This is a genomic window from Ruegeria sp. P8 (genome assembly GCF_056534665.1).
This window is the reverse complement of sequence record NZ_JBQERC010000013.1, coordinates 57672-112651: the sequence shown is the minus strand read 5'-3', so window position 1 is coordinate 112651 and position 54980 is coordinate 57672. Positions and strand designations below refer to the sequence as shown.

Below are 54980 nucleotides of genomic sequence, written 5' to 3'. Positions count from 1 at the left end.
AACTGGCATCTCCCACCCGGCAAAATCAACCATCTTGCCGCCCAACTCAACATGAAGCCCATACAACGGCGTGCGTCTAATCTCGGTCATTGATCCAACCTTTCACTCAACGGGACTGGTCGCGAACAACCATGACGGTGCAATGCGCGTTGCGCACGACACGGGCCAGGTTCGGACCGATTTCATAATTCGGAAAATCACCCTTGGTCGAGGCCATGACGATCAGGTCAAAGCCGTCCTTGTAGGCGCGCTTGAGGATTTCACGGTAAACGCTGCCTTCTTCAACATGGATAGGCACGTCCGATGCGTTGCCATGATCCAGAATGGCCTGAACCGCATTTCGCACGTGGTCTTTGGCACCGGCACCATAGTTTGCGGGAAGGTTCGGCAGCTGGATGATCTCGGGGATAACGGCAACCGCATGCAGCTCAGCCCCGTAGAACCTGGCCTGTTCCAATGCGACTGGCAGGGCATTTTTCCACGAACGGTCGTCGGTGTGATCAATCGGCAGCAGGATTTTCGTGGCCATCACGTCTCTCCTCGAGATATGGAATTCTGTTTTTAAAGGCGGGGGGCCGGAATGGCCCCCCGGTTTCAAGTCAGACCAAGCTTATTCGGCAGGCGCGCCGCCCGGCTCTTCGGACTTGCCGCCCGAGGCGAAGAACTCTTTCGTCAGCTTGAAGACGATCGGGCTCAGCAGGGCCAGGGCGATCAGGTTCGGAATGGCCATCATGGCGTTCAGCGTGTCGGCCAGCAGCCAGACAAAGCCCAGATCCGCGGTTGCACCGAAGTAGATCGCGATGATCCACAGGATGCGGTAGGGAAGCAGGGATTTCACGCCCAGCAGGAACTCGACGCATTTCTCGCCATAGAAGGACCAGCCGAGGATGGTGGTAAAGGCAAAGATCGACAGAGCGATGGCGATGATCGACCCGCCGATACCCGGCAGAGTGGTCTCGAACGCCAGCGAGGTCAGCGCCGCACCGGATTCTCCCGATGTCCAAGCACCTGATGAGATGATCGCCAGACCGGTGATCGAACAGACGATGATAGTGTCGATGAACGTTCCCAGCATCGCGATCAGGCCCTGATTGACCGGGCCTTTGGTCTCGGCTGCCGCGTGCGCGATCGGAGCGGAACCCAGACCCGCTTCGTTCGAGAAAACACCGCGCGCAACACCAAAGCGGATGGCGGCCCAGACGGCTGCACCTGCGAAACCACCTTCGGCGGCTGATGGGGTGAAGGCGTAGGTGAAGACCAGCGACAGCGCATGACCGATGTTGCCGATGTTGATGATCAGGACCAGCAGTCCGGCAACGATATAGGCAATCGCCATGAACGGAACCAGTTTACCGGCGACCGCACCGATACGGGTGATACCACCCAGAATAACAGCGGCGGTCAGAACCATCAGAGCGACACCGGTGACCGAGGTGTTTACTCCGAAATTCGATTCCAGAACCTGTGCAACACCATTGGCCTGCACGCCGTTACCAATGCCAAAGGCCGCAACTGCGCCAAACAGGGCAAAGGCAACACCCAGCCACGCCCATTTCGCGCCCAGACCGTTCTTGATGTAGTACATCGGGCCGCCGACGAAGTTGCCCAGCTCGTCCTTTTCGCGGTATTTCACCGCGCAGACAGCCTCGGCATATTTGGTGGCCATGCCCACCAGGGCGGTCATCCACATCCAGAACAATGCGCCCGGACCGCCCAGGAAGACAGCAGTGGCAACACCGGCGATGTTCCCCGTACCGATGGTGGCCGACAGCGAAGTCATCAACGCGTTGAACGGGCTGATCTGCCCTTCGCCCTGACCTTCACGGCCTTTGAACAGCAGGCTGAAGCCCGTGCCAATGCGCAGGATCGGCATGAACTTCAGTCCGACCTGCAGGAAGAAGCCGACGCCAAGGATGAGAACCAGCATCAGCGGCCCCCACACGACGCCATTGATGGCCCCTACGATTGAATTTAACGCTTCCATGGATTCCCTCCCATTTGCGTTTGGTTTATGCCCCTTTGGCGATAGCCCGCTGGCGAGCCTGCCTGAGAGCAGCGAAATCTTCGTCCGCATGGAACGACGACCGGGTCAGCGGGGTTGCTGACACGTGCAAAAAGCCCTTGGACCGGGCAATCTGTTCCAGCTGGGCGAACTCTTCCGGTGTCCAGAACCGGTCGATTGGATGGTGTTTCGGGGTTGGTTGCAGATATTGGCCAACGGTCAGGAAATCGACCTGCGCTGCACGCAGATCATCCATGACCTGACGCACTTCCGCGAGTGTTTCCCCCAGGCCCACCATCAGGCCGGATTTGGTGAATAGTTCCGGATTGGCGCGCTTGGCATCATCCAGCAGCCGCAGCGACGTGTAATACCGCGCGCCAGGACGGACGGTCGGATATAGGTGCGGCACGGTTTCCAGATTGTGGTTGAACACGTCCGGTGCGGCGTCAAAGACTGCCTTGGCGGCGTCGCCCTTGCCTAGAAAATCGGGGGTCAGAACTTCGACCGTGGTGCCGGGGTTTTGGTGGCGTACCGCCCGAATGGTCTGGGCAATATGCTCGGCCCCGCCATCGGCCAGATCGTCGCGATCGACCGAGGTGATGACGACATGGCGCAGGCCCAGCTTCCTGACCGCCGCTGCAACGCGACCGGGTTCGAAAGCGTCCAGCGCGTCGGGGCGGCCAGTCGATACGTTGCAGAACGAACATCCGCGTGTGCAGACCTCGCCCATAATCATCATGGTTGCGTGGCGCTTGGACCAACACTCGCCGATATTGGGGCAGGCCGCCTCTTCGCAGACCGTCGCCAGATTGTGATCCCGCATCAGGCGCCGGGTTTCGTAATAGGCGGAGCTGTCGCCTTGTTTCTTGCGTATCCACTTGGGTTTGCGCGGAATGACGCTGTCGGCCTTTTTGGCTTTTTCCGGGTGACGTGGTCTTAGCTGGATGGTCATCTGGCTGTTCCCCGCTACGCGTGAATTGCCCGGCCCAGGGCGTCAAGGCAGGCTTCTTTCACAGCCTCGCCCATCGCCGGGTGGGCATGGCAGGTGGCTGCGACCTCGGCGACGGTGATGCCCTGGGCCATGGCCAGAACCAGCTCGGCAATCAGATCTCCCCCATGCGCACCGCAAATATGCGCGCCCAAGATCCTGCCTTCGGAACTGGCCAGCACCTTGACGGCCCCGTCGGTCTCGCCGGTCGAGCGCGCCCGCGAATTGGCCATGAAGGCAAACTTCCCGACCACGTATTCAATGCCCGTTTCTTGCAAGGCTTCTTCGGTCAGCCCGACCGAGGCGACCTCGGGGTCGGTGTAAACCACGCCGGGCACGGTATTGTAGTCAACATGTCCCGCTTCGCCTGCCAGCATCTCGACACAGGCAACGCCATCCTCTTCGGCTTTGTGCGCCAGCATCGGCCCTGGAACGCAGTCGCCAATGGCATAGATGCCGGGAACAGCGGTACAGAATGTGTCATCCACCTGAATAAATCCGCGCGGGTCGCAGGCTATCCCCAGTTCTTCCAGCCCCAACCCGCGCGTTACTGGTCGGCGTCCGACGGCGATCAGAACCTTGTCGGCCTCGATCACCTCTTCCTTGTCTTTGCCAACCCGATCCAGAGCAAGCGTCAATCCGGCCGCGGTCTTGTTGACGGATTTCAATGCCCGACCAAGCTGGAACTTCAGGCCGCGCTTGGCCAGCGCCCGCTGCGCCAGTTTTGCAATCTCGCCATCTATGCCGGGCAGCACACGGTCCAGATATTCGACGACGGTGACTTTCGCGCCCAGACGCGCCCAGACCTGACCAAGTTCCAGACCGATCACACCTGCGCCCACCACCACCAGATGATCCGGCACGCTTTCCATCGCAATCGCGCCGGTCGAACTCAGGACGTCCTGCTCATCAATCTCGATCCCCGGTAGCGAGGTAGGTTCCGACCCGGTCGCGATCAGAATGTTCTTTGCCTTATAGATGTCAGCGCCAACCTTGATCTGCCCGACTGAAGGGATGCTGGCCCAACCTTCGATCAGGTCAACGCCGTTCTTCTTGAACAGGAATGCGATGCCTTTGGTCAGGTCGCCCACGATCTTGTCCTTGCGCTCCATCATCGCGCCGACATTGATGCTGGCCCCCTCGACCGCAACACCGTGGGAGGAGAGATGTGCAAGCTCGGCATATTTGGCCGAGGAGGTCAGCAACGCTTTGGAGGGTATGCACCCCACGTTCAGACAGGTGCCGCCAAGAGCGCCGCGCCCTTCGACGCAGGCAACTTTCAGTCCCAGCTGAGCCGCGCGGATCGCGGCAACATAGCCGCCCGGTCCGCCTCCGATGACAATCAGATCGTAGGTGTTCATTTCGCGCACTTTCAGTAGATCGGGTGGCTTGCGCAAAGCGCGCGAACCTTTTCGCGGGTTTCTTTTTCGATGGCCGTGTCGCCTTCGGGCGACTGCGCCAACGCGTCCAGAACATCGCCGATCAGATGGCCGATCTGTTTGAACTCTTCAGGGCCAAAACCCCTGCTGCACCCGGCGGCAGTGCCCAGACGGATACCGCTGGTGATGGTGGGCTTCTGGGGATCGCCCGGAACGCTGTTCTTGTTACAAGTGAACCCGGCACGTTCCAGCGCGGCCTCGGCATCCTTGCCGGTCACACCGATCGGGCGCAGATCGACCAGCATCAGGTGGTTTTCGGTGCCACCCGAAACGATGTCACATCCACGCGCCATCATGACATTGGCCAAAGCCGATGCACTGTCGACAACGCGCTGCATGTATTCTTTGAACTCCGGCTTCAGCGCCTCTCCGAATGCAACCGCCTTGCCGGCGATCACATGCATCAGCGGTCCACCTTGCAAGCCCGGGAATACGGCAGAGTTGATCTTTTTCGCCAGCGCTTCGTCATTGGTCAGAATGATCCCGCCCCGCGGGCCGCGCAGTGTCTTGTGGGTGGTTGAGGTGACGATATGCGCGTGCCCAATGGGCGAAGGGTGCAGGCCAGTTGCGACCAGACCCGCGATATGCGCCATGTCCGCCAGCAACCACGCACCAACTTCATCTGCGATCTCGCGGAAACGGACAAAGTCGATCTTCTGGGAATAGGCCGATGCGCCTGCGATGATCAGCTTGGGCTTTTCCACCCGTGCCAGCTCGGCCACCTGGTCGTAATCGATCAGGCCGGCTTGGGTCAGACCGTATTGTACCGGCCGGAACCACTTGCCGGATTGGGCAGGTTTTGCACCGTGTGTCAGGTGTCCGCCCGCATCCAGCGACATGCCCAGGATGGTGTCACCGGGGCTCAGCAACGCCAGTTTGACCGCCCCGTTCGCCTGAGCGCCGGAATGGGGTTGAACGTTGGCGTATTCACAACCGAACAGCTGTTTCAGCCTTTCGATGGCCTCGACTTCGACCTCGTCGACATATTCGCACCCGCCATAATAGCGGCGCGCAGGATAACCTTCGGCGTATTTATTGGTCAGGACCGAGCCCTGAGCCTCGATCACAGCTTTCGAGACGATGTTCTCGGACGCGATCAATTCAATCTGTTCCGCCTGCCGTATTCCTTCGCGCGCGATCGACGCGGCGATTACCGGGTCAGCCTCATTCAGCGACGTTTTGAACATTATCCCCTCCTCCGGTTCCGAATCCTCAGTACGAAACTTTGTTTCCAATAGTGGAAAATGATCCAACAAAGCAACATAAATCTCTTATTCAAGAAGTTGCGTATGTATGGGAAAACCTGTAGCCTTTGAAAAACAGGGGGAAATCCATGGTCGATGAAAGCCAAAACGATGTTTCCGGGCTGGAAGAACCGGACGAAGGCGAGGCTTTGGGCCGCTCCATTCGCGATGCGCGGCGATCAAAAGGCTGGACTTTGGAAGAGGCTGGCCGTGCTGCGGGTATTGGTCGGTCCACTCTGTCCAAGATCGAAAACAACCAGACACGGCCTAGTTTTGAAATCGTGCGGCGCCTGACACAGGCGCTCGATATGAGCACGCCACAGCTGTTCCTGCAATCGGGTCAGTCGGGCATCTCGGGTCGCCGCGATTTCACCCCAAAAGGCGAGGGGGAATTCAAGACCACGCCCACCTATCATCACGAACTGCTGTGTTCTGAACTGACCAGCAAACGGATGCTACCCTATATCGCAACGATCAAGGCGCGGGATGTATCCGAGTTCGACACTTGGATTCGGCACTCTGGCGAAGAATTCATGTATGTACTCAGCGGCGAGCTGATTTTCCTTTCCGAACATTACCGACCCCTGCCCATGAAGGCGGGGGATTCACTGTATTACGACAGTGGAATGGGCCATGGCTGTATCTCGACCAGCGACGAAGACGCCAGGATTCTGTGGGTTTCGCTGGAGTGACATCAGAAAACCGCATGCTTTATTGCAGGTTGTGAAAAGCAACAAACGGCTTCCCGCCAGTCCGGGCTCATCGCCCCGACAGGTTTCCATTCCGAAATGCGGTCGGCGTTTGACCGAACTCGGCCTTGAACGCGCGGGTCATGGCGCTGGCGTTTTCATATCCACAGCGCCCCGCGATCTCGGCGATGGATTGTTCCGTATCCTCGGCCAGATTACGCGCGCGGTTCAGGCGCAGACGCCGATACAGCGCTTGCGGAGTTGTTTTCAGTTCCGCCTGAACACGTGTTTCAAGCCGTTTTTGCGAACATCCGATTTTCCGGGCCACACTCCGGACCGAAAGCGGTGCTTCAAGATGCGCCTGCATGACAGTCAGCGCGCGATTGACCAGCGTGTCCTCGGATTTCAGAGGCAGGTCATAATGGCCACGCCCGTTCCGGCTCATGAACAGGTGCTCGACCTCCATCGCCAGCAGCGGGCCGTGATCCCGGCGGATAAGGGTCAGGGCCAGATCGAAGGCTGCCATGGCCCCGGAACAGGTCAGACGGTTGCCATCGATGACGAACCGTTCCTGCACGGCCTCTACCGCCGGAAACCTTTCTTCGAACCGCGAAAATTCGTCCCAATGAATGGTTGCCCTGTGGTCATCCAGCAATCCGGCGCTGGCAAGCAGCCAGCTTCCCGTATCCAGCCCGGCCAGGTGCTTGTGTTTCTTGGCCGCAGCCAGCACGGCACGCATGGTCGACCGCGTATCCAGCTTCAGGTATCCATATGACGGCATAACAACAAGAAAATCCCCCTGTTGATCGCCGATGGCCCCGTTCGGGGTGACGACAAGGCCGCTGGAGCTTTGAACAGGGTTGCCGTCAAGCGAACAGAAGCGCCATGCATATAATGCCTGCCGTGACAGGGTGTTCGCCGCCCGCAACGGTTCGACCATGTTCGCAAGGCAATGGTTCGAGAACCCGTCGAACAGAAGGACATTGTATTGCTGCGATAATATTTTCGAACTCGGCATGAAAATGATCTATCTCTGCATGCCGCGACCATGAGCGATGGCGTTTGGTTGGTCAACCACCGATCCAGGGAACACGCGCCATGCAGTTTGGTCTGACAGAAGAACAGGACATGATCGTCTCGACGGTCCGCAGCTTTGTAGAAAAAGAAATCTACCCGCATGAAGACGCGGTGGAACGCAGCGGAACGGTCCCGCTGGAGCTTGGCAATGAGATCAAGCAGAAATGTATCGATCTGGGGTTCTATGCTTGCAACTTTCCCGAAGAAGTGGGCGGCGCGGGCCTGTCGCATCTGGATTTTACACTGGTCGAGCGTGAGCTGGGTCGTGGGTCGATGGCGCTGACGCATTTCTTTGGCCGCCCGCAGAACATCCTGATGGCCTGCAACGATGAACAGCGCGAACGCTATCTGCTGCCTGCTGTGCGCGGGGAAAAGATGGACGCGCTGGCGATGACCGAACCGGATGCCGGATCGGACGTGCGCGGCATGAAATGTCAGGCGGTGCGCGACGGTGGCGACTGGGTCGTCAACGGATCGAAACACTTCATCTCGGGCGCGGAACACGCGGAATTCTTTATTGTATTCGTTGCCACCGGCGTGGATGAGACCCCGAAAGGCCCCAAAAAACGCATCACCACTTTCCTGGTGGATCGCGGCACACCGGGCTTTGAAGTGCGCGACGGCTACAAATCCGTCAGCCACAGGGGCTATAAAAACTGTATCCTGTATTTCGACAATTGCCGCCTGTCCGATGCCCAGGTTCTGGGCGAGGTCGATGGCGGTTTTGCGGTGATGAACGAATGGCTCTACGCGACCCGCCTGACGGTTGCGGCCTTCTCGGTCGGGCGCGCGCGGCGCTGCTTTGACTATGCGCTGAACTACGCCGCCGAGCGCAAGCAATTCGGCCAGCCCATCGGCAAGTTTCAGGGTGTCGGTTTTCAGATTGCCGACATGATCACCGAGATTGATGCCGCCGACTGGCTGACCCTTGCCGCTGCTTGGCGTCTGGATCAGAACCTGCCCGCAAACCGCGAGATCGCCTCGGCCAAGCTCTACGCCTCCGAGGCATTGGCGCGGGTCACCGACACGACGCTGCAAATCTTCGGCGGCATGGGCCTGATGGATGATTTCCCGATTGAACGGTTCTGGCGCGACGCCCGGGTCGAACGGATCTGGGACGGCACCAGCGAGATTCAGCGCCACATCATCAGCCGCGATCTTCTGCGTCCGCTGGGTGCCTGACCATGACCAAAGACCTGACCCGGCTGCTGCGCCCGAAATCCATCGCTGTCATTGGCGGCGGTGCATGGTGCCAACAGGTTATTCTGCAATCCGAACGCATGGGATATGCCGGTCAGATTTGGCCGATCCATCCCAAGGCTTCGGACATTGCGGGCCACAAGGTTTATGGGCATATCGAAGATCTGCCCAACGCACCTGACGCGGTTTTCATCGGCATCAACCGCCACGCCACGATTGAAGCGGTTCAAGTCCTGTCCAGCATGGGTGCAGGTGGCGCTGTCTGCTTCGCCTCGGGCTTTTCCGAGGCCGTGGCCGAGGACGACACCGGCGGGGATTTGCAGGATCAACTGATCAACGCGGCCGGTGACATGCCCATTCTGGGCCCGAACTGCTATGGCTTCATCAACGCGCTGGACGGGGCATTGCTGTGGCCGGATCAGCACGGGGTTGTGCCCGTCGACAAGGGCGTGGCGATCCTGACGCAAAGCTCGAACATCTCGATCAACCTGACCATGCAGAAACGCGGGCTGCCGATTGCCTATATGGTGACCTGCGGAAATATGGCTCAGACCAGTCAGGCGCAGATCGCCTCGGCCCTGATCGATGACCCGCGCGTGACCGCAGTGGGCCTGCATATCGAAGGCTTCAAGAACGTCCGCGAATGGGAAGCACTGGCCGCCAAAGCCCATGCAAAAGGCGTCCCGCTGGTTGCCCTCAAGGTCGGCGCATCGGAACAGGCGCAGGCGGCAACCGTTTCCCATACCGCGTCACTGGCGGGCAGCGATGCCGGGGCGCAGGCGCTGCTTGACCGGCTTGGCATTCCACGCCTTTCGGCGCTGCCTGACTTCCTTGAAACGCTTAAACTGTTGCACTGCTACGGGCCGCTGCCGGGGGGCAACATTTCCTCGATCAGCTGTTCGGGGGGCGAGGCGAGCCTGATTGCCGATATGGCTGTCGGCACGGGGTTACATTTTCCACGGCTGAGCGGTGAAAAGCTGACACGCCTGCGCGGCGCGCTCGGGCCCATGGTCGCACTGAACAACCCGCTGGATTATCACACCTATATCTGGCGTGACGAGCTGGCGATGACGCGGGCCTGGTCGGGCATGACGGGCGACGATATCGACATGACATTCTCGATCGTCGACTACCCGACCACCGACTCCACCGATTGGGCCTGCGCAACGCAGGCAGCGCTGAACGTACGGGCAGAAACCGGCGCCCGGTTTGCGATTGTCGCCACCTTGCCGGAACTTTTGCCGGAAGACATCGCACAACAGCTGATGGCCGGGGGTGTTGTCCCCTTCATGGGCCTGCGCGAGGCGCTATCTGCGACCCGCGCCGCAGGGCAGGTCAAGGCCCCATCCGCTGCGCTCGTTTTGCAACCGGGCATGATGGAACCAACCCAAACCCTGACCGAAGGCGCCTCGAAGGCGGCGCTGGCGGAATGCGGCCTGCGTATCCCGCAGAACCGGACGGTGCGGGGCGCGGAAGCTGCCCGTGCCGCAGCGGACCAGATGGAAGGCCCCTTTGCCGTCAAAGGTGTCGGGCTTGCGCATAAATCCGAACACAGCGCCGTTCGGCTGGGCATCCAGGCCCAGGACGTCGCGGCTGTCGCGGCAGATATCGGCACCGAAGACATCCTGATCGAAGAGATGGTCGCCGGACCCGTTGCCGAGCTTCTGATTGGCGTGGTGCGTGACCCTGCGCATGGGTTTGTTCTGACCCTTGGGGCAGGGGGCGTGCTGACCGAACTGCTGCGCGACACGGTATCCTTGCTGGTGCCCAGCTCGCCCGAAGACATCCGCTCCGCCCTCGGTCAACTGAAGATAGCCCCTCTGCTGGCGGGCTATCGCGGCCAACCGGCGGCTGATATGGATGCGATTGTTGCCGCGGTCGAGGCCGTTCAGACCTATGTCATGCAAAATGCCGACACGCTTGGCGAGGTCGAGATTAACCCGCTCCTGTGCACGCCGGACAAGGCCGTTGCCGTGGACGCCCTGATAAGAAAGGCCTGAGACATGGACCCGATCAAAACCCGCCGCGATGGCTCGATCCTCGAGGTTACGCTGGACCGCCCTAAGGCAAACGCGATCGATCTGATCACCAGCCGCAGAATGGGCGAAGTCTTTGCTGAATTCCGCGACGACCCGGACCTGCGCGTGGCCATCCTGACCGGTGCGGGCGAAAAATTCTTTTGCCCCGGCTGGGATCTGAAAGCTGCCGCCGACGGCGACGCGGTGGACGGAGATTACGGCGTCGGCGGGTTCGGAGGCCTGCAAGAGCTGCGCGATCTGAACAAGCCCGTGATTGCCGCCGTCAACGGTATCGCCTGCGGCGGCGGGCTAGAGTTGGCCTTGTCAGCAGACATGATCCTTGCAGCTGACCACGCCACGTTTGCCTTGCCGGAAATCCGCTCGGGCACCGTTGCGGATGCTGCCAGCGTCAAACTGCCCAAGCGCATCCCCTATCACATCGCGATGGAGCTGCTGCTGACAGGCCGCTGGTTTGATGCCGAAGAAGCCAACCGCTGGGGGTTGGTGAACGAAATTGTCGCCGCTGATCAGCTGATGGACCGCGCGTGGGACCTTGCCCGCTTGCTGGCGTCAGGGCCACCGCTGGTCTATGCGGCCATCAAGGAAATCGTGCGCGATGCCGAAGACGCCAAGTTTCAGGACGCCATGAACCGCATAACCAAGCGGCAACTGCGCAGCGTGGATGTCCTCTATTCCAGCGAGGACCAGCTTGAAGGCGCGCGTGCATTTGCTGAAAAACGTGATCCGGTCTGGAAAGGCAAATAATAACGCGGTGTGTTTGTCGCGCGGATCCGGTAAATTTCCCATTTACTGATCCGCGTCACAGGTGCACAGTTGGGTATGCCTTATTTCGAACGAAAACCATACGTTAGCACGCCACTTCCGGTCAGCCCGATCGCGCCGCAGCCGGATGCGCAACCGATCTCGGACATTGCCCGCCGCGTGCTTGGGGCTGAACGGGGCGCGCAACAGCCGCTTGAAGGGCCATTTGCGTGCCGCAAAACCTGCCATCCCGGCGGCACTGCGACCATTTTGCTGTCCTTTGACGCACCAAATGGTGGTGGGCCTGTCGCATTACAGTTCGAACCGGGCGACCTGATCAACCGGAACGGCGACACTCTTCCGGCAAACCGGGTCAATGTTGTCCCCCCGCAAATCCAGCTAAACCCCGGCGAGTCAACAGATGTTGCCGTCATTGTAACCGTGCCGGATCTTGCCGATCCCGGCGAATATCACGGCCGGATCGCCTGCACAGGCACAGTGCAAACCTCGATCGTCGTGATGTATGAGGTGGCGGGCGCTCAAACCTGACGGGTTACGAGATAGTCCATGAAATGACCCAGAAACGCGCGCGGCACCTCTTCGGTGGCTGCAAAAACCTGCGCAAACTCCTGACGGGCCGAGGCCAGCAAGTCATTGGCCGCGTCCTGTGCATATCTGATGCAGCCATAGTGATCCATGCGATCCAGAACCCAGCTGACATCCTGCGTCGAACGGTTGTCACGCGGGTTTGACAGCATCTCCGACAGGCGCGCTTTTTCGGGCTCGTCCGCCTGCAAGCTAAGCCGCCCCAGCATCAGCGTGCGTTTGCCTTCGTAAATGTCCCCGCCGATCTCTTTGCCATATTTGTCCTGCGAGCCCACGAGATTCAGAACATCATCCTGTATCTGAAACGCAGCCCCCAGAAAAAACCCAAACGCGTTGAAATCGTCCAGGTTCAACGCGCCAGACGCCACATCATGAGGCCGGGCAATCAGCGCCCCGATGCGCATGGGGTGAATGAAGCTGTACCAGCAGGTCTTTTTCAGACACATCGTCAGATAATCCGATGCATCCACGTTCAGCCGGTTGTCCCGTATCCAGCCAAGCTCCAGCGCCTGACCTTCAATGGACTGCTGCAACAGATGATCAAACTCGTCCACCACGCGTATGCCGGTTTCAGGGCCCAGCGGCCCAAGGTTCTGGCGCAACAGGCGCAGGGCCAGCGATTGCATCCCGTCACCGGTATTGATCGCCAAAGGGACCCCAAGACGCTTATGCATACATTCGCGCCCGCGCCTGAAATCGCTTTGATCCTCGATATCGTCATGGATCAGAAATGCGTTGTGCAGCAGTTCAAGAACGGCGGCTGACACTCGCGCGGTCTCGCTGTCACCACCGAAAGCCTCGCAGGTGGCCAGCAACAGCGCGGGCCGCAACCCCTTGCCCGAGGTTTCGATGTAATCCCGCATCGGCCCGTACAGATAGGCCTGCGGCTCGCCCGTCGGCAGCAGCTGCAAAAGCGTCTCACGGGCCCGATCCCCGTATGAGGTCAGCGTTTTCAGAAAATCCTGCTGTACCGCAGGATCCAGATGTGCTGTGCCAGTGGCCACAGGGTCATCCCTTCTGGGTGATGATCACACGGGTTTTGGTCTCGTTCCTGCCCGTCTCGGCAAGGTTTGGTCCGGTTGCGGAAAAAGGTGAATCCGTCAGCGGCAAGGCTTTGGACAACACCCCTGTCTGGCCGCTGTCCCGGCCCAGATCAAAGGCAACATCCTCTGCAATCTCCTCTCCCGGGATCGGAAGATCAGCGGTCGGCTCGTAGGCCACCATCAGGTCAAACAGCTCTTTCGGAGGGCAGATCATGCGCAACGCGTCCGCAATCGCAGGGTCTTCGGTAATCCCGCCGGGTTTTGAATATTCCGTAGCCGGTTTCGCAATGACGGCAAGCGGCCCTTCGCCGCCACGCTCAACACCCACGGAATCCTGTCCCATCCTCAGCGCGGCTTCGACCGCAACCGCAAACCGGTTGTCCCAGGGCAGGCCGGCCTGATAACGGGCAAAATCATAGGCGCGCAGCGGTTTCAGGATATCCGGCTCGTGCAGGTCCCAGATCTGGCAGGGCTCAGCTTTTGATCCACCGCGTTGCAGGATGGCATTGACCGCCCGGCGCGCCGCTTCGTTCGCCCCTTCCATGGTGGCAAGATCGGTGTAGGTGCGCACATAATCCGACGCCAGCATGAAGTTCGGGATTAATGTGGCCGCCTCAGGGCGCAACCGCCAGCTGTTGATGCGATTGACCAACAGCGGCTCCACATTGGTTTGGCGCTTGGGGTCGTTGGGATCCTGCACAATATCCGGATCAAGGAACCAGTAATGCATATCCTCGTCGCGCAGGACGGTCTGGCCATCCACGTTGACGCTCCGCTTGAGCTGTTCCCAAACCTCTTGCGCAATCTCCTCACGGCTGCAATCACGCGCGGTTTTTCCATTCAGGCCCGGCTTGTCCCATTCCGAGATATCTATTGAAAGCAAACCCTTGGTCTTGCCTTCTGCCCAGTTTTCAAAGTTGATGGCCGACCAGAACTGTTTTTGTGAAACCGCGGTCAGGGCCCAGGGGCTGTCAATGAAAATGACATGGCCGTGCGTCAGTTCAACATCCTTTGTCAGATAGAACTGAATTCCGTTCATCCATTGCACGTCTTCGGCCAGCAGGGGCAGCTTGGCCAGAGACGGGTCAATTGCCGTCATCGCAGGGGTGATCAGCGGCGCGATCCGTTCGATCGGCATCGCACTGATGAACCAATCCCCGGTGACCTGCTTTTCCTCGCCATCCTGTTCAACCGTCGCGCTGACGATGCGGCCCTCCTGGCAGTCGATGCCCGTAACCTTTGAGTTGAACTTGTACACGACCCCCTTGCTTTTGAGGTAATCCAGCCACGGCTGTATCCAGACAAGGTTGGTGGGACCGTTCAACAACCGGTTGCCATGCGGCTCGGGCGTCGCGATACCCAGTTGAAGCTGAACGGCAATGTCGCCCACCGTCTTTGTACTGGCAGTTGTCGCCTTCGCGGCCACTAGCGAACGGGTCAGGCCAATCGCCAGAAACTTCTGATACGCTTCCGAGCGTTGTTCGGCACCGATGAAATCCCACCACCCGATGCGTTCATATTCGTCGAACCGGCGTTCCTTGCAGGATGTCGCGATGCGCCACATGCAGGCGATGAAATGTTCGACATCCTCATAGGCGATCTGGTCCCGGGGCGAGAGCGTGAATGCAACCGTCTTGAGCGCGTCGGCCACGTCTTTCAGCGTGCGGGGGAACCGTTCGGGAACGATGATGCCTGGGTCGTCAAACTGGCTGACCAGAACCTGAGTGGTGGACACCAGATTATCGTAACAGGTGCCTTTGCCGTAATAGGGCGTGCGCGCCATCGTATCGGTGATATGGCGGTAGAAATTCGGAAAGAACCGGAACCCGTGCTCGCCGGGCAACCAGGGGCGTTTCACGCCTGGGGGATAACTGGCGCCGTCCATCTCGGCCCATTGTTCAAGCGCCTTGATGTGTTTCGCCTTGGACCCGTGATCGCCTTCGCCCTTCATCACGGGGATGCTGCGTGCCTTACCGCCGGGGATCAGCTGGCGCTCGTGAATCTCGACCTCGTACCCGCGCTCGATCAGCTCATGCGCGGCGCTCATTCCGGCCACGCCACCGCCCAGTATGACAACCTTTTCAGCCATCGGATGTTCCTTTCGCGGAATAGACGTCAAAGCGCAGGGTGATATCGGACAGGCTGGCTTCGCCGATGCCGAACCCCTGCAACCTGTTCATCCAGGCATAATTCGGGTTTGACGTCAGGTATCGCGGTGCCAGCCGGACCGGGGCCGAGGCGGGCAGAGTGCCCTTCGCCAGCCCGGCAAACCCATCCGGGCCAAAGTCACACACGCCGGTATCTTCAAACAGGATCGGCGCACCCCCTTCAACGGGTTGAATAAGCGCTCGGGCGTGCAAAAGCCCAACTCCGTCGGATCGCACGCGCATCCAGTCGCCCCCCAGCGGATCGATCGTCCCCTTCAGATGAGGTCCTTCAACCGTTCCGCCCTCTTTGATCCCGAAATGCAGCCAGATGCCGTCCGGTGTTTCACCTGACGGATAGAACTCGTCGGTGAACGGCACCACAAACCTGCCAACGTGTTCAAGCGCGGGCATTTGCGTGACAGGCTTTGCCGGGCTTGGCGGCGCAGGCTCGGGGGCCTTTCCGGGGCCGGGATCATATTCGCGACCACCGGTCGTCAGCACCGGTCGCCAGGTCAATGTCTTTTCCTGGGTCACAGATGGCAGCATGGCTGCAAACTGCTGAAACCCCGTCATGGGGTCGCATTGCAAGGGCCAGCCGCGAATGGCGCGTTCGGGGCCGCCATCTTCGGAACAGATCACACGCACCACGTCATGCGAAGACACGGCGGGTCCGGCTTCGATCAGCACGCGATTTAGCCCATTTTCGTTGATCACTTCGGACCAACGCAATGTCACACCCCGGTCTGTGAATTCTCGCATGACCAGTTCTCCGGTCAGCACGTAATGGTGCAGATCGCCTGTGCTTCCTTGATCCTCAGGTGGAACTTCTGCTGCACGCGGAAGATGTGCTCACCGTCAGACGAGGTTTGCAGATACTTCACCGCGATATCCGAAGGCACGACAATCTCGACCGGCGCGCCTTGCAGCGATACAAGTGCTGCCTTGTTTGCGGGAAGGGTGCCCGATCGCAGCAGCGGACCATCAAGGAACGGAAGAATACTGTCACGCGGCAGCACCATCGAGTTTTCGATCGGCGTGGTCACGGCCTGAAACAGCCCATTGCCCATCACGCAGGCAAAAGGCCCAAGGTATCCATGCGCTTCCAGCTTGTTGATGCCCGCGACCACGGCCTCGAAAACCTCGGGGCCGGAACAGGGTTTTTTCTTCCCGTTGATCGATATGGATTGACCTTCGCCAGCCTCCAGCAGCCCCGGGTATTTGCCGCCACCGCTGACGGTATAGATCGGCGGCAGATCGGCAGGTGCGCCACCGGCATGTTTGGGGGCTTCGCTGCTGCCTGGCTGGCCGTTGAAAACGATGTCATCCTCGACCTTGGCCACGACGGCGGCGGCCCGGCGGAACATGATCATGGCTGCGGCCAGTTCCGGATCAGCCACCTGCGCGCCTTTCAGGTAGACGTTGACGGAAACCGTCGTCAGCCGCAGGGTGTCATAATCATTCACTTCCAGACGCTTGGCCGCGCCTGATGCGTTGTCGACCAGACCCAGCTTGTTCAGGGGAACAGATTGCGTGTCCGCAGGCAGCGGCCCATAAAGCGGCAGAAAGCTCGCAGCCACCCGCGCACGCAGCGCCTCATCATGGACCGCCTTGTTAACGGCATTCCACTGTTCGGTGTTCCAATCCAATGCATCGGTCATTGTAAATCCCTCTTGGTCATGCTGCCCTGTTTGGCCGGGCAGTCCGTCTCGTTCATTCGGCTTTCGTCAAACTGTCCAGAAGTGCCCCGGCGCGTTGTTCCTGAACAACGGCACCACATTCGCGGGCAAGCGCCAATGCCAGTTCACCCTCGGCAATCGCGCTATCCCGATCACCCTTGGCAGCAAAGGCTTTGGCCCGCACGCGGTGATATTCCGGTTTGTTCAGCGTTTCTCCTCGTTCCCAACCGGGGGTACACACGGTTTCAAGCCGGTCCAGGGCCTGATCAATATCCCCGTGATCGATCATCAACTCAGACAGAACAATCTGATTCTGCGGAAAAGTAAAGTTTCCACCAGACTTTGAGATCAGGTTCATGCAGGCCTCGATATGGGCCGGGACGCCCTCGATGTCACCTTTTCCCGCCTGCGCAAGACCCATGTAGATATCCTGCATGGCGTGAAGATACAGGAACCCTTCCTCATCGGCGATCTTGCGCGCTTCTTTCATAGTGACGTCCAGCCGGTCCCATTCGCCCGCGTAGGGCAGGAACATGCTGCACGCGCCCATGACATAGACAAGATTGGGTGCGTGGTTCAGTGCCCGGCTGACGTCGATGGCTTTCAGACGTGCGGCCTCCGCCTCATCAAACTTGCCCTGCTGCCACAGAAGGCACCCCTGAATGGCCAGCAACGACGCCGTGGTCGAGGACTGGGTCATCGGCATCATGGCCATGTCCAGCTCGGGCGTGATCAGCGCAAAGGCACGGTCAAGCTGCTGCTCGCAATCCGCAAATTCCCCGCGGAAGTAATGCGTGAAACTCAGCGCGCGGGCCGCCAGCACGTTGGCGACAGGATCGCCACTCATACCGGCCATCGCGTCCAGGGCCTGTCCCATCTCCATTGCGCGGTTCATCTGGCCCGCGACAAAGAAATTGGTCCAGCGGCAGAAGGTGGCCGCGAAAAGGGTTTCGCCATCGCCCAATGCATGGGCAAGCTCCATCGCGCGGGCGGCTGTCTCTCCGACCTGGTCGGAGGACCATCCATAGATCGCCATGTAAGCCGGAAGGATATTCATCTGCACCCGAAGCTCGAATCCGTCACGCTCGGCATTGGCGGGCATCGTTCCGATATTACGCAGTGCCGCGCGAAACGCCGAGATCGCAGGCAGGTTCGCCAACCGCGTCAGGGCTTGTTCGCCTGCCGTAAACCAGTTGGACACCGCCTCATCCTTCAACCCGCCATGGTCGCAGTGATGCGCCACGGTATCGGGGGCGGGGCTTCCGAATGCGTTATGTCCGGCCAGCAAGGCCCGTGCGATTTTCAGGTGAACCTTCTGCCGGTCTTCGCGCAGCAGCGAGTTATAGGCCGTATCCTGAACCAGCGCGTGGTTGAACGTATAGGTGGCCGTTCCGGCTTCGCCCGTGATCAGCACAACGCCAGCCGCCATAAGCTGCATCAGCGCGCTTTTCACATCCATGTCTTCCTGCGCCACCGCCTGGATCATCGCCGAGGTGAAACTGCGCCCGATAACAGACCCAAGCTGCGCAATGGGCTTTGCGTTTTCCATCCGGTCAAGACGCGACATCAACGAATCCTGAAGGGTTGCGGGGATACTCAGGGCATCCAGAACCTCGGCGTTGATCGGCGCATCTTGCGGCAGCTGGTCCAGAACCGCCTTGGTCATCTCTTCGATGTAAAGCGGAACGCCATCGGCTTTCTCGACAATCTGCCTGATCAGGATGACCGGCAAACTGTACGGCTCAGCCACGCGCCGGACCAGTTCCGAGGCTTCACTGCTGGCCAAAGGCGTCAGATCGATGCGCGCCGCGCGGCCTTCGTAATGCTCTGGCGGCTCATATTCAGGGCGATGCGACAGGACCACCAGTATCGGGAACCCGTCCAGTCCTGATGCCAGCGCCTCCAGCACGTCCAGCGTGGTTGCGTCAGCCCAGTGAACATCTTCCACCACCAGCAGCAAGGTGCCGCGCCTGTCGCACAGGCTGCCAATGCTGCGCAACAACACGTCCAGCGACTTGCGGGCCTTCTTCAGGGGGTCGGGATCCGGCGCTGCGCCCGTTTCGACCCCGGCCATATCGAGAAGAACAGGCAAATCCGCGTCGCTCAGACGAGAGGCGGCCTGAACAAAATCGGAAATCGCGGCCCTGATGCTGTCATCGGATTTGTCGCCTGAAACCCGCCTCAACTCACCCACGATCGGGTGAAGCGGAAGGCTGGCCAGATGCGGAATGCACTGCAACGTAAAGGGTTTGACGCCAATTGTTTCGGACAGCGATTTGATCAGCCGCGACTTGCCAATGCCTGCGGCGCCGCCGACAAACGCGAACCTGCCGGAGCCCGCCTGTGCATCTTTCCAAAGCTGGGTCAGGACCGAAAGATCGTCGCCCCGGGCGACAAGATCAACGGCTGACCGTCCGACACGCGCATCGAACCGGCTGGTCGCGACGCTTTCGGAAATGGCGCGATAGACGGTGCGCTGATTGTCAAACCCTTTCAGGTTCTGGCTGCCACGGGGCTCGAATTCGAATGCGCCTTGTGTCAATCGCCACGTCTCTGCGGAAACGATCACCTCACCCGGCTCGGCCAGACCTTGCAGGCGGGATGCAAGGTTTGCAGTTTCACCGACCAGAAAGTCCTGCGACCCAAGACTTGTCGACGAAACCACCCCTACAACAACCATACCGGTGGCAATTCCCGCCCGCAGATCCAGTTTTTCGCCAAACCTGTTTTCAAGGTTTTGTACGGCTTCGATGGTTTCCAGCACGGCGCGAACGGCGCGTTCGGCATCGTCCTCCATGGCTTTGGGATATCCGAAATAGACCATGATCCCGTCGCCCTGCCTGTAGGCCAGATGACAGCCATGCTGTTTCAGGGTGCCGATCGCCGTATCCAGATACAGATTCATGATCTGCATCAGGTCTTCCGGGTCATACCGCTGGGCCAGCTGCGTCGACCCCACGAGATCGCAGAAAACCAGCGTAAGCTGCCGCCGCTCGGCTTCGGACCTAAGCTCCTGCCGGGTCGATGCCTCCTCAGATTTCAGACGGGCCTGCGCCTTGCGAAACCGCTTTCTTTCGCCAACCGTCAGCCCCAGATCGCGCAGTTCGGGATCTGTCAACTCGTCCAGAATATCATCATCCACGCCTTCCTGCCGAAACAGGGTGGCATGGTTTTCCAGATCAGCCAGTCGAAGAACTTTTGAGATACGCGGCGATGCCTCAAGGACCCCCGTCATCGTTCTGCGCCCCCGCCCATTTTCCTTCTCCCCTTACTCCCCTCAAAACATATTGTATTTGTATAAGCAAAAATAGAGAGGAATTTACGTTCAATCCACATGACGCAGGGACACCATTGTTAACTTGTTATCTGCTGTGGCAGATGTAGCGTTGAAATTCCACTCCACTTTGAGTTTTTCGTGTCGAATCATTGGCTTTCAGTTTCATATTGATTTTTCACGCGCAAAACTGAACCCGGCATGCTGCCTTGCCGCGCGTAATGGGGAAGGGTGTTTTCCCATAGGCGCTAGGGCCTCGTGCGCTTTTATCGAAGTTGTGGAAATGCGAAAATCAGACCCTGCCGATTTTCGACACTGCCGCGCGCCTTAAGCGCTTCCCCTACGTCAATGGACGTGTCGCGCGCGGTACAAGCACCCGCTTTGGCGCTGGAAACGTGACCCGGCAGGATACCGGTTCCACCAATGGGCAGAACCGGTTTCTTCTTCAGACGGTTGCGCCCTTCAGGCGGATGGCAGTGCCAAGGCTGCCCGCGCAAAGCCCGACCAGAACCGAGATGCCCAGTTCCAGCGCTTCCACATGGGCGAACTGAAAGCCCGCGAAAACCAGCGTTTCCAGAATGCCGACACCGGCCCCCAGTGCCGCACCCAACCACAGCTTGCGGGTCATCATTCCAAGCGCCAGTCCCAGTATGCCGGGCAGGCCCAGGACATTGGCGCCGATTGTTCCAAGTAAGTCTAACATGTCTGCCCCCACCCTAATTCGAGCTGTTGTTCAGAAACGCGCGGATGTCGCTGCCCGAGGCGGAAGCATGTTCCTGAAGAACCACGCCCTCCACGGCCTCGCTTATCTTCTGGTACTGTTCCAGATAGTTCGCGGGCAGATTATGCGCGATGCCCTGATGGCAGTCGATGCATGTCATGCCGGTGTCGATGGCGCGCTGGTGTTCCGACGCGGCGCGGGTTTCCTGAATGGTAAAGTCCATGTAGTCAAAGTTGTGACAGTTGCGGCATTCACGACTGTCCGACTCCTTCATCTTCTTCCACACGGCCGAAGCCATGCTCAGGCGATGCGCCTCGTACTGCTCGGGTGTGCTGATGGTTCCGGCCAGCTCATGATAGACGTCTTTGACGGCCATGATCTTGGCTTTGATCTTGTGGCTCCATTCATCCGGCACGTGGCAGTCGGAACAGATCGCGCGAACGCCGGAATGGTTGTTGTAATGAACCGTTTCGCGATACTCGCCCAGGTTGGTTTCCATCGTGTGGCACGAGGTACAGAATTCTTCGGTATTCGTCAGCTCAAGGGTCCAGTGAAATCCACCCCAGAACAGGATACCGGCCAGAAATCCGGCCAGGACCAGAAAGCCTGAACTGAACAGCACCGTCGGCGTCCAGATCGCGTTCCAGAGGCGACCAAGCAAGCCGCGGTTTTCAGGAGAGTCGGCCATATCGGTGCTCCTTTCAGTCTTGCGTTGGATCAATTGCCGGCGGAGGGCTGGAACACGTTGTCGACCAGCGGCGGGGCGTCGGCCTGCGGTACGTGGCACTGGTTGCAGAAATACCGGGTTCCGGCGATCCGATCCAGTTCGCGGCCTTCGCGGTCCAGATAATGGGTCATCGACAGCGTCGGCGCGTTACGGTCACCAGCTTTGGTCCAGTCGTGGCAGGACAGGCACTGGTTGGTACGGATGTCGATCTGGTACTGTTCGACCGAATGCGGGATCACCGGCGGCTGCTGCCGGTAATTGCGCTGCTGGCGCCCTTCGACATTGCGGTGGATCTGGTCCAGCGGCACCGGCTCATCCACATCCGCACCGCGCAGGGATTCAACCTGAGCAGATTGCGCGAGGGCCCATCCGCTCAGCAATAATACGGGTAGAAGGGCAATTCCGCCTGTAACGATTGATTTTTTCATCTTGGCACTCCCCTAGATAGGTCTGGCGGCGCGCGGCTCGGGCGCGGCAACTGGATCGGAAGGTTGGACGACGTGGTCGTCGAACCGGTGAGTAAAGGTAAAGACGTCGACCGCGCAGACATCGATGCAGCGGCCACAATTCGTGCAGTCGGGTGACAGGATCAGCGGGGTACTTCCCGGTTTGCCCTTCAGCGCGGGCGAGATCACCTGATTTTCCGGGCAGACCGCGTAACAATCCATGCAGTCGTCGCAGGCGGCGCGGTTTGTGGCGCTAATCCGCAGCAGGCTTTTTGCTCCGATCAGGCCATAGAACGCGCCCACCGGGCACAGGTGTCCGCACCATCCGTGGCGCGAGACGAAGACGTCAAAGACAAAGATGGCTGTGATCAGGGCCCAGACAAAGCCCATTCCAAAGACCAGCCCGCGATGCAGCATGGTGATCGGGTTGATCAGTTCCCACGCGATCATGCCGCTCAGACCCGAAACAAGCAGGACGGTTGCCAGAATCCACAGGCGCGTGCCGCACTTGGGCTGCCAGCCTTTCGGCAGGTCCAGCTTGCGGTGCACCCAGTTGGCCGCGTCCGTCACCGGGTTTATGGGGCAGACCCAGGAACAATAAACACGGCCACCAATCAAGGCATAGACCACCAGAACGATCAGCCCACCGATCAGCGCGGTCATTTCGGGCCAGTGGCCCGCAACCATGCTCTGCAACAGGATGAACGGATCGGTCAAAGGCAGCACGCCCAGCGTCAGCGACCCGGCCAGCGTGCCCTGAACGACCCAGATGCCGAACCATGGGCCCAGCAGAAACAGAACCAGAAAGAACAGCTGGCTTGCACGGCGCAACAGCAGATAGCGATGCGCGCCGATCCAGCCCTTGCTGGCGATGGCCTCTTGACCTGTGGGCATATCTGTGCGGGCGCTCATTGTCCCACCCCCGGCAGATCATATCCCGGCGCAAATCCGCCGGGCGTGGCCAGATTGTCCGTGCCCGGTCCGGGCAAACGGTCCGGCAGGTCGATGATCCCCTCGACCACCGGCGCGCCTTTCGCGGCCTTTTCTTCCCAACCCTTGCGGTAATGCTCTGCCGAACTGCCCCGCGCCAGCCGGGCAGGCAGCACCTTGATGGCGGCCTCGGGCAGAACACAGCTTTTCTCGCACATGCCGCAGCCGGTGCAGCGGTCGGCGTGGACGGTCGGGATGAACATCGCGTGATGACCCGACCGCGTGTTGTGCGTGGTGTCCAGCGTGATCGCCTCGTCGATGACGGGGCAAACGCGGTAACAGACATCGCAGCGCAACCCGAGGAAGTTCAGGCAGTTCTCCTGATCGACCAGAACCGCGACCCCCATCTTCGCATCGTCGATATTGTCCAACGCGGGATCCAGTGCCCCGGTCGGACATGCAGCGACGCAAGGGATGTCGTCGCACATCTCACAGGGAATATCCCGGGCGGTGAAAAAGGGCGTTCCCGTCGCCACCGCGTCCGAGCCTAACTCGGCCAGTTTCAACGTATCGTATGGGCAATCCCGCACGCATAATCCGCAGCGGATGCAGGCCGACAGGAACTCCTTTTCCGGCAGCGCGCCGGGCGGGCGCAAAGCCTCGGCCGGCAGGGCGCGGGCGTCGCGGGCCAGATAGGCCAGCACCGTCCCGGCGACCACGCAGCCGCCCGCCGCCCGCGCCGAATCCTGCAGGAACCGGCGCCGCTGCGGCGAAAGGGGTTTGTCGGCAAAAGACATGAGGATTTACCCGTGCGATCCTTGTTGCCTATGCGCGCTCGACCTTGCAGGCGCATTTCTTGAAGTCGGTCTCTTTCGACAGCGGGCAGGTCGCGTCCAGCGTCAGCTTGTTGGTCAACTGGCCTTCGTCGAACCACGGCATGAACACCAGACCGCGCGGCACCTTGTTGCGCCCACGGGTCTCGACCCGGCTGGTGACCTCGCCTCGACGGGTAGACAGAACAATCTCCTGACCCCGGCGCAGATCCCGGTCCTTGGCGTCCTGCGGATGCATGTAAACCACAGCCGCCGGGTAGGCGCGGTGCAGCTCTGGGACACGGCGCGTCATCGACCCCGAATGCCAGTGTTCCAGCACACGACCGGTGCACAGCCACAGATCATATTCCGCATCCGGTTCCTCGGCCGCAGGCTCGTAGGGCGCAAAGATGATGCTCGCCTTGCCATCCTTCTTGCCATAGAACTTCACGCCCGCGCCTTCGGGCACATAAGGGTCATAGCCTTCGCGGAAACGATACAGGGTTTCCTTGCCGTCCACGACCGGCCAGCGCAGACCACGGGCTTGGTGATAGGTTTCAAACGGAGCCAGATCGTGCGCGTGGCCGCGTCCGAAATTGGCATATTCCTCGAACAGACCCTTCTGAACGTAGAACCCGAAATGCTCGGATTCGTCGTTGTCAAAGCCCTCGGCAGTTTCCGACAGCGGGAACTTGTCGACGCTGCCATTGGCAAACAGAACCTCGTACATGGTCTTGCCGCGATGTTCCGGCATGGTGGCCAGCAACTCTTCGCCCCAGACCTCTTCAACGGTGAAACGTTTCGAGAATTCCATCACCTGCCACACGTCCGACTTGGCCTCGCCCGGTGCCTTGACCTGCTGCCGCCAGAACTGTGTACGGCGCTCGGCGTTACCATAGGCGCCTTCCTTCTCGACCCACATGGCGGTGGGCAGGATCAGGTCGGCGGACACGGCCGTGACGGTCGGGTAGGGGTCTGATACGGTGATGAAATTCTCGGGGTTGCGATACCCGGGATAACCTTCTTCGTTGATATTCGGTGCGGCCTGCATGTTGTTGTTGCACTGCACCCAATAGGCGTTCAGATCACCATCCTTCAGCTTGCGGTGTTGCAGCACGGCGTGAAAGCCGGGCTTGGCCGGAATGGTACCCGCAGGCACATTCCAGGCGGTTTCGCAAATCTTGCGGTGCTCGTCATTCATGACAACCATGTCGGCAGGCAGACGGTGGGCAAAAGTGCCGACCTCACGCGCGGTTCCGCAGGCCGACGGCTGACCGGTCAGCGAGAAGGGCGAGTTTCCGGGCTCGGAAATCTTGCCCACCAGCAAGTGCACGTTATACATCAGCGAATTCACCCACGACCCGCGGGTATGCTGGTTGAACCCCATGGTCCACAGGCTCATGACCTTGCGGTTCGGGTCGGCATATTGCTGGGCCAGACGCTCCAGCTTGTCCGCCGGAACGCCGGACAGCTCCGAGGTGTATTCCAGCGTGTATGCCGATACCGCCTCGGCATATTCCTCAAAGCTGATCGGCTCCATCTTGCCGACATTGGGGTTCGCGGCCTCTTGTTGCAGCGGATGATTGTCGCGCAGGCCATAACCGATATCGGTGGCGGTCTTGGTGATGTTGACGTGGTTCTTGACGAACTCTTCGTTCACCGCGCCATTCTGGATGATGTAATTGGCAATGTAGTTCAGGATCGCCAGATCGGTCTGCGGGTTGAACACCATGCCATTGTCGGCCAGCTCGAACGAACGGTGCTCGAAGGTCGACAGAACATGCACTTCGCATCCCGGCTTGGTCAGGCGCGTATCGGTCAGACGCGACCACAGGATCGGGTGCATCTCGGCCATGTTCGACCCCCACAGAACAAACGTATCTGCGTGCTCAAGGTCGTCATAGCAGCCCATCGGCTCGTCGATGCCGAAGGTACGGATAAAGCCGACCACGGCCGACGCCATGCAGTGACGCGCGTTGGGGTCGATGTTGTTCGACCGGAACCCGGCCTTCATCATCTTGGCCGCCGCATAACCTTCCCAGACGGTCCACTGACCGGAACCGAACATACCCACGCTGGTCGGGCCTTTCTTGGCCAGCGCCTCTTTCCACTTGGCAGCCATGACGTCAAAGGCTTCGTCCCAGCTGACCGGCTCAAACTCGCCATTCTTGTCATATTCGCCGTTGGTTTTGCGCAAAAGCGGCGTGGTCAAGCGGTCCTTGCCATACATGATCTTGGACAGGAAATAGCCCTTGATACAGTTCAGACCCCGGTTGACCGGCGCATCCGGGTCGCCCTGCGTGGCGACTACGCGGCCATCCTTGGTGCCCACCAGAACCGAACAGCCCGTGCCGCAGAACCGGCAGGCGGCCTTGTCCCAGCGGATATCGGGCGCGGCGGCCTGGGCGCTGGCCGAACCAGCGGCCATTGGAATGCCGGCAGCCGAGGCCGTGGCAGCCGCTGCGGACGCTTTCAGAAATGTACGACGGGATTCAGAGATGGTCATTGCATGGGCCTCCTGCTGGACGGTTGGCTTGGAGCATCAGGACGCGGAGCAGCCTCCGCGGGATCTTCGAAATGGTGATAGGTCAGCGATAGCGAGATCACGCCGGGGATCTGGTGCAGATCCATGATGGTTTCCGAGGCCAGCCGGTCGGCTGTATCCTCGACAACCACGACGAACCGGCCATCCTCGGCCTCGGCATGAAGCTCGACGCCATCGGTGCCGGTCATCGCCGCGCGTGCGGCGTCGGTGTGATCGGGGGCGATGTGGACAAGACAGCCACAGATATTCATTGGGTCACCTCCGGGTGCAAAGGGGCGGGGCGGTGCATCGTGATGGCCCCGGCGGGGCAGGCGGCAGAACATGTGCCGCATCCGATGCAGGTTTCGGTTTCAAGCGCTGGTTCAGCCCGCCCGCCCAATTGCAGGCGAAAGCGGATGGCTTCCTGTTCGCAAGTGTCCTGACACAGGCGGCAGCTTACCCCGTTCATCGACAGGCAGCTTGCAGCCTCGATCCGTGCGCGCCACGGCCACTCGGTCACACGCTCGGGCAACAACGCCGGGGTCGGGCAAACCTCGGCACATGCACCGCATAAGGTGCAGCCGCCTGCGGAAAGATCCAGAACCGGAAAGCCGCTGTTGTCGAATGTGATGATCTCTTCCGGGCAAGCCCCGGCGCAGTCTTCGCAGCCTGTGCACAGATCGGCAAAGCCTGTCACGCCCGCACCCGGCGGTCGGATCGCATCAGGATCCTCCCGTAGGATACGTGCGCTCAGAAAAGCGCGTCTGCTGGTCAACTGGCTCATGGCTGGCGACTCGAGTGTGGATAGATTGGTTCGCGTCCTTACTTCCTAGCTGCGCGAAGCAGCGCACGAATTGACCTATATCATGTTTTTCGCGAATTTTCCTGACGCACCTGAGATTTGCGACCATGCGTCATACATTCAGCTCGATATGGGCCTCGGGAAAACGTCGCAAGATTTCAGTGACTTGACTGTCAGATGCCGCGCAAATTGCGGTGGACAGACCATCTGCCGTCACCGCGTCAGGGGCAGAAACCGAAACCGTTCTGTCCCGGTTTGCAGGCCCGTCCGGGGTGATGATGTGACCGAAACCCTGTCCCAGCTGCGTCCCCAGCGATGATGACGTCGCGACAGCGCGGTCACGCAGCGCGACCCGCTTCAGAGCCCGCTGGTCCGGCGCGGCCAACCCGACTTTCCAGGGCGTGCCGTCGCCTCGCGAACCCAAGGCGGCAACCTCTCCCATATCGACCAGAACATCACGCAAACCAAAGCCACGCAGCAGCGCGGCGATCCGATCCGTGATCGCGCCTTGGGCGATACCGTTCAGCGTCAGGGCCGACTGGCCCGGCACCGGCAGCCGCACCGACGCAGCATCGAAAGACACCCGTTCCCAACCCACAGCAGCGCGGGCGGCAGCCAGATCTCCGGGGCCTGCGCCTGTTGCCAAAGCATACCACAGGGGCTGAATGCTGGGATCGAAAGCGCCGCCGGAGGCCAGATGCAGGGCACTGCTCAGGCTCAATACCTCCAACAGCTCAGGCGCGGGTGCGGTCAAAACACCGTCGCGGTTCAGGCGGCTCAGCTGTGACTGCGGACGGTACAGGCTGAAGATATCCTCCAGCCGGGTCACCTCACCCTCGACGGCGGCAATGATCGGTGCGGCCTCGGCATCCGCCAGCCCGACCAGCCGCAGGCTGGCCGCAGCCCCAAGGGCGGTTCCGCGCCAGTACGCGTCCGAAGCCATGGCCGGAGTGGCCGCACAAGCGGCGGAAATGATCAGAAAACGGCGGCGGGACAGGGCGGTCATACGGGGGTCTCCAATGTCAGATCAAGATCGACAGGGCCAAGCACTTCGGCATCGGGAATGTCGGGCAGGCGCATCGCGGTCCCACCATAGGTCTCCGCGAAAACCTGCGCATCGGCAGGATCAGCAAAGGGCACCACTTCGCGCGCCCCCATGCCGCCGGCCACATCGGCACCAACGACAAAAGTCGCACCATCCGCGGCGATCCAGTTCGAAATCCCCGGCTGCCGCCAGCTTGGCGCGACGCCCATATCGCTGACATATATGGCAGTGATATCCGCATCGCGCTCGGGGCTTTTCAGATAGGCCACCATGTCCCGCACCTGCGCGAAAAACAACGGGGCCGGATAGCCTTCCAGATGAACCTGCCCCTTGGGGCCGCCATGCTCGGCTACATTCATCTGACAGAAATAGCTCAGCGCATCCGGTGTCAGATCGACCGGGTCAGGTGCCTCGGCGAACTCTTCCTTGCAGGCCACCAGTGCAAACAATGCGATCAGGGCAAGACGTCTCATGGCTCGACCCTCCGAAAAGCCAGCCGGGCAAGGGCAAAGCCCAGCACCGGCCAGATCAGCAGCGACGCGGGCGCAGCCCAGACCGGCAGGGCCTGTGCGGCCCCGGTCATGCCCGAGGCCATGGCCACGCCTTCCGTCGCGGCGATGTTCCACAAACGGAACGCGTCGGCCGGGTTGGCCACCATCACCCATGGAAAGACGGATTGGGTGAATGCGCCGCCCTTGTCCATGACGACGGCCCCCAACAGGCCCAGATCATAAAGGACGACAAAAACCAGCCAAAGCCCGGCCGACAGACCCGCTGCCGCCGTGGCGCTCCTCGCCAAAGCGGACAGCAGGTATCCAAGCGCCAGAAACACGGCGCCCAGCAGGATCGAGGTCAGGATAAGTCGCACCAGCGCCATCAGGCTTTCCGGCCCCGCACCACCAAAGAACGCGGCTACCGCGCCTGCGGTGCCAAAACCCACGGTCATGGCAAAGGCTAGCGCGGCCAAATGGGCGCAGAACTTGCCCAACAGGATTTCCCCGCGTCCAGCCGGATAAGACAGCAGCAGCGACAGGCTGCCCCGGTCCACATCGCCCGCGATGGCATCGAAGGAAATCATCAGCGCCAGCAAAGGCGCAAGGTAAACCGACAGCGTGGTCATCGACGCGACCGAAACGGTCAGCATATCAACACCCAATGTGCCGGTGGGCGCGCTGCCCGCAAAGGTCAGCGCCAAGGCGAACAGCACCATGATCAGCGTGGCAACCAGCAGCCAGCGGTTGCGGCGCAGGATCAGCATTTCAGTTCGGGAAATGGCAAGGAAGCGGGTCATGTCCTCTCCTCCTGTGCGTAGTGGCGATAAAGGTCCTCCAGCTTGGGCGGTGTCATTTCCACATCCGCCACCGCATCGCCCAACCCGGCGATCCGGCGCAGGGCCTCCATCTTGTCTTCGGGTGTGCAGAGCAGCTCAACGGACGCGCCGTTGATCCGGTTGCCGCCCAGTTCGGCGACCAGGGCATCCGCATTGGCGCTGGCACGCACCTTCAGGCGGATCGGCAGCCCGGCCAGCGCCGAGAGGTTGTTCAGCGTGTCATCGGCGACCATCCGACCCTTGCGCATGATGGCGATCCGGTCGGTGCGCGCCTCAACCTCGGTCAAGGCATGGCTGGCAATCAGCACGGCGGTACCCTGCGCGGCCAATTCATCAATGATGGCATAAAGGTCCTGCCGCGAGATCGGGTCCAGGCCGGATGTCGGCTCGTCTAGCAGCGCCACTTTCGGCTGTCCCAGCAGCACCTGCGCCAGCCCCAGACGTTGCCGCATCCCCTTGGAATAAGCCCCGATCCTGCGATCCAATGCATCGCTCAGACCAACGCGCTCCAACAGGCCGGGCACATCGGCTTTTGACCCGGACAGTTTCGCAAACAGTGTCAGCTGCTCGCGCCCGGTCAACGCCGGGTGAAACGAGACCGCCTCGGGCAGATACGCCGTATCCTGTCGCGCCTGCGCGCTGCCAGGGGTGGCGTCCCCGATCCGAATGGCCCCGTCCCGAATGGGCGTCAGGCCAAGGATGGACTTGATCAGGGTCGACTTTCCCGCGCCGTTATGGCCCAGCAGCGCCACGCGCTGACCGGGGGCAAGGGATAGGGTGATATCGTCAAGAACGCAGGTTTTCCCCCGGTTCTTGCTGACATGGTCAATTGACAGGGCCTTATCCGTCATGAGGCACCTTTTTCATAGCTGGGGGTTCAGGGGCTTGCATCAATGGGTTGCTGTCCATCACACCCCCCGGCAACAGTGCCGGGAAGGCTGATTGCGACCAGCGTACCAGCTGCACGGCAGGCGAGCCGAGCAGCAATTTGGCTGCGGGTTGGGTCCACAGCACATGGTCCATACTGTCATTGGGTCGATAGGGGACATCGGCGATGCCGTTGCCATCCACATCATAGGCGGCAAAATCGGACCAGTAGTTGCCGCGCCCGTCTTCGGACCACTCGACCCACTTGGTCGAGACATATTTCACCTGCGTCCGGTTGCCGATGAATGAATTGCCGACGATGCGGTTGCGTTCACTGCCAGCGGTAAAATGGATGCCGATGCCGCATCCCTCAAACCAGTTGTCGGTGAATTCGTTCTTGTTCGAGTTATAGAGGAAGGTGCATTTTTCCTTGGCACCTTTCACCACATTGCCGGTGATGACGCTCTTGTTGGCGTAATTCAGCATCACGCCATGTTCGCGGTCCCCGATCGAGACATTGTTGGCGACCCGCACATTGGTCGTGAACATCACCGCATAGCCCAGATCGTTGCCGATCGAGACATTGTCGCTGACGACCGAGTCGTCGGCATACATGTAGTGAACGGCAAACCGCAGATCGCGGAATAGGTTGCCGGTAAAGGTGTTCTTCTTGGACGAGTTCACAAAGATCCCGTCGCGGCCATAGCGGATGTCATTGCCTTCAACCACTGCACCCGGCGCGTTCCAGACATAGACACCATTGCCACGCGCGTTCATGTGGCGATCCTGTCGCCCTTCAATCCGGTTGCGTCGTACGATGCTGTCCTTCGCACCGTGGATGTCGATGCCGTAAAGATTGCCCAGCAGCACGTTATCCTCGACCACCGGCGCGCGCGCCGTCTTGGTCAGCTGGATGCCGCTGTCGATCCCGTCATGATCCGAGCCTGATCCGATCACAGTCAGCCCGCGCAGGGTCACGCCCGGCCCGGTCACTGTGATCACGCTGCCTTGGCCTTGTCCGTCGATGGTGGCCTGTCCCAGCCCGTCGAGGGTCACGGGCCGGTCCAGAACCAACTGCTCGACGTAAACGCCGGGGCTCAGGCGAAGGGTGTCCCCATCCGCCGCCTGCGCCAGTATCTCGTTGATGGCCCCCGCCCGGTTGGGCACATCCCAGTCCGCCGCCCAAAGGGGCGAGCCGAGCAGGAGCGGTATGAGCAGGGGCCAACGCATGTTTATGCGCTCCGCGGCTCAACAAACATCCGGCCGCGCATCTCCATGTGCAGCGCGTGACAGAACCACTGGCAATAGAACCAGTGCACGCCCGGACGGTCTGCAATGAACGTGACCGAGGCGGTGGCCTGCGGTGCAACTTCCATCGCGATACCGAAGTTCGACAGGCAGAAGCCGTGGGTCACATCATCCACGTCGTCCAGGTTGGTGACATAAACGGTCACCTCGTCACCCTGCTTGACGGTGAACTTCTCCATGCTGAACACGGGCGCGGTCGAGGTCATGTAGACCCGCACCTTGTTGCCATCCCGGATCGGTTCCTCGGCACCTTCGTCCAGATCGACACCGTCAGCGGCAGCCTGCGCACGCGCCTCTTCCCACATCGGGTCGTTGCGGTCCCAGACATTGACCGGGTTCACCTTGGACCGGTGAACAATGATCGAGTCATGCGGCTCGGCAAAGGTCGGGCCGTCATGGACCACCTTCATCTTGTCGCCGGAAATATCGATCAGCTGCTCATTCTCGGGCTTCAGAGGACCCACGTTCAGGAAGCGGTCTTTCGAGAACTTGTTCATCGAAATCAGCCACTTGCCATCAGCTTCGGCAGTTTCACCCATCGAGGTCGAGTTGTGGCCCGGCTGGTAATGCACGTCGACCTTGTCGACGATCGGGTCAACATCGGCACCCGCATAGGCCTCGATCGCCTTGGCGATGTCCCACTTCACCACCTGGCTGTCCAGGAACAGGGTGGTATAGGCGTTGCCCTTGCCGTCGAACGCCGTGTGAAGCGGGCCAAGACCCAGCTGCGGCTCGGCGACAACAGCGGAACGCGGATCGGCGTTTTCGCTGAACAGCGCATCGACCTTTTCCACATCGATCACGGACACGGTCGGCGACAGCTTGCCGTTGATCATGATGTGTTTCTTGTCAGGCGCAGCGTTCACACCGTGTGGCGAGTTCGGGATCGGGATGTACCGGGTCAGGTTTCCACCCGCCTCTTTACGCCCGTCCACGACCTTGACGCCGTTCAGTTCCTGATAGTTCCCGGCCGCTACGGCCTCTTCGATACCTTTGAGGTTGAACACGACCACATGGTCCAGCTCGTTCTCGGTCATCTCGGCCAGGTTCATACCCATTTCCGAGTTATACGAGGTCGAGAAGGCGTATTTGCCCTGATAGTCGCAGTCGGTGTTATCGAGGTTACCCGACACCATCACCTGCCATGCAACTTCCATGGTGTCGCCGTCGATGGCAGTAAAGATGTTCACATATTGTGACGGATCATCAAGGATCTGGCCGTCATTGACCAGCGGGGCCTCGTGCTCACCGTTGGCAAAGACATAGCCGGTGCGCGGGAATTTCTGCGGACGCAGGCCGTGGATGTCATGCGCGTTCGGGATCTCGATGATCTTGTCGCATTTCATCACGTCACAGCGCACACGAGCCACGCGGGTGTTGGCCTTGTCGTTCATGAACAGATAACGGCCATCATAGGTGCCGTCGGTGAACGACATATGCGGGTGGTGCAGGTCGCCGTTGTCATAGGTGACCTTGCCGTTTGCAGCCAGGAACTCCTTGGTTTCAGGCAGCAGGCCCTCGGTCAGAACCTTCAGCGACTCGTTGGTTTGGCCCCAGCCCGTGGCCGAGCAGCGGTTGAACACAGGCACCCGCATCAGCTCGCGCATGGACGGCACGCCCAGAATGCGCAGTTCGCCGGTCTGGCCCGACGACCAGAAGCCGTAATATTCGTCCAGCTCGCCCGGCTCCAGATGCTGCTTGGCGGCAGCGCTGGCCTCTTTCGCGGTCATCAGGGTCGATCCCAGACCGGTCCCGGCGATGACGGCACCGGTGGCAGTGGCCCCCAGCATTCCGCGGCGCGTGATGTTCAGTTTGTTTTCTTGGTCCGACATGGTCGTTCCTCCTTTTTAGGAAACGGTTTTCGGTTTGGCGTTCGGATGGTTCGCCGGTGGTTGCCCGAGGGGGGTCTTAGGTGTGACCGACCCGGTCTTGGCCCGCCGTTTCAGTTGGCGGATAACGACGGGACATTTGTCCTCGGACTGATAGAGCACCTGACAATGCAGGCAGGTGACGCACTCGTTCGGATTGATCTCACCGGTGGGGTGGATCGCCTGAACGGGGCATTCATTGGCGCAGGTCTGACAGGGCGTGCCACAATCGTTATAGCGGCGCAGCCAGTCGAACATGCGGATACGGGCAGGGATCGCCAGCGCTCCGCCCAGCGGGCAAAGATAGCGGCAATAGAACCGCTCAACGAACAGCCCGATCCCCAGCAGGACCAGCGCAAAGACCACAAACGGCCAGTCGCGCATGAATTTCAGAATGATCGCGGTCTTGAACGGCTCGATCTCGGCATATTGCTCGGCCAGCGGGATCGAGACGAAACTCAGACCAAAAAGACCCAAAAAGATCATGTATTTCGCAGGCCAGAGCCGCTCGTTCAGGCCCCAGGGCAAAGTCCATTGCGGCACTTTAAACGCCCGTGCGATCTTGTTGGTCAGCTCCTGAAGCGCGCCAAACGGGCACAGCCAGCCGCAATAGGCCCCACGACCCCAGAACAACAGGGCGGCGGCCACGGCAAACCACTGGATGAAGACCAGCGGATCCAGCAGGAACGCATCCCACGAGAACCCCGTGCGTAAACTGCCCGCCAGCGCCATCAGGTTCACCACGCTCAGCTGCGCGTTGGCATACCAGCCGATGAAGAACAGGGTCATCGTCAGGTACCCGATGCGGAACCAGTAAAAGACGCGCGCATTCATCGTGGCGTGGAACTGGAAGAAGAACGTCGCCGTCAACACCAGCAGCATGACACCAAGCCCGGCGATCTCGACGGTGCGATCCTTCCAGATGCGCTGCCACAGGGCGGCCTTGGCGGCCGCTTCGCCGGTTGCATCATCCACAACCGATGGGGTGGTGACGGGCAACAGGTACTGTTCCGGCAGCTTGTATCCCAGATCGAAGGTCAGAAAGGTCTTTTCAACCGCCCCGACGGCACGCTGCACCAGCAATTGCAGGCGGAACGGCTCGGCCGGGTCAAACTCGGCATCAGCGGGGATCTTGAAGATATCCAGTTCGGTAAAGCTGGGGGCATCTGGCGCGGCAACCTCACCCAGACGGCGCTGCTGCTTGTCGAAGAACCGCACCGAGCTGTCGCCCTGGATCAGCTGAATCCGGTCAAAGATCCCACCCCGGACATAGCCCGATCCCTTGAAACTATAGGCCCCGCGCCCCAGTACCAGAATGGCCTGTTCACCTTCGTCCAGCCAGTTGATCAGGTTCTGGTATTCAGCCTCACCCAGCAGCGACTTGCCGATCGATGGCACCGAAACAAGCGCCATGTGCATGTCGATGAAGGTGTCATCCGGCTCGCCCGGTTCGGGGCGCTTGATCGCGCGCTGATCCCCGGTGGCTTCAAAGGCAGCATTGACCTGCCCGACATCCAGCGTCATCCGCCGGACCGAGCCGTCTCCAGACAATGTGGTCCAGTCGTAAATGGCATCCTGCGCCATATCGACTTCGCGCTTCGGCCCGCCAGCCTGTACCGGAGACAATCCGCCCAGCCCCAGCGCGCGGGCCACTTTGATCCCTCCGCGCACAAGGCTGTCATCGATCACCATGATCGTCACGGTCGCACCCGAGATAATGTCTAGGTCATGCCCCTCACCCCCGGTCTCGGCCTCTCGTTTCAGGTCAAGGCCCGCATAGCCTTCGGTCAGTTCAACCATCCGGGAATTGGGAATGCCGATCAGTACGATGGGTTCGGAATGCTTGACCAGCTGAACACCGGTCAGAACAGCGTCTGCGTCGATGGCAGCAACCACGTGAATGGGTTTGCCGGAATAGCCGGTCGTTCCGACAAAGTCCGAAGTCAGAAAAGCCCACGCGATGGTCTCGCCACCCCGAAGGACCGGGGCAACCTTCACGTCGCTGCGTACCGGGCCAAACGCGTCGGCACCCGGGGCCAGGTCAGCCGGATCAATGTCAGGAAGAAAGCTGGCAAGACTGTCGGCGCGTGCACTGATTGCAACACCGCAGGACAGAACGAGGGCCAGAAGGAAATGGATTGCGCGACTTATAACCACGGCGCACCTCCGATCAATTGGGTAGACGCCATGGACGCGCGCGGGGCGCGTTCAGATTCTTCTTGGGTCGTGAACGGGGGCCCCCGGGTTTCGGGCCACAGGTGTTTGGGGCTGTACAAAATGCACTGCCCCCCATGTTCAAAGCGTACATTTTGAACATTTACGACGCTTGCGGGCTGCAAAGCGCCCGGCATCGGTGCTGACACCGTCACCGCACAAAGCGCACAGTCCGCGCATTTCGGGCAGGGCGCGGTTGGATCGTTGTCGCCTTCTTCTTCAAGGTCAACTTGAACCCAGACCGCGCCCGCCTCCGAGCAGATCTCCACCCACATGCTCTCACCGGGACTCGCCAGAACCGGGCCAAGCATTTGCAACAACAGAAGGAAAATACCTGCCAGTCCACACGCCGCGCGTAATGCGCGAACAGGGAGGGTGTGGAAAGAGTTAAAGGCAGGCATGGAGAATCCAACTCGGTATTCTTTCCCGAGTCGTAGGCGGTTTTCCCTGTCCGATACTTGACTTTCGTCAGGCCTTTGGAATTTCCCTTCAGCCGTCCGCTTCGTCCATCAACCCACGCACCCATCGCCCTGCCAACCAGGACGCGGGTATGCCTAAAGGTATTGACCAAAGGATTGCCGGAACCGGTCCAATCACCCCGAAACCGGCGCTATGCAGGATCAGCCCGGCCAGAAACAGGTTGATGGCCACGGTCAACATGGTGGCTGGATAAAGCAGAATGGCCAGTTTCCAGACCGGCCATTTGCCCTCAGTGGCTGGTGCCTTCCGAGAAGGTGATTTTGTTCCAGACATTGTACTTCCCAGATGGTTTACGCATCGGCAGGCGGCGCACTTCTTCCAGCGTCTGCGCATCATAAACGATCACCGCGCCGTCATCTTCCCAGATCGAGACCAGCGCGTGGCGGCCATCCTTTGTGAATTCGACATGGGCCACGGTCTTGCCCGGGGCAGGGCGCAAAGTCTTCACGATTTCAAGGCTTTGCTTGTCTATCACATGCATAGCGTCCTTATTGGGGCCAAAAAAGACATCGGCCCAGACGTAAGGCGAATTCTCGTGGCTCCGCATGAAGAAGCCCGGCCCTTCGGTCTTGATCCGCTTGATCGTTTCCCAAGTCCCCATGTCGATCACCGACACCGTGCCGTCGGTCAGATGCGGTGTGGCCATTACGGTCGTATCGCCATGCTTCCACGTAATCCCCGAGCCCAGATGCGGCATCCCCGGCAAGTCCAGATCGGCCACCTTGTGCCCAATAACAAGGTCGATCACCTGTCCGCCCTTGCCATCGCGCGCGGCACCCATCACGTATTCATAGCTTTGATCGAAAAAGAAATCGTCCAGATAGTCGGGCGTGGTGATCTTGCGCACCGGGAAGGGGTCAGGGTTCTTGAACTGCCCTTCGATGCGGAAGTCGTGACCCAACCCGGATTGCGGCGGGTTGGCTCCGTAAAAGACCTCCCAGATCTCGGGAACATCCTTGAGCGCCAGAACAAAGCTCTCGCGCGGGGGGGCCTGATACACCGCGGATACACGACTTGATTTTCCCGCTTTTCCTTTGATCGCAATGACTTTTGCCACCGACAGGTCTTCGGTCGACAGCAGGGTCAGACTGTTTGGCAGATAATTCGCAACGGCCAGCCACTTGCCGTCACCGGACATTGCGATGTTTCGGCTGTTAAGCCCCGCCCGTACGCGCCCCACCTGTTGCAGGGCCCAGATGTCGTATTTCTGAACCCAGCCATCCCGGGACATGATGAAAACGTAACGCCCATCCGGGCTGAACTTCGGCCCGCCGTGAACCGCAAAAGGTGTCTCGAACCGGTCCAGAACCTCAAACGTGTCACCATCCAGCACACTGACGTGATGGTCCCCGGTTTCTACCACCAGAGTGATGTTCATCGGATCGCTGGCCCACACTGGCGCATCAACCGGGATATAACCGTCATCCAGCGTGCGGCTGTCCATGATATGGGCCTCGCCCCATTCGGGGTCGGTTTCCAGCGGTGATTTTAGCCAGCCTGCCAGCTCTTCAATCTGCAAAGCGTCAAGTTCGTGCGAGAAAGCAGGCATCTGCGTCGCCGCGCGCCCTTCGGCTATCACCGCTGCGATGCGGGGCCCGCGCATGCGCTGGAGCGTCTCTGGGATCAAGGCCGGGCCGACGCCGCCCAGACGGTTTTCACCGTGGCAGGATGCACAATGTTCAGCATAATCCGTTGGTGCATCCGCCCAGGCACCACCGGCGCCCAGTACAGAACACATCAACACGACCTTCATCTTTTCAAAAATACTCCCGCCGGAGGCTCCGTTACGTGTCTCTGGCGCCCATGTCGAAGGCTCAAAGCAGACAGGATCAAAAGAACTGATGCGCCGGATCATGGCTTTTCCCCCGGAACGGCGTGACCCGCAGGCGCTCACCTGCGTCGTCAACACCGATTTCTTCGTTTGTCAGGTAACAGGCCGGATCTTCGGCCCAGGGATCACCGGTCAGTTGCAGGGCCCGGATGCGGGTGTTGCCACCGCAGACATCCTTTAGCTCACAGGACCCACAGCGCCCCTTGAGGGGGCGCGGACGCGTGCGCAGCATGGCCAGCATCGGATCGTCGCTGGTCCAAAGTTCGGAAAACGATGTCGTCTTAACGTTGCCGACTGTGTAATCAGACCAGTAGGTGTCAGGATGGACCCGGCCAAGATTATCGATATTGGCCACACCCAAACCGCTGGAATTTCCTCCCCAAGCGGCCAGATGCTCGCGGACATGCGCAGCCTTGTCAACGTCGAAATGCGCACGAATCCAGTTCAGAAAATACCCCGCATCTGCGTCATTGTTGCCGGTTACGATGTCCAGCGGGCGACCGCCCGAGGCAGCCTCCCACGCGCGCTCCAACAGCAGATCCATTCCCTTGCGGGTGCGCTGATGCTCGGCATCTTCACCACGGTTCTTGTCACCACGCCCGGCATAAACCAGGTGCGACAGGTAAAACTTGTCGACGCCCTCGTCATCGCATAGCTGAAGCAGGTCCGGCAGGTGATGCTGCGTGCCTTCGGTCAGGCAGAACCGCAAGCCAACCTTGATGCCGCGCCTCTTGCATTCGCGCACACCGCGCAGGGCGTCGGCAAAAGCCCCTTCAACACCACGAAACCAGTCATTTGTGGCCCCGATCCCATCCAACGAGATGCCAACGTAGTTGAAGCCAACGTCGGCAATCATGTCGGCTGTTTCATCATGAATTCGTGTTCCGTTGGTCGACAGCGCCAGCATCGGCACAAGCTCGCGGGCACGTTTGGCAATGTCGAAGAAATCGAACCTGTCCAGTGGTTCCCCACCCGAGAGGATCAGGGCCGGGACGCGAAACTGGCCCAGATCCTCAAGGGTTACCATGGCTTGCTCGTGGCTGAGCTCGCCCGGGAACGCAACATCCGCCGAGACGGTGTAGCAATGACGACACTTCAGATTGCAGCGCCGCGTCAGGTTCCAGATTACAACCGGTTTCACAGGACCGGGGCGACGTTTTCGCACCGGGGTCGGTTTGACCAGCTGGTGCATGTATTCGGTCAGGCGGAACATCGTCTCAGCCTTTCTTTTTCAGGCGCAGCCCGGTCTTTTTCAGGATGCGCGTGGAATAGAGGATATCCTTGGCCCGGCAGGCATCACCCAGGATCATAGTGATCTGGGCGCGTTTTTTCTCGACTTCATCCCGATCCGATCCGTGAACCATGGCAAACAGATTGTAGGGCCAGTCGGGCAGGGCGCGCGGGCGTTCATAGCAATGGGTGACAAAGGGTAGAGCACCGATCTGGGCGCCCAATTCGGCGATGCGGTCATCTTCGACATCCCAGACAGTCATACCGTTTGAGGTCATGCCCAGCTTGTAGTGGTTGGGGGCGGCCGCGATGCGGCGGATTACGCCGCGCGCTTTGAGGGCTGACAGCCTCTCAAGCAGATCGGCTTCCTGCATCCCCAGATCATCAGCAACCTGAGCATATGGGGCAGAAACCAGAGGCAATCCGCCCTGTAGCGCTTGGATAATCAGTCTGTCTGTTGCGTCGATCATGCCGCCACCCGAAAGCCGATGTAGAATTCCTGAAGTTTGGGGAAACAAAGAACCTCGATCCCCGTTTCCCGTTCGATTGCATCGGCTGTGGCCCTGATGCCTTCGGGCGTTTCAGTGGCCAGTACGAACCACATGTTCAGCCGGTGCGTGCGTTCATAATTATGGGCAACCTCGGTGTGTGCATTGACTTTGGTCACGACGGCTTCAAATTCTCCGGCTGGAACGGCCATCGCGCAGAGGCAGAAGGCACCGCCCATTGCAGCGGCATCGAAGAACGGCCCAAAACGTGTGATGACGCGTGTCTCTTTCATGCGCGTCAGGCGCGCCAGCAATTCGGCCTCGGACAGGTCAAGTTCTTTGGCGACTGTTGCGTAAGGATGTGAAACCAGTGGCAGATCGTCTTGCATCCGGTTCAGGATCGCACGGTCAGTTTGGTCCAGCATCATGCGGCGACCTCCTTGGTTTGAATCAGCGCGCCGGTCTGCTTGAAGCAGCGGGTTGAGAACAGAACCTTGTTCCGTGCACCCGTCAGTTCTGGCAGGGCCGTCGCACGGGTCAGCACGTCCAAAGCCTCGCTGCGGGATCGCGCGTGGATCATGGAATACAGGCGATATGGCCACACACCGGGCACCGGGTTGCGCTCGTAACACAAGGTCACCCCGGGGAAAGCCGCCAAAGCGGGGCCGGCTGTATCGACCTGCTCCGCTGGCAGGTCCCAGACAACCATCGCATTGGCCGACCAGCCAAGCGCCCGGTGACGTACGATGACGCCCAGCCGCGAGATGATACCGGCCGAATGCAACGTGATGACTCGCGCCATCACATCATCAACGTCCCGGTTCAGTGAATGTGCCAAATCTGCATAGGGTTCAGCGACCAGAGACAGTCCCGAACTCAGCGTCTGCAGTAGACACCGATCACCCTCGCGCATCGCAGTTGCATCCACCTGGCGTGCTGTAGGCACGGTTTTGACCCCGCCGATCATGCGGAACCCAAGATCAACGTTGAAAGGGCGCACCAGCCGCAAATCCAGCACCCGCAGCCCGGTGACCCGGCTGATCCGTGCGAGGGTAGCATCCACATGCGCCCGATCCGGGCCGGTTGCAACGAACCAGAGGTTCCAGGTATCCTCACGCTGATAATTGTGGTTTACACCCGGTTCGGCGTCGATCAGGGCGGCGACCTCTTCCAGCCGCTCCTCCGGGACGGACACTGCCGCCAGCGTACTGGCCGTCACCACGCCGGGCGTGATGGTTGCGCCAACCCGCGTGATGCGGCCTGTGGTGCGCATTCTGGTCAGGCGGTGGATGACTTCGCTTTCGTCCAGTTCAAGAGCGGTTCCAAGAACCTGAAACGGGCGTTCGGTCACCGGGAAATCACGCTGAAATTCATCCAGCAAGCGGCGGTCGATCGGGTCTGTAATGTGTTGCATGACTTACAGACCCGTTTTGTGCGCACGCGCGGTAAAGAAGATACCCGACGGGCTTTCGGCCTCGATCTCACGTAGTTTTTCGAAGCTACGCGTGTCATAAACCATGACCTTGTTCGCATCGCGCACACTGATCCAGACCTCGTGCCCGCGCGGTGTGAATTCCATGTGCAAAACGGCCGGGCCGGGCTTGAATTCGTGGATGATCTGTTTGCTGACGGTATCGATGACCTGAATGGTATCGTTCAGCGGGTGGGCAAAGTTAACCCAGACCTGCCGCCCGTCCGGGCGGGCCATGGCAAAGACCGGCTGTCCGTAGGTTTGCGTGCGTCCGGTCTCGGTCAGGGTGGTGGCGTCGATCCACAAAACCTCGTGGTGGCCAACGGCGGGCAAGACAAATTCGGACCCTGTCAGCGCCCAACCTTCCAGATGGGGCATCTTGTAGACCGGCATTTCCTCCTGACCACGGCCATAGCCGGGTAGAACGCGGATCGGTTCCGGGTTGTCGGACCACAGATCAAGAGCGGTCAGACCATCCTCGCCAAACAGGCCGGTGATATAGGTGCGGCCATTGGCAGTGATCAGCGCGTCATAAGGGTTCTTGCCGATATCGGGGATCTTGGTAATCTCGGGCGCGCCTTGTGCGAAATCCGCGATCCATGTCTCGCCCGTGTCCCACATGGTGAAAACGAAGCGGCGGCCCGGCGCGTCGACCAGACCAATCGTTTTGCTGCCAGTGGGAATGTCAGCCACCATCTCCAGCGTTTGCGCATCAAACACGCGCACACCGCCGGGTTCGTAATTCGATACCGCCACAAGCGTACCATCGTCCGAGATCGCGCCGCCAATGGCGTTTCCGGACTGCACAACGCGGTTCACGATCTGGCGGGTGACAATGTCAACCTTGGTCAGGCCACCGTCGCGGCCAAAGACATAGGCGAAACGTTCATCCGGTGAATAGACCAACGAGGCGTGGGACAGATCGCCCAGTCCTTCTATCCGGGCCAGAGCGGCGCGGTCGGACTGGTCCACCAGCAGGACCGATCCGCTGGCACGTTCGATCACCAGCCCAAGGTCTCCAGTCGCCATTGGCTCGGCTTGGGCCGTGGTCATCATCAATGTCGCCGCAAGGCTGAGGATAAGGTGTTTCATCGTGCCTCCTGTTCCAGCAGGTATCGGGCAATCCATTCGGCCTCTTCTTCACTGATCAGGGGCCGCCACGGGGGCATCGCCGTATCGGGGATGCCGTCAAGGATGACACCGGTCAAAACCTCGGCGTCGTAATGCTTCAGTGTATTCGAGCGCAGATCGGGCCCCAGGCCGCCTTTCAGCGACAGTCCGTGGCACGAGCCGCAGTCCTGATGCACAAGTCTTTTCAGTGCGTTGGGATCAATGACATCGGCAGCAAAGGCGGACGTTGCAGCCAGAACCGCAGTTGTCAGAAAAGTTCGGGCAACCCACCCCGCACGGCCGGGCACATTTCCGTTCGGCGCGGGGCACGGCACACGATTTCTGCACCCCAGCTTAGCCATGGGCCCGTTCCAGAACGTCCGCCATGGGCTGTTCGGCGTAAAGTGAGACAACTTTGCCGATGATGAAAAGCGTTGGCGCCTTCAGCCCGGAGGTGCGCACGTCGTTGGCCAATTGGTCCAGCCGTGACACCAGCCGGTGTTCATCAGGTGTCGTCGCATTTCCGATGGCCAGAACCGGTGTTGATCCTGGCAGGTTTTCGGTCATCAGCCCCATGGCGATCTGGCCGATATTGGCCACACCCATATAGACCACCAGTGTCGTGTCCGGGTCGGCCAGGCGTTTCCAGTCCAGATCCAGCACTTTGTCTGCCTGCCGGTGTCCGGTAACATATTGAACCGAGGTGGCCAGACCGCGATGGGTCAGCGGCACGCCGGTCGAGCAGGACGCGCCCTGCGCCGCCGTTATCCCCGGTGCGTATTCGACCGCCACGCCATGGGCCATCAGATAAGCGGCTTCTTCCGAGCCGCGGCCAAAGATCATCGGATCGCCACCTTTCAGACGGGCGACCGTGTGACCTGCGCTGGCCTCTTCCAGAAGGATTTCGTTGATCCGGTCCTGTGGGACGGTGTGGCATTTGGGCGCTTTCCCAACAGGGATCAGCCGCGCGCCTTCGGCGTGCAGATTCAGGATATCAGCAGACACCAGCCTGTCATAGACCACCACATCTGCTTCCTGCAGCATTCGCAGGGCACGCAGCGTCATCAGCTCGGGGTCGCCGGGGCCTGCACCAATCAGAAAAACCTTACCGCTCATGTTCAAACTCGCTGGGTCTGAATGTCTTCGAAACCCGGGGTTTCCTGCGCGAATCCAATGCTTTTGCGGGACGTTGCTGGGTAGGCCGGGCGTGTCATGAGGGCAGATTGGCGCAATCGAAAACCAACCTCCTTGACATAAGTTAAGGAGCGCGGGATTTGCGCCCGCGCCCCTCTGTTCAGCCTATGAAAACACCCGGGATCAGGGCTCGACAGTGATCACCCCGATCATGTTCTGTGTCTCCCAATGGGGCCCGCAGAGATAATCCTGAGGGCCAGGTGTCAGGAAGGTCATTTCAACCGTTTCTTCCGGGAACAACCGGTCGCTTTCGGGTTCGCTGCCATCTTTCAGCAACACACTGTGGCTGGTGCGCTTGTCGACATTCACCCATCGGACAGTTGTACCTGCCTTTACGGTCAGTTCGAACGGGCAGAAATTGTAGTTGTACATCAAAACCACTTTGGCGTCCTCGACCGAGGCCGAGGGGTGGCCGAACAGCTCGACATAACGTTCTTCGGCTTCGGCGCAGATCTCGGCGGTTTCATCTGACCAGGCTGGCGCGGCAAGAAGCAGCAGCGCGGGAAGAAGGCGGTGGGGTTTCATGGTCCATGTCTCCTTTCCAAAGTAATTGGGGCCGGGAGAACCGGCCCCAAACTGTTATTGCTTGACCACGTTGATAAACGCGCTGTCGTCGTCGAGCGCTAGGCTGGTATCCAGCGTTACGTGGTGGAACCGTGCGGCGGCAAAGTCATCATGGATTGCAAAACCGACCGTATAGGTTTGACCGGCCTCCAGCGGGACATCGCCGGGTGCGCCTGAGTTCAGCGGACGTGTGAAAACAACCGTCCACATGCCACCAGACAGGTTTGCTGAGGCTGCAATCTCACCATCATTGACCACCCGCTGTTCCAGCAGGTAACCATTTGTGGCGCTGCCGTCCGCGTAGACACGCATTAGGTCAAGATAGGTACCATCAGCCAGATACTGCTCGATTTGTTCGGCGGCCTGCAACTTGTCCCAACCGCCCAAAGCCTTGCCGCCTCGACCTTTGATCTCGATCTCGGTGCGGCTTTCGCTGAGGTACTTGGTCACGGTGTCCTGAGCGGTCAGGCGACCGGAAGCATCCCCGTTTGCGGCAATTGCATCGGCCTCAGGCGCAAAGGGCATATAGGTGTTGTCGGCGTGGCACGACGCCCAGCACCCGACCTGATCGCCCAGCTCGATACCGGTTCCGGTGATCATCATAGCGACTTTGATCTGGTTTTCAGGATCCATTTTGCCGCCATCGACAAACGGAGCAGGGTTGTGCCCCGCATCCGGCCATTGCAGACGGATGTACAGGTTTTCGTCATCATGTGCCGCCTGAACGGTTGCGTCGATCACACCGCGTTTGCCGGGGATCGGAGTGGGTTCCAGCTCGCCACCGGCAACGATCTTGGTACCAATCGCATCCAGTTCCTTGGCATGACAGGTCGAACATTGATCGCCACCTTTGGTCAGCGGACGGGCCCCGCCATGGGTTTTTCCGTTCTGCACCCATTCAAACGACGCCTGGCCTGGATAGAACAGTTTCAAGTCGGCACTGGCCACTGCATTCCAGTCGATGTTGCCTCCGACATCGCCGCTTTCATTGCTGGCAGGTGTTGCCGAACCATCGGCTGCAGCCGTTGCCCGCTCTTCCGCGACAGCGGCGTCAACTGCTGCCGCAATCTGGGCCTGAACGGCCTCCTGCTGGGCTTTTTTTGCAGCTTTCTCGGCCTCGGCCTCGGCAGCTTCCTTGGCTTCGATCCGCTCAAGGCTGGCAAGGTATTCTGACGGAATTGGTCGAATGAAGGCCGGATTTGGCGCTTCAAGCTCTTCCAGATATTCGTCGGAGGCGCGGTCTCGGATGTTCGAGTGCGCAATGCCCTTGTGGCAGTCGATACAGGTCTGACCGGTTTCCATTGCGTTCAGGTGCTGCTGACGTGCACGCGGACGCTGGAATTCAGGCATCATCGATTCAAAGTCATGGCAGTTTCGACATTCACGCGAGTCCGTTGATTTCATCCTCTCCCACTCATTCATGGCAAGATGAATGCGCTTGGCTTCGAATTTCTCTCGGGTGTTGATGGTGCCGACCATCTTTCCATAAAGCTCTTTCGAGGCTTTTATTTTGCGGATGATTTTGTGGGTCCAGTCCTTAGGCACGTGACAGTCCGAGCAGACCGCACCAACGCCCGACCGGTTCACGTCGTGGATCGTGCCCTGATATTCCGCATAAACAAAATCCCGCATCTCGTGGCACGAGACACAGAATTCCTTGGTATTTGTGGCTTCCATGGCGGTGTTGAACCCACCCCAGAAGATGATGCCGGCGGCAAAGGCCGCAGCAATGCCGGCCACGGGCATTCCCCACAGGAAATACCGGCGCCAGATCGGTTTTTTCTTATCCGGTTCGGAAGTCATATCCGGGCTCCGTTTTGGCTGTCTTATCTGGCCTTTGGTGGCAGGCCGGTGAGTTTGGCGGATCTGTCAAACGAGGAAAGGGCGGGCGAGGGGCCCGCCCTTTCCGGTTTAAGTTGCGAACCCGTCAGGTGACGTGGTTCGACCGGTTGTGGACATTGAATTTGCCGGTCGGGGCGTAAAGCCCGTCAATCCGACCGATCTCTTCCAATGTCTTGGCGTCGAAGATCACGATCTGCCCGTTGGGTTCTTTCGAATCCGACAGGTTCCACTTGGAAACCCAAACCTCGGTACCATCGGCGTTGAATTCGAAGTGAACAGCGGCGCTGCCTTCATCTTCGGTGATCTGGATCGTTTTCACGATCTCGCCGGTCTCTTTCGAGATGACCTGAACCGATTGTTGAATTTCCGGCTCGGGGTGTTTGGTCTGGTCAGCCCAGATGTAATCCGAGTTCGGATGGGTGCGGACAAACAGGCCGGGGCCGTCGGTTTCCACCTCGTAACAGGTTTTCCACGCCTGATCCGGGTGACCTTCTGGGTCGTTGCCCCAGACTGTCACGGTACCGACACCCAGGTGGGTTGTGCCCGCCACAGGTCCGCAGTTCGGGTCAATCCAGTTCGCGCCCGGGCCGGGGTGCGGCAGGGCAGCGGTGTCGATCATCGCCTCAAGCTTGTGCGTTTCGGTATCGACAACGACCATCTTGTTCGATGCGTTTGCCGCGATCTGGAAGTACCGGCCTGTCGGGTCGAAGAACCCGTCATGCAGGAACTTGGCCGAGTTGATCTTGTCAATCCGCAAGTTGTCGAGGTCGGTGTAGTCAACCTGCCAGAGCTGACCCAGCTCTTTCACGGCAACGATCCAGGTGGGTTCGTTCGGCGTGGTGTAGATAGCGGCCACACGGGCTTCTTCCACATACTCGCCATCTACGTTTGTGCCACGGGTCGAAACGACTTTGACCGGCTCCATGGTCTGCGCATCAACGATCGCAAAGTGAGGCGGCCAGTACCCACCACCGATGACGTATTTGCCGTCACCGGACACGGCGACATCGCGCGCGTCATAGGCGATCTTGACTTCCGAAACCAGCATCTTGTCCGGCGTTTGCCAGAGGTCGATCTTGGTCATCTTGCCGTCACGGCCCATTGTGTACCAGAAACGTCCAGGTGTTTCGGGTTCGGTGATGTTGTGATGTTCCGAAGCCTTCAGGACGTGCACGGCATAGCCGGTCGGAATATGCGTCAGCACTTCTTTCGTGTCACCGTCGATGACGGCAACCTTGCCCACATCGCGTTCGATGACGACAAAGAAGTTTTCCCAGTTGCGGCCGTGAAGCGGCTCGGTCGGGTAGTCTGCTTCTTCGACGTAAACCTTGCGGGTTGCCTTCATCTGTTCCAGCGACATTTCAGGCGGCTTTGGGGCCTCCATCATGATGTAGGTCGCCATGTCCTTGATTTCCTGCTCGGACATGATGTCCGAGAAGTTGTTCATCCCGCCTTCAGTTCCCCAGGCGATGATTTTCTCAAGGCGTTCCTGACCCAGTTTCAGGGTGCCGCCTTCGGTTACGGTGCCGTCGGCTGCGGTCTTCTTCCAATGCGGTTCCAGGTTTTTACCGGTAGCGCCTTTGCGCAAAACCCCGTGGCAGCCTGCACATTGTTCAAAGTACAGTTGTTTCGAAGCTTCAAAGGCTTCGTCGCTAAGTGTTGGCTCGTCGGCAAAAGCTGGAGCAGCGACGCTGCCCAACAACATTGCCAATCCGACCCCAAAAGCGCGGCCGGTCTTGTTGTAGCTGATTCCAAGTGACATGATCACTCTCCATTTGCGTGGTGAGGCAATGCGGAGACTGATCCATCACGGGATTGTCATCCTTGACCAAAGTCAACGGGCGCGGCGCTAACTTCGTTCTTTGGGCAAAAACCAGACGCAGATTTCAGCAATAAAACCTGTTTTTTTCGCACATGTTTTTGTCGTCTTGATTTCGGTTAAGTGCCCGAATCCCGTCGGACAGTACTGCTTGTTGAAGGACGAGATGGGCCATGGAGAGCAGGCATGTCATCTGCAATATCGCGCATTTTCAGCGAAGGCTTTCGGGTATTTTTCCTTTCTGCCGGTCTTTATGGTGTGTTTGCTGGTGTCGCCTGGGGTGTTTGGCTGGCCTCACTGGATGGGCTCTTACCCTATGCCGAGCAAAGTTATGGAATGCCCACGGTCATGTGGCATGCCCATGAGATGATTTTTGGTTATGCAACGGCAGCACTGGGTGGGTTCTTTCTGACCGCGGTTCCGAACTGGACCGGCACGCCCGAAGTGCGGGCGCGCTTTGTCACGATCGTAGCGCTGATCTGGATGGCGGGGCGGTTGGCGGTGTGGTTTTCAGGATCGCTCTCTCCGATTACCGTCGCGATTGTTGACCTGAGCTTTGTTCCGATTCTTGTCCTGAAAATTGCCAGCCAGCTGGTACGAAGGCCCAAGCCACAGAACATGATATTTCTGTATCTTCTGAGTTTGGTGTGGGTGGCCAACCTGATGGTTCATCTGGAATGGATAGGTGTCGCCGCAGACACGTTGAATACCGGCGTGCGAGCAGGGCTGCTGACCTTGTGTTCAATGATAGCGATACTGGGGGGACGTATTACTCCGGCCTTTACGCGCAATGCAATGAAACGCGACGGTGTTCCCGAAGCCCTGTGGCCGGTTTCAAACGCGGCGCTGGAAAAGGCCGTGATGGCGCTTGCCCTTGTGCTGCCGTTGTTGGTTCTGACCTTGGGCAGTATTTCCTTGGCAGGTATCTGCGCGTTGTTGCTGGGCGGCGCCCAGCTGATGCGCATGGCACGGTGGAGAGCGGGTTGGGCGTTGCGGCAGCCGATCCTGATTGCTTTGCACCTGGGCCTGATGATGCTGGCCCTTGGGTTGTTGCTGTGGGGGTCTGCCGTCATCGGATATGGCAATGAGATCGGCGCGCTGCACATTTTGGGGATCGGGTGCGTTGGTGGCATGACCCTTGCCGTCATGAGCCGCGCCGCCCTTGGCCACAGTGGCCGCCCCCTTGTTGCACCGTCGCCCATGGCGGTCGGATACGGGCTTATGGCGGCGGCGGCTTTGGTCCGCTGGCTGGGGTCCGGGCTGGCGGGTGGCTATATGGTGGCCATGCTGACGGCTGACGGGCTATGGATTGCCGCAATTGGGTTGTACCTGTTTGCCATGTGGCCCGCGCTGACAGGCCCGCGCGCAACAAAGCAGGGCTGAGCCGTTCGTTTCGCCGCGGCTTGCCGTTTCAGGATATCAAGGGGCGTTCGTTCTTGACGTGACGCTGGACGAGCGCGCGTGCGCGTCTTCCTTTTGCGGGTATTTGCCGCGCAGCCTGAGGGACGTGCCCCGGTTTAGCCAGTTCCGGAAACAGAGTGAAGATCTCCTCTCGGGCGTCAGGGTGAACGCTGGACAGGGCCTGCGCACCAGTGAACAGGCTCTCTGACGGGGCCCCTTCCGCGTAGATGATTTCATGACGGTCGAACAGCAAATGGAAATACGTGACTGACACGGTTTCGTCTGCGACACAGATTCCGGGGCTGGCAACAAGTATGTGGGCCGGAACAAGGATTTCTTCGGTGTCAAACATTCTGACGGCGATCCGGGATCGAACCAGGATACGGTGCTGTGGCGAAACAAGCAGGTCGCGCCGTGGTAACCGATCGCCCAGTGAACCGGCCTCGATCCGAATGGGTTTCAGCCTGGGACGGGCGCGAAGCGCCGCTTGATCCAGATGCCGCGTTCCGATCCAACGTATATGTTGCGGTCCATTGTCGGCAGTCACGACCATGTCACCCACCTTCAGATCCTCGATGGGCATCGGACCTTCTGGCGTCATGATAAGTGTTCCGGCAGTAAAGCACGGCACGTCAATGATGGCAGCCGGGTCAGTTGTGTCGGGCGCATTGGTCGGCGTGACGTTCACGATGTTCATCGAGTAGGTCGTACCGGGCACAAGAGGTTCAGAGGTAATATAGCCGCCCAATACGCCGTCAACTTCGACGCGATATACAGTAATTGTGCCCCCGCCTGGTTTGGACAGAACGTAGGATTCTTCCAGGTATATTGGGCCGCTTAGAAAGGTGGTCGAACCATCGAGGGTGGTGATAGTACCGGTCTGCGTCAGGTCATCACCGTCTTCGTTGTCAAAGCGGTCACCGTTGAAAACATCCCCTGTATCGGGGATAGGTGGTCCGCCGCCGTTTTGAATAAAACCACCGGCTGCGTCAGTCACGCTGAACAAACGACGATCCGTGTCGGGATCAAAATTGACATCCAACGTAACCGTGTCCGGCCCAATCGTATTCACCGTGATGACACCGGGTGTATAACCGATATAGGAATAGTTCGCCATTTTTGCCCATCAATCTTTGAAGCGGAATTTTCACCTTTTCTCAGGTGGTTGATTACGTCCGGTATATCAAGAAGTCGACGCGAAAGTGTTCACAATTGCCTCAGATTTCAAGGCGACCCTAAGGTCATTTCGTTATTCTCGGTGTTTGCGGATCTCTGATCTCGTTCCTGAGGATACTTTAGAAGTCTTGACTTTCGTTAAGGCAGCCCTGTGACCCGCACGTCATGTTGCCTGCACTAGCTAATCTGCGCAAAGGAGAGCGCGATGCGAGAAGTCATGACAAAGAGCATGGCTCGCAACATATTCTATGGCGGGTCACTGTTCTTCATCCTCATCTTTCTGGCTCTATCAGCCCATTCACATCTGTATATCGTCAATTCCGAAAATGCCGCGAAGCTCGACGAAAGTGTGGTTCGGGGCAAACATGTTTGGGAAAAACACGCCTGTATCAACTGCCACACGATCCTTGGCGAAGGGGCGTACTTTGCCCCTGAGGTCGGCAATGTGATGACACGTTGGGGCGTGTTGGACGACCCGGAATCGGCCTTTGAATCCCTCAAGGGCTGGATGGAGGCACAACCCACCGGCATTCCCGGTCGTCGGCAGATGCCGCAATTCAACCTCAGCGATGAAGAGATCCGGGATCTGACCAACTTCCTGATCTGGACGGACAACATCGACGCTCAGGACTGGCCGCCCAACGAGGCTGGCTGAGAAGGGGAATGGAGCAATGAAATACGAATCCCAAAAAATCGCCTATGCCTACTTTGCGGTAGCCATGGCACTGTTCGCGATACAGGTGATCGGCGGGCTGCTGGCTGGTCTGATCTATGTGTCGCCTAACTTCCTGAGCGAGCTTCTGCCGTTCAACATCGTGCGGATGCTGCACACCAACGCGCTGATCGTCTGGTTGATACTGGGCTTTTTCGGTGCGGCCTATTTCCTGATCCCGGAAGAGGCCGAGCGTGAAATCCATTCGCCCAAGTTGGCTTATCTGCAGCTGATCATCCTTGTGGTCGGTACGTTGGGCGTGGTTCTGACCTATGTCTTCAACCTGTTCGAAGGCAACTGGTTGCTTGGCAAAGAGGGGCGCGAGTTCCTTGAGCAACCCAAATGGGTCAAGGCCGGTATCGTCGTTGCCGCTCTGATGTTCCTTTACAATGTGTCGATGACCGTTCTGAAGGGGAAGAAGACTGCAATCACCAATATCCTGTTGTTGGGCCTGTGGGGTCTGGCGCTGCTGTTCCTGTTTGCCTTCTACAACCCAGGCAACCTGTCTCTGGACAAGCAATACTGGTGGTATGTTGTACACCTGTGGGTCGAAGGTGTGTGGGAACTGATCATGGCGTCGATCCTGGCCTACCTGATGCTGAAGCTGACCGGTGTGGACCGTGAGGTGGTCGAAAAATGGCTTTATGTCATCGTGGCCGCTGCACTGTTCTCGGGAATTCTTGGAACAGGTCACCACTACTATTGGATCGGCACCCCCGGTTACTGGCAGTGGATTGGGTCGATCTTCTCAAGCCTCGAGGTGATCCCGTTCTTCGCGATGATGGCCTTTGCCTTCGTCATGGTCTGGAAAGGCCGTCGTGACCATCCCAACAAGGCCGCTCTGCTGTGGTCGCTGGGCTGCGCAACGCTTGCCTTCTTCGGTGCTGGTGTCTGGGGCTTCCTGCATACGCTGCACGGGGTAAACTACTATACCCACGGCACACAGATCACTGCGGCCCACGGTCACCTGGCCTTCTACGGAGCCTATGTTTGCCTCAACCTGGCGATCTTCAGCTATGCGATGCCGATCCTCAAGAACCGTGATCCTTACAATCAGGTGCTGAACATGGGATCGTTCTGGCTGATGACCAGCGGTATGGTCTTTATGACCTTCGTGCTGACCTTCGGCGGAACCGTGCAGACGCACATGCAACGTGTGGTCGGAGATTACTTCATGGACGTACAAGACCAGATCGCAATCTTCTACTGGATGCGTCTGGGTTCCGGTATCGTCGTGGTCCTTGGCGCGCTGCTGTTCATCTACTCGATCTGGGTTCCCCGGAAAGAAGTTATTGAACCCGGCGCCGCCGAAACCCCTGCGGAGTGATGATGGATATGGATGGCTCCATAAAACTGAATGAGGGGGCGGCAAACGCCCCCTTCTACCTGCCCCAAGGCGATGAATGCGATGTGTTCACCGCGGCTTATAACAACGACTTGCCAGTTCTGCTGAAAGGTCCGACGGGCTGCGGCAAGACCCGCTTTGTGGCCCACATGGCCGCAAAACTTGGCCGCCCGCTTTATACCGTAGCCTGCCATGATGATCTGGCGGCTGCTGACCTGATTGGCCGTTATCTGCTGAAAGGCGGGGAAACCGTCTGGGTCGATGGCCCCCTGACCCGCGCAGTGCGCGAAGGCGCGATCTGCTACCTCGACGAGGTGGTCGAGGCCCGTAAGGATGTGACTGTCGTTCTGCACCCGCTGACCGATGACCGGCGCATCCTGCCAATCGACCGCACCGGCGAAGAGCTTGAGGCCGCACATGGCTTCATGCTGGTGGCGTCGTACAACCCCGGTTACCAGAATATCCTGAAAACCCTGAAACCTTCGACTCGGCAACGCTTCATCTCTTTGGAGTTTGATTTCCCGTCCGCGCAGATGGAAGCCGAAGTGGTTGCACAGGAAAGCGGTCTGCCGCTGGAACGTTGCAAGCCGCTGGTGCGGCTGGCGGGTAAGCTGCGCGGGCTCAAGGGTCAGGATCTTGAGGAAGGCGTTTCCACCCGACTGGTTGTTTATGCCGCGACACTGATCGCACAAGGAATGTCCACCGACCGCGCCATCCTTGCCGCCATGATCGAACCTCTGACAGATGACGAGGATATCAAACGCGGGCTCCTCGATCTTGTTACGGCTGTCTTTGGGTGAGGCCGGCCGATGGTCAAGATCGATTTTGAGCCATGGGAACCCGAAGAAACGATCGGGAAACTGTGGCACACCCTTGCCAGCCGCCTCGATGCACCACAGGTGCACGATGGAGCCGCGGTCGACCTCTCAGAGGTCGCGGGGCGGCTGGCCGTCCTCTTTCGAGGGCTGGGCGGTGGTCCGGGCGTAGAGTTGCGCCCGGTCTCGCCCGAGGTTTCACACCACCGTCTGGGTTGGCGTCGTCGTCTGGCGACAGAGGCAGAACTGATGCCACGCGCCTCGTTCGACGGTGAAGTTCTGCGCCTACCGGACCGGCTGGCGGTTTTTCCAGCCCGCGAAGCAAACGGCGCGCTGTATGTCTGGCTGGCCGCTGCGGCTGCCCATGCCGGAACGCGAATTGATGAAGACGATCCGCTGCGCGCCGACCTGCGCGCGCTGATCGCCGCGCAGAGAATGGTTGATACGACGCTGGACGACGCCCCCGGCCTGCGCCCGCTTTACACCGAACTTTGCAAGGGCGTGCTGCATCGGCGCGATATCCCCAACCTGCCACCGATTGAGGACGCAGTTGAAGAGCTGATCCGCCATAAGTTGGGTGACCCTCAACCGCTGTCGGCGAAAGCCGAACAGCTTCTGACACTGGACGAGGACCTGATCGCCCCTCGCGGCTATCAGCCTATGCGCCCGGTTCCCCTGTGGCCCGAACTGCGCGCAGTTGGCTTTTCCGAACATAACGAGGTGGAAAACCCCGAAACCGAAGGTCCGCCCGAGGAATCCGGTGAGAAAACCCACCGCGCCCGCCGTCGCAAATCGGATCAGGCCGAGCGCAGCGACAGTTTCATCCTGCACAAGTTCGAAGCCATCCTCAGCTGGGCCGAGTTCCTGAACATCAACCGCCGCATCGACGATGACGATCCCGACAACGCCAAGAAAGCGGCCGATGATCAGGAAGAGATTGGCCTGGGTCAGATATCAAAAGCCCCCCCAACGCGGCTGAAGCTGCACCTTGATCTGGCACCCGAGGATGTGAACCGCGAGCGTCTGTCCGGCCGCATCCTCTATCCCGAATGGGACGTGCGCTCGGGCCGGTATCTGCCAGATCACGTCAACGTCCTGCTGTCGGATGCGGATATCCGCGACGACGCTGCCGCCTTCGGCAAGGACCCTGCCACCGCCCGCCGCATCCGCGCGGTCAAACGCCAGTTCGAGGCGCTGCGCCCCGGTCGTGTGATGACACGCGGCCATCTGGACGGTGACCAGCTGGATATCGAAGCCGCCGTGCGTGCCGAAACTGACCGCATGGCCAGTGGCGAAAGCAACGACCGCATTTGGCAACAATCCCGCCCCGAGGCGCGCGACCTGGCAGTCTCGATCCTGCTGGATGTCAGCCGGTCCACTGAAAGTGCCGTAACCGGTCGCGCCGTGATCGACATTGAACGTGAAGCCCTGGCTGCTTTGGCCTGGGGCCTGAACGCCTGCGGTGACGATTTCGCCATTCATGCCTTCAGTTCGCTGAAACGTCAGCGCGTCTATATCCAGCGATGCAAACGGTTTGATGAGCCGATGGGCGCCAAAGTTGAACAACGTATCGCGTCACTGCGACCCGGTCACTACACGCGGCTTGGGGCCGCGATCCGCCACTGTTCAAAGGATCTGGCAAGTCAGACCCGCAAACGCCGCCTGTTGCTGGTGATCACCGATGGCAAACCCAATGACCTTGACCATTACGAAGGGCGTCACGGTATTGAAGACACGTGCATG

49 protein-coding genes (1 of these 49 only partly in view) are annotated in these 54980 nt (G+C 59.6%); 10 read left to right on the top strand and 39 right to left on the bottom strand.

What is annotated here, in order from left to right; all coding sequences use genetic code 11:
* Positions 1-106: 106 nt before the first annotated feature.
* The 5 genes from ACR0BZ_RS14980 to glyA form a co-directional block, all read right to left on the bottom strand.
* Entirely contained in the window at positions 107-529 is a 423-nt protein-coding gene (locus ACR0BZ_RS14980) for a universal stress protein (protein WP_480559942.1), read from the bottom strand.
* Between the two features lie 81 nt (positions 530-610).
* Complete coding sequence (locus tag ACR0BZ_RS14975; protein ID WP_480488771.1) at positions 611-1984, bottom strand: alanine/glycine:cation symporter family protein; 1374 nt, start codon at positions 1982-1984, stop codon at positions 611-613.
* 25 nt (positions 1985-2009) lie between these two features.
* Entirely contained in the window at positions 2010-2954 is a 945-nt protein-coding gene (gene lipA / locus ACR0BZ_RS14970; protein WP_480920620.1) for a lipoyl synthase, read from the bottom strand.
* A gap of 14 nt (positions 2955-2968) precedes the next feature.
* Positions 2969-4351 carry a dihydrolipoyl dehydrogenase gene (gene lpdA, locus ACR0BZ_RS14965; protein WP_480920619.1) on the bottom strand — a complete coding sequence of 461 codons (1383 nt, stop codon included), beginning with the start codon at positions 4349-4351 and terminating at the stop codon, positions 2969-2971.
* Positions 4352-4362: 11 nt separating this feature from the next.
* Positions 4363-5616 carry a serine hydroxymethyltransferase gene (gene glyA / locus ACR0BZ_RS14960; RefSeq protein WP_480920618.1) on the bottom strand — a complete coding sequence of 418 codons (1254 nt, stop codon included), beginning with the start codon at positions 5614-5616 and terminating at the stop codon, positions 4363-4365.
* A gap of 146 nt (positions 5617-5762) precedes the next feature.
* Here glyA and ACR0BZ_RS14955 point away from each other — a divergent pair, with 146 nt between their 5' ends.
* Positions 5763-6365 (top strand): helix-turn-helix domain-containing protein, encoded by a 603-nt coding sequence (locus ACR0BZ_RS14955; protein ID WP_480484283.1) that lies wholly within the window; start codon positions 5763-5765, stop codon positions 6363-6365.
* Between the two features lie 67 nt (positions 6366-6432).
* Here ACR0BZ_RS14955 and ACR0BZ_RS14950 read toward each other — a convergent pair whose 3' ends face one another.
* Entirely contained in the window at positions 6433-7380 is a 948-nt protein-coding gene (locus ACR0BZ_RS14950) for a GlxA family transcriptional regulator (RefSeq protein ID WP_480507860.1), read from the bottom strand.
* Between the two features lie 80 nt (positions 7381-7460).
* On the opposite strand from ACR0BZ_RS14950, the gene ACR0BZ_RS14945 reads away from it, so the two are divergent.
* From ACR0BZ_RS14945 to ACR0BZ_RS14930, 4 genes are all read left to right on the top strand, one after another.
* On the top strand, positions 7461-8621 hold the full coding sequence (locus tag ACR0BZ_RS14945) for an acyl-CoA dehydrogenase family protein (protein ID WP_480920617.1): 1161 nt from the start codon (positions 7461-7463) through the stop codon (positions 8619-8621).
* A 2-nt stretch (positions 8622-8623) separates the two neighbouring features.
* Complete coding sequence (locus ACR0BZ_RS14940; RefSeq protein WP_480920616.1) at positions 8624-10639, top strand: acetate--CoA ligase family protein; 2016 nt, start codon at positions 8624-8626, stop codon at positions 10637-10639.
* A gap of 3 nt (positions 10640-10642) precedes the next feature.
* Positions 10643-11422 (top strand): carnitinyl-CoA dehydratase, encoded by a 780-nt coding sequence (locus ACR0BZ_RS14935; protein WP_209597100.1) that lies wholly within the window; start codon positions 10643-10645, stop codon positions 11420-11422.
* Between the two features lie 75 nt (positions 11423-11497).
* Positions 11498-11968, top strand: coding sequence for a hypothetical protein (locus ACR0BZ_RS14930; RefSeq protein ID WP_480833124.1), 471 nt, complete (start codon positions 11498-11500; stop codon positions 11966-11968).
* Here ACR0BZ_RS14930 and ACR0BZ_RS14925 read toward each other — a convergent pair.
* The 32 genes from ACR0BZ_RS14925 to ACR0BZ_RS14770 all read right to left on the bottom strand — a co-directional run bounded on the left by ACR0BZ_RS14925 (position 11959) and on the right by ACR0BZ_RS14770 (position 47731).
* Entirely contained in the window at positions 11959-13029 is a 1071-nt protein-coding gene (locus ACR0BZ_RS14925; protein ID WP_480559928.1) for a polyprenyl synthetase family protein, read from the bottom strand. The two genes, ACR0BZ_RS14930 and ACR0BZ_RS14925, sit on opposite strands and share 10 nt — an antisense overlap.
* A 4-nt stretch (positions 13030-13033) precedes the next feature.
* Positions 13034-15157, bottom strand: a complete 2124-nt coding sequence (locus tag ACR0BZ_RS14920) for a hydroxysqualene dehydroxylase (RefSeq protein ID WP_480920615.1) — start codon at positions 15155-15157, stop codon at positions 13034-13036.
* Positions 15150-15974 carry a DUF3237 domain-containing protein gene (locus ACR0BZ_RS14915; protein WP_480920614.1) on the bottom strand — a complete coding sequence of 275 codons (825 nt, stop codon included), beginning with the start codon at positions 15972-15974 and terminating at the stop codon, positions 15150-15152. The genes ACR0BZ_RS14920 and ACR0BZ_RS14915 overlap by 8 nt, the downstream gene beginning before the upstream one ends.
* A gap of 14 nt (positions 15975-15988) precedes the next feature.
* Positions 15989-16873, bottom strand: coding sequence for an encapsulin (locus ACR0BZ_RS14910; RefSeq protein WP_209507025.1), 885 nt, complete (start codon positions 16871-16873; stop codon positions 15989-15991).
* 52 nt (positions 16874-16925) lie between these two features.
* Complete coding sequence (locus ACR0BZ_RS14905) at positions 16926-20126, bottom strand: adenylate/guanylate cyclase domain-containing protein (RefSeq protein ID WP_480920613.1); 3201 nt, start codon at positions 20124-20126, stop codon at positions 16926-16928.
* 484 nt (positions 20127-20610) lie between these two features.
* Positions 20611-20868, bottom strand: a complete 258-nt coding sequence (locus ACR0BZ_RS14900; RefSeq protein WP_267363546.1) for a hypothetical protein — start codon at positions 20866-20868, stop codon at positions 20611-20613.
* A 13-nt stretch (positions 20869-20881) separates the two neighbouring features.
* Positions 20882-21574, bottom strand: a complete 693-nt coding sequence (locus ACR0BZ_RS14895; protein ID WP_267363548.1) for a NapC/NirT family cytochrome c — start codon at positions 21572-21574, stop codon at positions 20882-20884.
* 29 nt (positions 21575-21603) lie between these two features.
* The gene (locus ACR0BZ_RS14890; RefSeq protein ID WP_209507029.1) at positions 21604-22041 is read right to left on the bottom strand and encodes a nitrate reductase cytochrome c-type subunit; all 438 of its coding nucleotides are present in this window, start codon (positions 22039-22041) and stop codon (positions 21604-21606) included.
* Positions 22042-22053: 12 nt separating this feature from the next.
* A complete protein-coding gene (napH, locus tag ACR0BZ_RS14885; protein WP_480920612.1) occupies positions 22054-22971 on the bottom strand; it encodes a quinol dehydrogenase ferredoxin subunit NapH in 918 nt (305 codons plus the stop codon).
* Complete coding sequence (napG, locus tag ACR0BZ_RS14880; protein WP_267363552.1) at positions 22968-23786, bottom strand: ferredoxin-type protein NapG; 819 nt, start codon at positions 23784-23786, stop codon at positions 22968-22970. Before napG ends, napH begins: the two co-directional genes overlap by 4 nt.
* A gap of 28 nt (positions 23787-23814) precedes the next feature.
* Complete coding sequence (gene napA, locus ACR0BZ_RS14875; RefSeq protein ID WP_480484296.1) at positions 23815-26307, bottom strand: nitrate reductase catalytic subunit NapA; 2493 nt, start codon at positions 26305-26307, stop codon at positions 23815-23817.
* The gene (locus tag ACR0BZ_RS14870) at positions 26304-26597 is read right to left on the bottom strand and encodes a chaperone NapD (RefSeq protein WP_267363554.1); all 294 of its coding nucleotides are present in this window, start codon (positions 26595-26597) and stop codon (positions 26304-26306) included. The genes napA and ACR0BZ_RS14870 overlap by 4 nt, the downstream gene beginning before the upstream one ends.
* On the bottom strand, positions 26594-27109 hold the full coding sequence (napF, locus tag ACR0BZ_RS14865; RefSeq protein WP_480484297.1) for a ferredoxin-type protein NapF: 516 nt from the start codon (positions 27107-27109) through the stop codon (positions 26594-26596). Before napF ends, ACR0BZ_RS14870 begins: the two co-directional genes overlap by 4 nt.
* Positions 27110-27239: 130 nt before the next feature.
* On the bottom strand, positions 27240-28133 hold the full coding sequence (locus ACR0BZ_RS14860; protein ID WP_480920611.1) for an FAD:protein FMN transferase: 894 nt from the start codon (positions 28131-28133) through the stop codon (positions 27240-27242).
* Positions 28130-28645 carry a nitrous oxide reductase accessory protein NosL gene (locus ACR0BZ_RS14855; RefSeq protein ID WP_480484299.1) on the bottom strand — a complete coding sequence of 172 codons (516 nt, stop codon included), beginning with the start codon at positions 28643-28645 and terminating at the stop codon, positions 28130-28132. The genes ACR0BZ_RS14860 and ACR0BZ_RS14855 overlap by 4 nt, the downstream gene beginning before the upstream one ends.
* Entirely contained in the window at positions 28642-29463 is an 822-nt protein-coding gene (locus ACR0BZ_RS14850; RefSeq protein ID WP_480920610.1) for an ABC transporter permease, read from the bottom strand. Before ACR0BZ_RS14850 ends, ACR0BZ_RS14855 begins: the two co-directional genes overlap by 4 nt.
* Positions 29460-30353: an ABC transporter ATP-binding protein gene (locus tag ACR0BZ_RS14845; RefSeq protein ID WP_480920609.1), complete on the bottom strand. Its 894-nt coding sequence runs from the start codon at positions 30351-30353 to the stop codon at positions 29460-29462. Before ACR0BZ_RS14845 ends, ACR0BZ_RS14850 begins: the two co-directional genes overlap by 4 nt.
* Positions 30343-31599, bottom strand: a complete 1257-nt coding sequence (locus ACR0BZ_RS14840; RefSeq protein WP_480588486.1) for a nitrous oxide reductase family maturation protein NosD — start codon at positions 31597-31599, stop codon at positions 30343-30345. Before ACR0BZ_RS14840 ends, ACR0BZ_RS14845 begins: the two co-directional genes overlap by 11 nt.
* A 2-nt stretch (positions 31600-31601) precedes the next feature.
* Complete coding sequence (gene nosZ, locus ACR0BZ_RS14835; RefSeq protein ID WP_480484303.1) at positions 31602-33509, bottom strand: TAT-dependent nitrous-oxide reductase; 1908 nt, start codon at positions 33507-33509, stop codon at positions 31602-31604.
* Positions 33510-33524: 15 nt separating this feature from the next.
* Entirely contained in the window at positions 33525-35702 is a 2178-nt protein-coding gene (locus ACR0BZ_RS14830) for a 4Fe-4S binding protein (protein ID WP_480920608.1), read from the bottom strand.
* A 546-nt stretch (positions 35703-36248) separates the two neighbouring features.
* On the bottom strand, positions 36249-36512 hold the full coding sequence (locus ACR0BZ_RS14825) for a hypothetical protein (RefSeq protein ID WP_209507042.1): 264 nt from the start codon (positions 36510-36512) through the stop codon (positions 36249-36251).
* On the bottom strand, positions 36469-37977 hold the full coding sequence (locus tag ACR0BZ_RS14820; RefSeq protein WP_480920607.1) for a cytochrome D1 domain-containing protein: 1509 nt from the start codon (positions 37975-37977) through the stop codon (positions 36469-36471). Before ACR0BZ_RS14820 ends, ACR0BZ_RS14825 begins: the two co-directional genes overlap by 44 nt.
* A gap of 91 nt (positions 37978-38068) precedes the next feature.
* On the bottom strand, positions 38069-39283 hold the full coding sequence (gene nirJ / locus ACR0BZ_RS14815) for a heme d1 biosynthesis radical SAM protein NirJ (protein WP_480920606.1): 1215 nt from the start codon (positions 39281-39283) through the stop codon (positions 38069-38071).
* Positions 39284-39287: 4 nt separating this feature from the next.
* Positions 39288-39770: a siroheme decarboxylase subunit beta gene (gene ahbB / locus ACR0BZ_RS14810; RefSeq protein ID WP_480920605.1), complete on the bottom strand. Its 483-nt coding sequence runs from the start codon at positions 39768-39770 to the stop codon at positions 39288-39290.
* The gene (locus tag ACR0BZ_RS14805) at positions 39767-40216 is read right to left on the bottom strand and encodes an Lrp/AsnC family transcriptional regulator (RefSeq protein WP_480920604.1); all 450 of its coding nucleotides are present in this window, start codon (positions 40214-40216) and stop codon (positions 39767-39769) included. The genes ahbB (ACR0BZ_RS14810) and ACR0BZ_RS14805 overlap by 4 nt, the downstream gene beginning before the upstream one ends.
* Positions 40213-41202, bottom strand: a complete 990-nt coding sequence (gene ahbB, locus ACR0BZ_RS14800) for a siroheme decarboxylase subunit beta (protein WP_480920603.1) — start codon at positions 41200-41202, stop codon at positions 40213-40215. The genes ACR0BZ_RS14805 and ahbB (ACR0BZ_RS14800) overlap by 4 nt, the downstream gene beginning before the upstream one ends.
* Positions 41203-41205: 3 nt before the next feature.
* Positions 41206-42351: a cytochrome D1 domain-containing protein gene (locus ACR0BZ_RS14795; RefSeq protein ID WP_480920602.1), complete on the bottom strand. Its 1146-nt coding sequence runs from the start codon at positions 42349-42351 to the stop codon at positions 41206-41208.
* Positions 42348-42731 (bottom strand): c-type cytochrome, encoded by a 384-nt coding sequence (locus ACR0BZ_RS14790; RefSeq protein WP_209507049.1) that lies wholly within the window; start codon positions 42729-42731, stop codon positions 42348-42350. The genes ACR0BZ_RS14795 and ACR0BZ_RS14790 overlap by 4 nt, the downstream gene beginning before the upstream one ends.
* Positions 42724-43485: a uroporphyrinogen-III C-methyltransferase gene (cobA, locus tag ACR0BZ_RS14785; protein ID WP_480920601.1), complete on the bottom strand. Its 762-nt coding sequence runs from the start codon at positions 43483-43485 to the stop codon at positions 42724-42726. The genes ACR0BZ_RS14790 and cobA overlap by 8 nt, the downstream gene beginning before the upstream one ends.
* A 201-nt stretch (positions 43486-43686) precedes the next feature.
* Entirely contained in the window at positions 43687-44088 is a 402-nt protein-coding gene (locus ACR0BZ_RS14780) for a cupredoxin domain-containing protein (protein ID WP_480488725.1), read from the bottom strand.
* A gap of 54 nt (positions 44089-44142) precedes the next feature.
* Positions 44143-45930 (bottom strand): NapC/NirT family cytochrome c, encoded by a 1788-nt coding sequence (locus tag ACR0BZ_RS14775; RefSeq protein WP_480920600.1) that lies wholly within the window; start codon positions 45928-45930, stop codon positions 44143-44145.
* Positions 45931-46054: 124 nt separating this feature from the next.
* Positions 46055-47731: a cytochrome D1 domain-containing protein gene (locus ACR0BZ_RS14770; protein WP_480484314.1), complete on the bottom strand. Its 1677-nt coding sequence runs from the start codon at positions 47729-47731 to the stop codon at positions 46055-46057.
* Positions 47732-47974: 243 nt separating this feature from the next.
* On the opposite strand from ACR0BZ_RS14770, the gene ACR0BZ_RS14765 reads away from it, so the two are divergent.
* Complete coding sequence (locus ACR0BZ_RS14765) at positions 47975-49171, top strand: NnrS family protein (protein ID WP_480920599.1); 1197 nt, start codon at positions 47975-47977, stop codon at positions 49169-49171.
* Positions 49172-49199: 28 nt separating this feature from the next.
* Here the strand turns inward: ACR0BZ_RS14765 and ACR0BZ_RS14760 are convergent, their stop codons facing one another.
* Positions 49200-50306: a Hint domain-containing protein gene (locus ACR0BZ_RS14760; RefSeq protein ID WP_480920598.1), complete on the bottom strand. Its 1107-nt coding sequence runs from the start codon at positions 50304-50306 to the stop codon at positions 49200-49202.
* A 264-nt stretch (positions 50307-50570) separates the two neighbouring features.
* Between ACR0BZ_RS14760 and ACR0BZ_RS14755 the strand changes: the two genes are divergently transcribed.
* The 4 genes in view from ACR0BZ_RS14755 to ACR0BZ_RS14740 are tightly spaced (at most 16 nt apart) and all read left to right on the top strand, a layout consistent with a single transcriptional unit that may run on beyond the window.
* Complete coding sequence (locus tag ACR0BZ_RS14755; protein ID WP_209597154.1) at positions 50571-51020, top strand: c-type cytochrome; 450 nt, start codon at positions 50571-50573, stop codon at positions 51018-51020.
* 16 nt (positions 51021-51036) lie between these two features.
* Positions 51037-52404 carry a cbb3-type cytochrome c oxidase subunit I gene (locus ACR0BZ_RS14750; protein ID WP_480920597.1) on the top strand — a complete coding sequence of 456 codons (1368 nt, stop codon included), beginning with the start codon at positions 51037-51039 and terminating at the stop codon, positions 52402-52404.
* 8 nt (positions 52405-52412) lie between these two features.
* The gene (locus tag ACR0BZ_RS14745; protein ID WP_480774218.1) at positions 52413-53222 is read left to right on the top strand and encodes an AAA family ATPase; all 810 of its coding nucleotides are present in this window, start codon (positions 52413-52415) and stop codon (positions 53220-53222) included.
* Between the two features lie 9 nt (positions 53223-53231).
* Positions 53232-54980: the 5' portion of a nitric oxide reductase activation protein NorD gene (locus ACR0BZ_RS14740; protein WP_480920596.1), read on the top strand. The gene runs 174 nt beyond the window's last position; 1749 of the gene's 1923 nt are visible here — the first part of the coding sequence; its start codon is at positions 53232-53234; the stop codon falls past the right edge of the window.

What these genes read in the sequence shown, in the direction of transcription:
- ACR0BZ_RS14980 (WP_480559942.1), bottom strand. Translation starts at nt 529, where the DNA reads ATGGCCACGAAAATCCTGCTGCCGATTGATCACACCGACGACCGTTCG.
- ACR0BZ_RS14975 (WP_480488771.1), bottom strand. Translation starts at nt 1,984, where the DNA reads ATGGAAGCGTTAAATTCAATCGTAGGGGCCATCAATGGCGTCGTGTGG.
- lipA (WP_480920620.1), bottom strand. Translation starts at nt 2,954, where the DNA reads ATGACCATCCAGCTAAGACCACGTCACCCGGAAAAAGCCAAAAAGGCC.
- lpdA (WP_480920619.1), bottom strand. Translation starts at nt 4,351, where the DNA reads ATGAACACCTACGATCTGATTGTCATCGGAGGCGGACCGGGCGGCTAT.
- glyA (WP_480920618.1), bottom strand. Translation starts at nt 5,616, where the DNA reads ATGTTCAAAACGTCGCTGAATGAGGCTGACCCGGTAATCGCCGCGTCG.
- ACR0BZ_RS14955 (WP_480484283.1), top strand. Translation starts at nt 5,763, where the DNA reads ATGGTCGATGAAAGCCAAAACGATGTTTCCGGGCTGGAAGAACCGGAC.
- ACR0BZ_RS14950 (WP_480507860.1), bottom strand. Translation starts at nt 7,380, where the DNA reads ATGCCGAGTTCGAAAATATTATCGCAGCAATACAATGTCCTTCTGTTC.
- ACR0BZ_RS14945 (WP_480920617.1), top strand. Translation starts at nt 7,461, where the DNA reads ATGCAGTTTGGTCTGACAGAAGAACAGGACATGATCGTCTCGACGGTC.
- ACR0BZ_RS14940 (WP_480920616.1), top strand. Translation starts at nt 8,624, where the DNA reads ATGACCAAAGACCTGACCCGGCTGCTGCGCCCGAAATCCATCGCTGTC.
- ACR0BZ_RS14935 (WP_209597100.1), top strand. Translation starts at nt 10,643, where the DNA reads ATGGACCCGATCAAAACCCGCCGCGATGGCTCGATCCTCGAGGTTACG.
- ACR0BZ_RS14930 (WP_480833124.1), top strand. Translation starts at nt 11,498, where the DNA reads ATGCCTTATTTCGAACGAAAACCATACGTTAGCACGCCACTTCCGGTC.
- ACR0BZ_RS14920 (WP_480920615.1), bottom strand. Translation starts at nt 15,157, where the DNA reads ATGGCTGAAAAGGTTGTCATACTGGGCGGTGGCGTGGCCGGAATGAGC.
- ACR0BZ_RS14915 (WP_480920614.1), bottom strand. Translation starts at nt 15,974, where the DNA reads ATGCGAGAATTCACAGACCGGGGTGTGACATTGCGTTGGTCCGAAGTG.
- ACR0BZ_RS14910 (WP_209507025.1), bottom strand. Translation starts at nt 16,873, where the DNA reads ATGACCGATGCATTGGATTGGAACACCGAACAGTGGAATGCCGTTAAC.
- ACR0BZ_RS14905 (WP_480920613.1), bottom strand. Translation starts at nt 20,126, where the DNA reads ATGACGGGGGTCCTTGAGGCATCGCCGCGTATCTCAAAAGTTCTTCGA.
- ACR0BZ_RS14900 (WP_267363546.1), bottom strand. Translation starts at nt 20,868, where the DNA reads ATGTTAGACTTACTTGGAACAATCGGCGCCAATGTCCTGGGCCTGCCC.
- ACR0BZ_RS14895 (WP_267363548.1), bottom strand. Translation starts at nt 21,574, where the DNA reads ATGGCCGACTCTCCTGAAAACCGCGGCTTGCTTGGTCGCCTCTGGAAC.
- ACR0BZ_RS14890 (WP_209507029.1), bottom strand. Translation starts at nt 22,041, where the DNA reads ATGAAAAAATCAATCGTTACAGGCGGAATTGCCCTTCTACCCGTATTA.
- napH (WP_480920612.1), bottom strand. Translation starts at nt 22,971, where the DNA reads ATGAGCGCCCGCACAGATATGCCCACAGGTCAAGAGGCCATCGCCAGC.
- napG (WP_267363552.1), bottom strand. Translation starts at nt 23,786, where the DNA reads ATGTCTTTTGCCGACAAACCCCTTTCGCCGCAGCGGCGCCGGTTCCTG.
- napA (WP_480484296.1), bottom strand. Translation starts at nt 26,307, where the DNA reads ATGACCATCTCTGAATCCCGTCGTACATTTCTGAAAGCGTCCGCAGCG.
- ACR0BZ_RS14870 (WP_267363554.1), bottom strand. Translation starts at nt 26,597, where the DNA reads ATGAATATCTGTGGCTGTCTTGTCCACATCGCCCCCGATCACACCGAC.
- napF (WP_480484297.1), bottom strand. Translation starts at nt 27,109, where the DNA reads ATGAGCCAGTTGACCAGCAGACGCGCTTTTCTGAGCGCACGTATCCTA.
- ACR0BZ_RS14860 (WP_480920611.1), bottom strand. Translation starts at nt 28,133, where the DNA reads ATGACCGCCCTGTCCCGCCGCCGTTTTCTGATCATTTCCGCCGCTTGT.
- ACR0BZ_RS14855 (WP_480484299.1), bottom strand. Translation starts at nt 28,645, where the DNA reads ATGAGACGTCTTGCCCTGATCGCATTGTTTGCACTGGTGGCCTGCAAG.
- ACR0BZ_RS14850 (WP_480920610.1), bottom strand. Translation starts at nt 29,463, where the DNA reads ATGACCCGCTTCCTTGCCATTTCCCGAACTGAAATGCTGATCCTGCGC.
- ACR0BZ_RS14845 (WP_480920609.1), bottom strand. Translation starts at nt 30,353, where the DNA reads ATGACGGATAAGGCCCTGTCAATTGACCATGTCAGCAAGAACCGGGGG.
- ACR0BZ_RS14840 (WP_480588486.1), bottom strand. Translation starts at nt 31,599, where the DNA reads ATGCGTTGGCCCCTGCTCATACCGCTCCTGCTCGGCTCGCCCCTTTGG.
- nosZ (WP_480484303.1), bottom strand. Translation starts at nt 33,509, where the DNA reads ATGTCGGACCAAGAAAACAAACTGAACATCACGCGCCGCGGAATGCTG.
- ACR0BZ_RS14825 (WP_209507042.1), bottom strand. Translation starts at nt 36,512, where the DNA reads ATGTCTGGAACAAAATCACCTTCTCGGAAGGCACCAGCCACTGAGGGC.
- ACR0BZ_RS14820 (WP_480920607.1), bottom strand. Translation starts at nt 37,977, where the DNA reads ATGTGTTCTGTACTGGGCGCCGGTGGTGCCTGGGCGGATGCACCAACG.
- nirJ (WP_480920606.1), bottom strand. Translation starts at nt 39,283, where the DNA reads ATGTTCCGCCTGACCGAATACATGCACCAGCTGGTCAAACCGACCCCG.
- ahbB (WP_480920605.1), bottom strand. Translation starts at nt 39,770, where the DNA reads ATGATCGACGCAACAGACAGACTGATTATCCAAGCGCTACAGGGCGGA.
- ACR0BZ_RS14805 (WP_480920604.1), bottom strand. Translation starts at nt 40,216, where the DNA reads ATGATGCTGGACCAAACTGACCGTGCGATCCTGAACCGGATGCAAGAC.
- ahbB (WP_480920603.1), bottom strand. Translation starts at nt 41,202, where the DNA reads ATGCAACACATTACAGACCCGATCGACCGCCGCTTGCTGGATGAATTT.
- ACR0BZ_RS14795 (WP_480920602.1), bottom strand. Translation starts at nt 42,351, where the DNA reads ATGAAACACCTTATCCTCAGCCTTGCGGCGACATTGATGATGACCACG.
- ACR0BZ_RS14790 (WP_209507049.1), bottom strand. Translation starts at nt 42,731, where the DNA reads ATGGCTAAGCTGGGGTGCAGAAATCGTGTGCCGTGCCCCGCGCCGAAC.
- cobA (WP_480920601.1), bottom strand. Translation starts at nt 43,485, where the DNA reads ATGAGCGGTAAGGTTTTTCTGATTGGTGCAGGCCCCGGCGACCCCGAG.
- ACR0BZ_RS14780 (WP_480488725.1), bottom strand. Translation starts at nt 44,088, where the DNA reads ATGAAACCCCACCGCCTTCTTCCCGCGCTGCTGCTTCTTGCCGCGCCA.
- ACR0BZ_RS14775 (WP_480920600.1), bottom strand. Translation starts at nt 45,930, where the DNA reads ATGACTTCCGAACCGGATAAGAAAAAACCGATCTGGCGCCGGTATTTC.
- ACR0BZ_RS14770 (WP_480484314.1), bottom strand. Translation starts at nt 47,731, where the DNA reads ATGTCACTTGGAATCAGCTACAACAAGACCGGCCGCGCTTTTGGGGTC.
- ACR0BZ_RS14765 (WP_480920599.1), top strand. Translation starts at nt 47,975, where the DNA reads ATGTCATCTGCAATATCGCGCATTTTCAGCGAAGGCTTTCGGGTATTT.
- ACR0BZ_RS14760 (WP_480920598.1), bottom strand. Translation starts at nt 50,306, where the DNA reads ATGGCGAACTATTCCTATATCGGTTATACACCCGGTGTCATCACGGTG.
- ACR0BZ_RS14755 (WP_209597154.1), top strand. Translation starts at nt 50,571, where the DNA reads ATGCGAGAAGTCATGACAAAGAGCATGGCTCGCAACATATTCTATGGC.
- ACR0BZ_RS14750 (WP_480920597.1), top strand. Translation starts at nt 51,037, where the DNA reads ATGAAATACGAATCCCAAAAAATCGCCTATGCCTACTTTGCGGTAGCC.
- ACR0BZ_RS14745 (WP_480774218.1), top strand. Translation starts at nt 52,413, where the DNA reads ATGGATGGCTCCATAAAACTGAATGAGGGGGCGGCAAACGCCCCCTTC.